Here is a 57,217-nt window from a genome sequence, read left to right as displayed (position 1 = left end):
AGGTGCCCACAGCGACATAGGGCTGATAATCGCGCCGCAATGCGCTCGGCTCGGCCATGGCGATTGCATAGCAGCGCGGCACCACCGGATCGCGAAAGGCGCCCCAGGTGCCGTATAGCCCAAGGCTCTCTCGCGCCGAAGCTGAGCCCCCGTAGGCGGCGAGCGTGGCGGCAATCAGGAGCGAGAAGACCGGACGAAGCGAATGAGGCATCGTCGGCGCTATAGGCTGACCGATGGGGCGAGGGAAAGTCCTCGGACGCACGGGCGCTCGATCGTGACCCCCGGGCAGGACGGGGCGCGGATCGAAGCCTTGGCATGCCACCGGGGCTACCAGGGCTCGAGGGCGAATTCGCCCCGCTGGTATTCCCCGATGCGCCGGGCGGTCGCGGGTGAAATGTCCGGCGGCAGGGCATCGGGCGAAAACCAGCCGATTTCGCGCACCTCGTTGGGGTCGGCGATGCGAGCGGCCTGCTCGGTGTGCACGGCCAAGATGACGATGTGATCGTCCTTGTGCTCGCGCGTATTGTGATAGATGCCGACCACGCGTTCCACAATGAGGTCGCTGAGGGCGATTTCCTCGACAAGTTCCCGGCGCAGCGCGACTTCGAAACTCTCGCCCTTCTTTGCGCCGCCACCCGGCAGGTGCCAGAAGTTGCCGTAGGTGTGGCGGACAAGCAGGAGCTGCCCGGAGCCGTTCCACACGATCGCCCGCACGCCAAGGGTTCGCGGCTTGAACAGGCGCCAGTACACCCGCGCGGCCTTGCCGATTATCCTGTGACGTAGAGCCATGCCGACCTCCGGCCTGCGCCGATTGCGATACTAGGGATACTCGATGGAGATCACTTCCCATTCCTTCTCGCCGGACGGGAGGCGCACGGTCTTGAGATCGCCGATCGCCGCACCGCGCAAGGCGCGCGAGAGCGGGGCGCTCCAGCCGATCCGGCCGGTACTGGCGTCCTGCTCGTCGTCGCCGACGATGGTGATGGTCTTGTGGCTGTCGTCCTCGTCCGCAATCGTGACGGTGGCGCCGAAGAAAACCCTGTCGCGCTCGGTCTGGCGTGAGGGATCGACCACCCGCAGCTTTTTCATGCGGCGCGCAAGGTGGCCCAGTTCGCGGTCGATTTCGCGCATGCGCTTGCGGCCGTAGAGGTAATCGCCGTTCTCCGAACGATCCCCGTTGCCCGCCGCCCACGAAACGATCTCGACGATCTCTGGCCGCTCGGTGCCGAGCAGGTGGTCATAGCGCGCGCGCAGCGCGGCCATTCCGGCAGGGGTGATCGGTGGTCCGGCTGGTTGCATAGACCGCTATCATTAAGCGAGGAACCGGGCCCAGGCCAAGCCTGCCGCCACACTTGTGAACCGCCGGGCACGGACCCGAGCGTGCGGGTCAGCCCGGCTTGCGCTTGCCCATCAGGTGGCTGAGCGGGGTCTGTCCCTTGTAGGGGGACTTTGCCGGATAGATCGTTTCGTAGACCACGGCATTTTCCAGCACGCGCTGGATGTAGTTCTTGGTCTCGTAGATCGGGATCTGCTCGATCCAGTCGATCCAGTCGATCGAGCCGGTGCGCGGATCGCCATTGGCGCGCAGCCACTTGTTCACGTTGCCGGGCCCGGCATTGTAGGCCCCCACGGCCAGCGGGGTCGAGCCGCCGTAGTAATCCATCATCCGCGCGAAATAGCCGTCGCCCAGGCGAATGTTGTAGCTGGGATCGCTGGTGAGCGAGGTCGGGTCGTAGCTCAGGCCCATCTTGCCGGCCTGTTCGCGCGCCGTGCCGGGCATGAGCTGCATGAGTCCACGCGCGCCGGCATGGCTCACGGCGTTCTGCGCGAACTGGCTTTCCTGCCGGGTAAGGGCGTGGACCATGGTCCAGTCTGTGCCCGGCGGATTGGGGATCAGCGGGAAGGCGATTTCGCCGAACTCGCCGAAGCCGTCGGCATGGGCGCTCTGCCCGAGGATGACGGCAAGGTCGCGCCGCCCGATTTCCTGGGCAAGCTCGGCGACGAGAACGTGGTCGGACGCCGTCTGCGCGGCATCCGAGATCTCGCGGAAGAACTGGACCGTGGTGCGCCAGTCACCGTCGCGCGCGACATCGCGCACGGCATCGGTGATCGGCTTTTTCATGAAGGCTTCGCGTTCGGCCTTGGTCGGGACGATGTGCGGCATCGTGTCGAGGTCGGGCAGGGGGCGGCCAAGCCGTTCGAGCGAAAGCTGACCGTAGAAATACTGCGGATAGGCGGCGGCCATCTCGAAATAGCGGTTGGCTCCGGCGGTATCGCCTGCCTTGGCCATGGCGCGCCCGGCCCAGTAGAAGCCCTTGGACCGAGTGCCCGGGGTCTGCGCCGCAGCGCCGTACCGGTAGAACAGCGGCGCCGCGCGGCGCGGATTGCCCAGATCCCACAGCGCCTTGGTTCCGCCCAGCCAGACGAGCGAGGTGTAATCGTCCCTCAGGCGATAGGAGAGCTGGCTGATGTCGGTGCCAGGAGCAAACGCGTCATCGATCGATTCGGCGATCTTCACCGCGCTTTCGGTGCCGGCCCCGCGCGCAGCGACCAGCAGTTCCTTTACCCACTTTTCCGGTTCGGGAACGGGTTCGGACAGCGGCGGGCGATTGGCCAGCAGGTTGATTTCCGAAGACATGCCGCCCGATTTGCGCGCCTGAACCGCCCGGTTGTAGACGTAGCCGGGATCGCGGCCGATGTTCGGGGGCAGGGTCAGGCCCAGGCTGCCCGGAGCCGAACCCTGGAGAAGGGACAGCCGTTCCATGAAGGCATTGCGGTTGGCCGAGGACACGAACGAGACCTGACGTTCCGCCTGCGACGTTTCTCCCTGCCAGAGCAGTTCGTTCATCCGTGCGTCGTGGTCGGCCGGGGTCAGGACGTTGCGGTAGAGTGTGAGCAGGCTCGTCTCGTCCATCGGATCGAGGGAGCCGGCGCGCCAGGCGGCGACGGCCTTTTCCCTGGCATCGGGACGGCGCAACCCGGCAAGCGCGGTGGCATAGCGTCCCGCGCCCTTGCTGGTGAGCGGGGGGAAGCGATCGAAGAAGGTGGCGACCGAGCGCGGCTCGGGCGAATCGCGCAGCACCGCCTGCTCTGCAAACCGGCGAATTTTCTCTTCCTGCGGGTAGCCAGGATAGGTCAGCAGGAAGCTGGAATACGTCGAGAAGCCGAGGTTGCCGTTGGCGACTAGGACCTTCCAGTTATCGATCGACTGGTGCACGCGCATGTCGTGATTCTGCATCGACCGCGCCCGCGCCAGGTCCCATTCGCGGCCATCGACACCCTTTTCCTGAGCCATCGCGGGAACGCTCATGAGCGCGGTCGAGGCAAGCAAGATGAGGGGAGATATTCGCTGCATGCTGGACATTTTGGGAAAAGGCTCCTTATCAGGCGCTGAACACGAAGTCCGTGCATCAGGTTCCCGGGATTCCGGGGCCGATTGCCGGACGATCAATGAACGTCAGTTGGGGTAAAGTCCATGTTCTCGGGGTCCATTCCTGCTCTTGTCACACCGTTTCGCGACGGGGCGTTCGACGAGCAGGCTTTCCGTCGCCTGGTCGACTGGCAGATCGAATGCGGCTCCTCCGCGCTCGTGCCATGCGGCACGACTGGCGAGAATTCGACGCTTTCCAACGCCGAGCACCACCGCGTCATCGAGGTCTGCATCGAGCAGGCGGCCGGGCGCGTGCCGATCATTGCCGGCTGCGGCAGTAACGATACGATGAATGCGCTTCTCCACATGAATTTTTCGAAGAAGTGCGGAGCCGCTGCCGCACTGGTGGTTGCGCCCTACTACAACAAGCCGAGCCAGGAGGGCCTGCTCGCCCATTTCAGCTATCTGGCTGAAAATGCTGAGCTGCCTATCGTGCTTTATAACGTGCCGGGCCGCACCGTGACCGACCTTCGCCCCGAGACCGTATGCGAACTGGCGCGCCGTTTCCCGGATACCTTTATCGGTATAAAGGATGCGAGCGGGGACCTCAGCCGCGTGACAGACCACCGCCGCGGCATCGGCAAGGAATTCGCGCAGCTTTGCGGCGACGACGAACTGGCGCTGCCGTTCAACGCAGCGGGCGGCGTCGGCTGCATTTCGGTGACGGCGAACGTCGCGCCCAAGCTCTGTGCCGAGTTCCAGGCTGCCTGCGCGGCCAACGACCTCGAGGAATCGCGCCGCCTCAACGACCTGCTCTATCCGCTGCACTATGCCATGTTCGAGGACAGCTCGCCGGGCCCATGCAAGTACGCACTGGCGCAGGTCCATGACTGGATCGAGAACGAACTGCGCCTGCCGCTCGTCCCCTGCAATGACAAGGCCCGCGCCGCGGTCGACGAAGCTCTGGTCCACGCCGGCCTGCTCTGACCCTTACAGTCCGGCGATCCGCTCGGTTCGGCGGACGGTCGTCAATTTGCCGGGTTGTGCTCCTGCACGAAGCGCATGGCGGCGCTCAGCATCTCCTTGCGGGTTTCGCTGCGCGAGAGCCAGTGATCCTCGCCGTCAAGCACGACCATCTCGTAAGGCTTGCCAGCGTCCTTGAGCGCGTCGGCCATGACTGCGCTCTGCTTGAACGGGACGACGGTATCGTCCTTGCCGTGGATCAGCTGGACCGGCGCATCGGCGTTGTCCGCGAATCGACGCGGCGAGATCTCTTCGTAGGACTTGCTGTCGCCCAGTTGTGCGCGAAGCGCCCGCCCGGTCATCCGCGAGCGGCCGCTTTCGGTCAGGTCGGTCTGGTACATCAGGTCGACATCGGACACGCCGGCAACCGAAACCGCACAGCGGTAGAATCCGTGCTGCAGCGTAACGCCTGCAAGCGCGGCATAGCCGCCGTAGCTGGCCCCCACGATGCAGGCGCGGCGTGGGTCGACAATCCCTTGCCGAACCAGTTCGGCCAGCCCGTCGGTGATGTCGGTCTGCATCTTGCGGCCCCATTGCCCGTCCCCGGCGTGGCGGAAGGCATCGTCGCGGTTGGTGGAGCCGCGAAAATTGGGCTGGAAAACTGCATAGCCGCGCGAGGCGAAGGCCTGCGCCCACCAGTCGAAGCCGATATCGTCCTGAGCCGAGGGTCCGCCGTGCGGAAGCATGATGACCGGAAGGTTCTTCGCTTCGCGGCCGGGAGGCAGGGTCAGGATGCCGTCCATCTCCAGTCCGTCTGCCGCGGTGTAGCTGACGCGCGAAATCGGGCCGACGTCGTCGGGGCCAATCGCCGGGCGTTCATCGCCGATTGGCAAGGCCTTGCGGGTGGCCAGATCGACCTTGAACCAGGTTCCGCTGTCGCGATTGCCTTCGGTGCGTACGAGGATCTTCGAAAAGTCGGGTGTCCAGTCCTTGAGGCTGATTCTGCGGCCTGGAAAGGCAGCGAAGATCTTGGCGAGCGTGCTGTTCACCTTTGGATCGGCCATTACCGCCTTGGGCTCGTCGCCGCGCTCGCGGTAGCCGAGCATGCGGCTGCTCGCCGGATCTACGTAAGTGCGAGAAACGGCAACGTCGGCGAGGATTTCCCGCGCCTGTCCGCCTGCCAGGGGAACCTCGAACCAGTGCGACGATCCATCTTCGTCTTCCGTTGCGTAAATGACCGTCGAACCGTCGTATCCGAACCACAGCAGGCTGACGTCGCCGGTGGCGCTGATCCCGCTTGCGATCACTTCGTTATTGGCATTCTCGATCTGCCAGGAGCCGTTGAAATCGGCGATGTCGAGTGTCGCCGCGACCTGACCCCGGGTGTCGACCAGCCAGTCTCTGTAGTGGTTTTCGGCAGGTGCGCTGGCCACTTGCCGCGCCCTGTTGGTGGGCAGGTCAACCGCATAGAGCAGTGCGCGTCCATGTTTGAAATAGGAGTTGCCCATAGAACGCCCCATGCCGATGCCACCGAAGTAGCCGACAGTCTTGCCGTTGATCCTGCGGATTCCGTAACTGCCCCGGGTCGTGTTGGCGATGGAGCTGGTTCCGGCGAAAACGAGTTCGGGCTTGGGGTTGCTGACAGAGAGGATGAGCGTCCCGGACAGTTCGTACTTACTCGCCGCGAAGTAGGGTCCGAGGCCGACGGTTGCGCTGTTGGTGATCAGGAGAATGTCGTCATCCGCCCAGTTCAGGCCCCTGATTTTGGCATCGCCGGTAGGCGCGTTGATCGTCGGGCGCCCCGTAGGATCGAAAGTCACGATCCGGCGCATACCAGCAATCCAGGCGATCGTGGCGAGGTTGCCGGAGGGCGAGATCGCGATATCCTCGACGCTGGGCAACTCTCCATAAGCCTCGAGCGGTGGCGGTGCGGCATCGGCAAGCGATGGAAGGGGCGCAGCAATCAGGCTCGCCGTGGCAAGAAGTATCTTTCGCACTTGTCTGAATTCCCCCGATATTCGCGATTCGGTATTTCGGGAAGGATGCCGCAAGGCAAGTCGGGCAGCCCGGCTTCTCCGTTTAAATCTTTGTAATGTGCATCCCGGCAGGACTTGCTGTGCGCGCCTTTCGGGACCTGTACTGAAGGCGCCGGGGAATTCGGCACAAGCGCGCTGCAATTCGTCCCGAAGGGGCGTTTCCTTTTCGCTTTTGAATCCCTACATGGCGCACCGACATGGCACGCCCGCAGCACAAGACATTCGACAAGAAGAAGAGCGTCGCGGAAAACCGCAAGGCCCGCTTCGACTATCACATTGAAGACACTTTCGAGGCCGGCATCGCGCTGACCGGCACGGAGGTGAAATCGCTGCGTTTCGGCGAGGGATCGATCGGCGAATCCTATGCCGAGATCAAGAACGGCGAATGCTGGCTGGTGAACTCCAACGTGCCCGAGTTCAGCCATGGGAATCGCTACAATCATGTGCCCAAGCGGCCGCGCAAGCTGCTGCTGCACGAGCGCGAGATCGCGCGCCTGCAGGGTGCGGTCGAGCGCAAGGGCATGACGCTGGTGCCGCTGTCGATCTACTTCAACAGCCGGGGGCGGGCGAAAGTCGAACTCGCGCTTGCCAAGGGCAAGAACGCCGCCGACAAGCGGCACACGATCAAGGAACGCGACTGGAAGCGCGAGCAGGGCAGGATCTTGCGGGACCACGGATGAGCGCGCTGCTGACCCGCCTGTCAGCCTGGCTCCATCGCCAGATGCCCACGCACGAGCAACTCGAGGCGAATCGGCTTACCGCTCCCATCTCGCGGCGACGCGAATTGTTCCGCTTTACCCGCCGCTCGGTCCCGCGCGGCGTTGCCGTCGGAATGTTCGTCGGCATCTTCGCGCTGATCCCCGGCGTGCAGATCGTGGGCGCTGCGTTGATGTGCGTGCCGGTTCGCGGCAACATTCCGCTGGCCGCCGCGGTTACCTTCATCAGCAATCCGTTCACGACGATCCTGATTATTCTGCCGCTGGCCGTAGCAATCGGAAACAGTTTCGGCTTTCACGCCGATGTCGAAACCGTGAACGCCATGGTCCGTTCAGGTGCGGGCGTGCACGAATGGTGGTCGTGGCTGCTTTCGGATACTGCGCCCGCCATCGTTATCGGATTGTTTGTGCAATCGGTGGTAGCGTCCGTCGTTAGCTATTTTGTCACTGTATGGTTCTGGCGTTTCTGGATAGGGCGCAAGCATCGTGCAAGGCTCAGGCGTTCTGGTCGGGATTTCGATTCGTGAGTGGCATTTTCCGTCGCATCTCCACTTCGCTGCACCGGCGCATGCCTTCGCGGGAGGATTTCGAGCGCAATCGCTGGATAGCGCCGATCGCCCACCGCGTGCTCAGCCCGGAACTGTGGCGTTATACCCGCCGCTCGGTGCCGCGCGGGGTGGCGCTTGGGCTTTTCGCCGGTTTCATCGTCCCTGTCGGGCAGATCTTCCTTGCCGCGTTCCTCGCGCTTCCAGCGCGCGCCAATGTGTCGATCGCCGCGCTCGTTACCTTCGTGACCAATCCTTTCACCTTGCCGTTCTGGGTGGTGGTCGCCAATCGGGTGGGTCGCTTCTTCCTGCATGTCGATCCCACGGGAGTGGCGTCCGCGGTCGGCAGCGGCATGGACCACAGCGGCTGGGATACGCTCGTCTGGTTCGCTCAGTCCGCGGGGTTCGCTGCCGTCGGCTTCATCGTGCTTGCCATCGTCGCTTCAGCGCTCGGCTATGTTCTTTCTGGCCTGATCTGGCGCAGCTGGATCGGCCGCAAGCACCGTGCCCGCCGCCTTCGCCACGCCCAGGCCCGTGCCGAGCGCGAGGCCCGCGCCCGCGAGGCCGGTGCGTCGCTTGAGGCGGCTGCGTGAAGCTGATCGACGAGGCCATGCGCCAGGGTCGCCAGACCGACTTCCTGGTGGTCGGCCTCGCGATGGCTTTCAGCGTGTTGCTGGTCGGTCTCGCCACTCAGGATTCGCTCGCCACTTCCGTCTATCTCGGCGCGATCGTTGCCTTGGCGGGGCTGGCCTGGTTGATCGTTCGCAACCGGCCTCAGGAGGCCGAGGCCGAGTTCGCCCAGCCTGACTGGTCGGTAACGGTCGCCGCGATCGACCGGCCGGACATGGCCATTGCCGTGACCGATCGCGCCGGACGGCTGACTTGCGCCAATGCCAGCTTCGAGGCGTGGTTCGGCACCGGTTACGCGCCGCCGCGCCTTCCGCTCGACGAACTTTCGCTTGAACGTCTTGCCGATGCCAGCCGCGCAGCCTGGCGCGACGGCGCCGCTTCGGCCGATGTGGCCGCCGGGCCCGAGTATCCCGGCGGAGCGCGGCAGTGGCGGATCGAAGTGCGCCGTTCCGGTCGCGGCGACGACTTTCTCGTCTGGCGCATCGCGCCGGTCAGTTCGGTGGACCTCATCGGCGATATCGTGACCCAGCTTGAGGGCAAGCTTGGCAAGGGCCTCGCCCGTGCCGGGATCGGCGCTGCCCTGGTCGAACCGGACGGCATGATCCGCGCCGCCAGCAAGGGTTTCGCGCTGCGCGCTGCCGGCGACGAGGCAATCGATCTCACCGGCGAGGATTTCGTCTCGCTGCTCAGCCAGGAGGAAGGCGAGCGCATCGGCTGGGCGCGCGACAATGGCCGCGGCAGCCCGCTGGTCCTCTATCACGTGCCAGTCGCCGATCCGGACTCGCCGGTCGAGCCAGACCCCAACACGACTCCTTCACTGATGTTGGTGATGGAGGCCGGACAGGGGATCGGCGCAGCGGGCGGCGGCGGGAATTCCGCGCCGCATCTGGAAGCCCTGCTCAGCCAGTTGCCTCTCGGCCTCGCCATGGCCGACCGTGACGGGCACCTCCTGTTCGCCAACCCCGCCTTCATGCGCGCGGCCGGACGCGAAGGGCAGGATCCGCCGACTTATCCCACCGACCTCGTCGTTCGCGAGGACAAGCGTGCGCTGTCCGAATCGATCCGCCGTTTCGCGCAAGGGCCCGCTGCCGCAGGCGACATCGCGATTCGCCTGACTGCGCAGCCCGACGATCCGGTCTCGCTCAGCCTTGCAGGTGTGCGTGGGCTGGGTGAGCCCGCGGTCCTGCTTGGCCTGACCGACACTTCGGAGGAAACCCGGCTCAAGCGGCAGGTCGCCCAGGCCACGAAGATGCAGGCGGTCGGCCAGTTGGCCGGCGGCGTCGCGCATGATTTCAACAATGTGCTGACCGCGATCCTGGGGACCTGCGACCTCATGCTGATGCGCCATACGCCGGGCGACTCGGACTATGACGACATCCAGCAGATCCGCGCCAATTCGAACCGTGCCGCATCGCTGACCCGCCAGCTGCTCGCCTTCTCGCGTCAGCAGACGCTGCGGCCCGAAGTGCTGCAGCTGCCCGACGTCGTTGCCGATGTGTCGCAGATGCTGCGCCGCCTGATCGGTGAGAAGATCGAGCTGGTCGTTTCGCACGACCGCGATCTCGGACCGGTGCGCGCCGACCCGACCCAGCTCGAGCAGGTCATCGTCAACCTCGCGGTCAACGCGCGCGATGCGATGCAGTCGTCCAGCGCCAAGAAGGGCGGTGACGGCTCGGGCGTCCTCACCCTCGCGACGCGCAAGGTGACCACGACCGACGTGCGCGCGATGCGCAGCGAGATCATCCCGGCGGGCGAGTACACCGCGCTCATCGTCGAGGATACCGGAGGCGGCATCGCGCCCGAGCATCTGGGCAAGATCTTCGAGCCGTTCTTCACCACCAAGGAGCAGGGCAAGGGCACCGGGTTGGGGCTTTCGACCGTTTACGGCATCGTCAAGCAGTCGGGCGGCTTCATCTTCGCCGAGAGCGAAGTGGGCAAGGGCACGCGCTTCATCGTCTACCTGCCGGTCTATCACGTTGCTCCGGGCACGACGCCGACTCCGTCGGTCAAGGAAGAGGCGCCCGTGCTGAGCCAGTGGGCCGGCGGCGGGCGCATCCTTCTGGTCGAGGACGAGGACCCGGTGCGCATGGTCGCCGAGCGCTCGCTCACGCGGCAGGGCTACGAAGTCACCAGCGCCCGCGACGGGGAAGAGGGGCTCGCGCTCGTGGAAGAGGGCGGCCAGTTCGATATCGTCGTTTCCGACGTCGTCATGCCTTCGCTCGACGGCCCGGCCATGGCGCGCGAAATCCGCAGGCTGCAGCCGAACCTGCCGGTACTGTTCATGTCGGGTTATGCCGAGGAACAGCTGCGCAAGGAGATCGGCCTGTCGAATGCCTGGTTCATGCCCAAGCCGTTCTCGGTCCAGCAGCTTTCCGAAAAAGTGGGCGAGGTCCTCGCGCGCACGGCCAAGTAAGGCCCGGCGCTCCCTAACGTGTTGATTTCCGGCCCGCTGTCCGCGCTGCGGTCCGGCGCCTTCTCGCGCTGCCTGCGCCTGCCGCAATTAAATTTGGGAAAACTCCCGTTGTTCCCCTCTTGTTCACGGAGAACAAACGCGATACATCGGGGTCCGCGACGTTGACCTTTCCGGTCAGGCCGGTAGCAAAGGGGAAGTGAAATGGCTGCTCAGCTCAAGCTGATCCAGGAAGGCAAGGATAAGGACTCCATGGACCGTCAGAAGGCGCTCGACGCAGCGCTCGCCCAGATCGATCGCGCGTTCGGCAAGGGCAGCGCGATGAAGCTCGGCTCGAAGGAGACGATGCAGGTCGAAGCGATCTCGACCGGCTCGCTCGGGCTGGATATTGCGCTTGGAGTCGGCGGACTTCCCAAGGGCCGCGTGATCGAAGTCTACGGGCCGGAAAGCTCGGGCAAGACCACGCTGGCACTGCATGTCATCGCCGAAGCGCAGAAGGCCGGCGGCACCGCTGCCTTCATCGATGCCGAGCACGCGCTCGACCCGGTCTATGCCAAGAAGCTGGGCGTCGACATCGACGAGCTGATCGTCTCGCAGCCCGACACCGGCGAGCAGGCGCTCGAAATCACCGATACGCTGGTGCGCTCGAACGCGATCGACGTGCTGGTGGTCGACTCGGTCGCCGCGCTCGTTCCCCGGGCGGAGATCGAAGGTGAGATGGGCGACAGCCACGTCGGCCTCCAGGCCCGCCTGATGAGCCAGTCGCTGCGCAAGCTGACCGGCTCGATCAACCGTTCGAAGTGCATGGTGATCTTCATCAACCAGCTGCGCATGAAGATCGGCGTCATGTACGGCAACCCGGAGACCACCACCGGCGGCAATGCGCTCAAGTTCTATGCCTCGGTCCGTCTCGACATCCGCCGTACCGGGCAGATCAAGGACCGTGATGAAATCATCGGCAACGCAACCCGCGTGAAGGTGGTCAAGAACAAGGTCGCGCCGCCGTTCAAGCAGGTCGAATTCGACATCATGTACGGCGAGGGCATCTCCAAGATCGGCGAAATTCTCGACCTCGGCGTCAAGGCCGGCATCGTCGAGAAGTCGGGCGCCTGGTTCTCCTACGATTCGATTCGCATCGGTCAGGGGCGTGAGAACTCGAAGAACTACCTGCGCGAGAATCCCGAGGTCTGCGAACGTCTTGAAAAGGCGATCCGCGCCAAGACCGAAGGGCTGGCCGAGGAAATGATGGCAGGCCCCTCGGACGAGGATGGCGCCGAATAAGTCGTCCGCCCCTTTGCAGGAACAGGAACCCCGGTGCGTTGCGCCGGGGTTTTTGCTTGGGGGAGGCACGGTGCGCGAAGGCCTGCGCGACCGGCAAAGCTACCTCCGGCGTAGCCGATTTGCCGCATATCTGCGGATTATCGCAAAAACCGAACAGCCTGACGGTGCCTTATAGCTTGTCGGTTTCGCGCCTGTGCCTTATCGGCCCGAATTATGCAGACGACCAACGAAATCCGCCGGTCCTTCCTCGACTATTTCGCCAGTAATGGTCACGAGGCCGTCCAGTCCGCGCCGCTCGTTCCCTACAACGACCCGACGCTGATGTTCGTGAATGCCGGCATGGTGCCGTTCAAGAACGTGTTCACCGGCCTTGAGACCCGCGCCACCCCGCGCGCGACGTCCTCTCAGAAGTGCGTACGCGCCGGCGGCAAGCACAATGACCTCGACAATGTCGGCTATACCGCGCGCCATCACACTTTCTTCGAAATGCTGGGGAATTTCTCCTTCGGCGATTACTTCAAGGAACAGGCGATCACCCACGCCTGGACCCTGCTGACAAAGGAATGGGCACTTCCGGTCGAGAAGCTGCTGGTGACGGTCTATCACACCGACGACGAGGCCTTCGACCTGTGGAAGAAGATCGCCGGCCTGCCTGAATCGAAGATCATCCGCATTCCCACCAAGGACAATTTCTGGGCGATGGGCGACGATGGCCCGTGCGGTCCGTGCTCGGAAATCTTCTACGACCACGGCGACCACATCTGGGGCGGCCCTCCGGGAAGCCCCGAGGAAGACGGCGACCGCTTCATCGAGATCTGGAACCTCGTGTTCATGCAGTTCGAGCAGGCCGCGGGCGAAATCGTCGGCGATCTGCCCAAGCCCTCGATCGACACCGGCATGGGGCTCGAGCGTATCTCTGCAGTCATGCAGGGCGTCCATGACAATTACGACATCGACACCTTCAAGGCGCTGATCGCCGCTTCCGAGCACCTCACCGGCGTGGCCGCCGAAGGCGACAGCCGCGCGAGCCACCGGGTCATTGCCGATCACTTGCGCTCGACCAGCTTCCTGCTTGCAGACGGCGTGCTGCCGTCGAATGAGGGCCGCGGCTATGTCCTGCGCCGCATCATGCGCCGCGCCATGCGCCATGCGCACCTGCTGGGCGCCAAGGACCCGCTGATGCACCGCCTCGTGCCGGCGCTCGTCGCCGAGATGGGCCAGGCCTATCCCGAGCTCGGCCGCGCGCAGCCGCTCATCGAGGAGACGCTGGAACGCGAGGAAGTGCAGTTCCGCCGGACCCTGTCGAACGGCCTCAAGCTGCTCGACGAAGCCACCGCCGAAATGGGCGAGGGTGCCCGCCTGCCCGGTGAGACCGCGTTCAAGCTCTACGACACTTACGGCTTTCCTTATGACCTGACCGAAGACGCCCTGCGTTCGCGCGGCATCAGCGTCGACAAGGATGGCTTCGACGCCGCCATGGCGCAGCAGAAGGCCGCTGCCCGTGCGGCCTGGAAGGGGTCGGGACAGACCGCCGACAACGAAGTCTGGTTCGACATCGCCGAGCGCGAGGGTGCGACCGAATTCACTGGCTATACTTCGACTTCGGGCGAGGGCCGCGTCGTGGCGCTGGTGAAGGACGGCAAGGAAGTCGAAACCGCTTCGGCCGGCGATGAAGTCATCGTCCTGACCAACCAGACCCCGTTCTACGGCGAATCGGGCGGACAGGTCGGCGATGCAGGCACGATCACCGGTCCCGGCGGCCTTGCCATCGCGATTGCCGAGACCGCCAAGCCGCTTGGCCGCCTGCACACCATGACCGGCAAGGTCGAGGCCGGGCAGATCAAGGTCGGCGAGACGGTGAACCTCGTCGTCGACGTTGTGCGCCGCGATGCGATCCGCGCCAACCACTCGGCCACCCACCTGCTGCACGCCGCCCTGCGCAACCGCCTGGGCGATCACGTCACGCAGAAGGGCTCGATGGTGGCGAGCGATCGCCTGCGCTTCGACTTCTCGCATCCCAAGGCGCTCGAGGCCGAGGACATCGCTGCGATCGAGGCTGAAGTGAACGCCGAGATCCGCGCCAACGATCCGGTCATGACCCGCCTGATGACACCCGACGATGCCATCGCTGCTGGCGCCATGGCGCTGTTCGGCGAGAAGTACGGCGACGAGGTGCGCGTCTTGTCGATGGGCCGCAGCAATGGCGGCAAGACTTACTCTGTCGAGCTGTGCGGCGGCACCCACGTCAACGCAACCGGCGACATCGGCGTGTTTCGCATCGTATCGGAAAGCGCCGTCTCCTCCGGCGTGCGCCGTATCGAGGCGCTGACCGGCGAGGGCGCGCGCCAGTGGCTGGTTGGCCGCGAGGAAGCGCTGAAGAATGCCGCCGGTATTCTGCGCACTACCCCCGAAGACGTCGAAGCCCGCGTCGCGGCCCTGCTCGATGAGCGCAAGAAGCTCGAGCGTGAACTGGCCGAGGCCAAGAAGGCGCTGGCGCTCGGTGGCGGCGGCGCTGCCGCGGCCGGTCCGGCCGACGAGGAAGTCGATGGCGTGAAGTTCTCGGGACAAGTCCTCGAGGGCCTCGATCCCAAGGAACTGCGCGGACTGCTCGACCAGGCCAAGCAGCGCCTCGGTTCGGGCGTGGCGGCGATCGTGGCGATCAACGAGGGCAAGGCATCCATCGCCGTGGCCGTGACCGACGATCTCAAGGACAAGGCCAGCGCGGTCGATCTCGTGCGCAAGGGCGTCGAGGCGCTCGGCGGCAAGGGCGGCGGCGGTCGTCCGGACATGGCGCAAGGCGGCGGTCCCGACGGTTCGAAGGGCGCCGATGCCATCGCTGCGGTAAAGGCGGCGCTCGCCGGCTGATCGGCCGGATGTAATGGAGATGTCGGCAATGGATCCGGGGCGCAATGACATCGGCCGGATCGTTGCCGAGATCGCCGAGGAAATGCGCGGCCATGCGCATCGCGGCAAAGTGGCGGACTACATTGCGCCGCTCGCCTGCGTGCCGCTCGAGAAATTCGGTCTGGCCGTGGTCATGGCCGACGGCACCGTTCACTGCGCGGGCGATTCCGACGAGCCGTTCTCGATCCAGTCGATTTCCAAGGTCTTCGCGCTCACTCTCGTGCTGGGCGCGGTGGGCGACCAGTTGTGGAAGCGGGTAGGGCGCGAGCCGTCGGGATCGGCTTTCAACTCGATTGTCCAGCTCGAGACCGAACACGGCATCCCGCGCAATCCTTTCATCAATGCCGGGGCAATCGTCGTGTGCGATGTCCTGCTGGGAGGGCTGCAGCCGCGCGAGGCGATTGGCCAGATGCTGCGTTTCGTGCGCGAGCTGGCGGGCGACGACACCATCGCCATCGACGAGACGGTTGCCCGCGCCGAACAGGAGACCGGCTTTCGCAATATGGCACTGGCCAACTACATGCGCGCCTTCGGCAATATCCATGCGCCGGTCGACCTGGTGTTGGGTACCTACTTCCACTTCTGCGCGCTGGCCATGAGCTGTCGCCAGCTTGCCCTGGCCGGGCGGTTCCTGATGGCCGATGGACGCAATCCGGTGAGCGGCTTCAGCGTCGTCACCCCGCGCCGGGCGCGGCGCATCAATGCGCTGATGATGTCCTGTGGGCACTATGACAATTCAGGTGACTTCGCCTATCGCATCGGCCTGCCGGGCAAATCGGGCGTCGGTGGCGGCATACTTGCGGTCGTGCCGGGAATCGCCAGCATCGCCGTTTGGTCGCCGGGGCTGAACCGCAGCGGCAATTCGCATCTGGGGCAACTCGCGCTCGAACGGCTCGTGCAGAAGACCGGGTGGTCCGTGTTCGATCCGCGCGTCGGCAGTCAGGCGTGAAGGCTGTCCTCGAGCGATGAGGATTTGAGCGCGGGTTTCTCCGTGAGCCCGCCCTGTTCCATGATGCTTTCGCGAAATTCGTCGCGCTTCTCGTGGATCGAGGCGATGACAGGCCCCATGGCAACGCCGGTTTCGATCAGCACCGCTTCCGACAACTGCAGCGAGCTTTCCAGCGTTTCCGGCACGGCATGGGTTGCGCCGGCGCGGTAGAGCTGGGCTGCGTGCTCGGGATCGCGAGCGCGTACGAGAACCGGAAGGTCGGGGAATTGCTGGCGCAGCTTGCGCACCATGCGTTGGGCCGTGACCGGTTCGTCCATGGTCAGGATGACCGCGTTGGCCTGATCGGCACCGAGCCGCATCAGGGCATCGCCGCGTCCGGCATCGCCGAAGGAAACGGTATAGCCAAGGCGCTTGCCCTGGCTGACGAGGTCGGTGTCCGAATCGATGGCGATGTACGGCTTGTTGTGAGTGGCAAGCATGTCGGCGACAAGGCGACCGACGCGCCCGAAACCGACGATCACGGTGTGCGGCTCGCCGGTATGCTCGGGCGGCTGGTGCAGCGGCTCACCGGCATCGACGCGCCGTGCCATCATGCGCCCGAACAGCGATAGCAGCGGCGTAACGGTCAGGCCGATGGCGGTAACGATCTGCCAGAACATCGCCGTGCCGGGCTGGATCAACTGCGCCGATCCGGCCGCGGTAAGCACGATGAGCGTGGTTTCCGAAGGGCTCGACATGAGGATGCCGGTTTCGGTCGAAGTGCCGCGCCTGGCCCCCATCATGCGCAGAAGCAGCCCGGTCACGACGGCCTTGAGCAGGATGACGCCGACCGTGGCGACGAGGATCGAGCCGAGGTTCTCCCAGATCACCTGCAGGTCGATGCTCATGCCGATGGTGATCAGGAAGACACCCAGCGCGAGCCCCTTGAACGGCTCGGTGATCTCCTCGACTTCGGAATGGTATTCGGTTTCGGCGATCAGCAGGCCGGCCACGAGGGCCCCGACGATCGGCGAGAGGCCGGCGGCGGCGGTCGCCAGCGAAGCGAGGATGACGACCAGCAGGCTGGCAGCCAGGAACAGTTCCGGGCTCTTCGTGCGTGCCGCTTGGGCGAACACCGGCGGCAGCAGGTAGCGCCCGAACACCAGCAGCGCGAAAATGACGACGGTGCCCCAGATCAGTGTGTTGATGAGGTTGCCCATCCCGTCGGCTTCGGCATGGGGCGCCAATGCGCCGAGAAGGAAGATGATCGGGACCAGCGCGATGTCCTCGAACAGGAGCATCGAGAGAGCGGCTCGTCCGACCGGCGTCGTCGTGTTGGTGATCTTGAGGACCAATGCGGTCGAGGACAGGGCGAGGGCAAGGCCCAGTGCCAGCGCGCCGGTGAAGTTCTGGCCGATGGCCGAGAGGATGAAGGTCAGCGACCCGCCGATGACGATGAGTTCGAGCGAGCCGAGCCCGAAGACCAGTCTTCGCATTTGCCACAGTCGGCCGAACGACAGCTCGAGCCCGATGGAGAACAGCAGGAGGATGATGCCGAACTCGGCGAAGACCTCAAGCCCGCTTGGGTCGGTAATGGTTATGTGGGCGAGCCATGGATAGTCGAAGACGTGGCGCCCCAGTCCGAACGGCCCTACCAGCACGCCGACCAGGATGAACCCGATGACCGGCGTAATGCGAAAGCGCGAGAATACCGGGATGACGATGCCTGCCGCACCGAGGATGACGAGAGCGTCGGAAAGAACGGGTGAGTAGAGTTCGCTGGAGCCGGCCATGTGCCGGTCACTATGGCAGGCGAAGCGAATTTGTCACCTTCGAAGCTGCATTTTCGGGCCATTTGCGCTGGCAGGGCAGGGGCTTGCAGGCGCGAGGTACGACAGGGGCGGTGACGCGGACGACTGGGCATACCCGCGTAACTTCACTTGGCGTTCAGCAAAGCGCTGGTTATAGACCCCGCCATGTTCGAACGCTCGCGTCTGAAGACCGCCCTGCTTGCCGCTGCCACTGGCGCGATTGTCCTCACTGCCGGTTGCGCCGGTCGCGGGGGGGCAAACAAGGACACCGCCTACGTCGCACGCGACGTCGACACCCTCTATGCCGCGGCCAAGGAGCGCCTCGACACGGGCCGCACCAAGCAAGCCGCTGCGCTGTTCGACGAAGTGGAGCGCCAGCACCCCTATTCGCCCTGGGCCCGCCGCGCCCAGTTGATGAGCGCCTTCAGCTATTATGCCGCACGCGACTACAACAAGGCGATCCAGTCGGCGCAGCGCTTCCTGTCGATCCATCCGGGCAACAAGGACGCGCCTTACGCCTATTATCTGATCGCCATCTGCTACTACGAGCAGATCAGCGACGTGACCCGCGACCAGCGCACGACCGAGCAGGCGAAGCAGGCGCTGACCGACATCACGCGCCGCTATCCGACCACGCCCTACGCGGCGGACGCCAAGCTCAAGCTGGACCTTGTCAACGATCACCTCGCCGGCAAGGAGATGACCATCGGCCGCGCTTACGAGCGTCGCGGCAAGTGGCTGGCTGCAACGCTGCGCTTCCGTAACGTGGTCGACAACTTCCAGACAACCAGCCACGCGCCTGAAGCGCTGTTCCGCCTCGTCGAGGGATATCTCTCGATGGGCATTCCAGAAGAGGCGCAGAAGGCCGCGGCGGTGCTGGAGGCAAACTATCCGGGCAGCAAGTGGTACGACCGCGCATACAAGCTGATGACGCGTTACGCTCCGGAGAACGTCGCAGCCTAAATGGTGCGGGCCGTCCATTAGGGGATGGGTTTTCTCTACTGGACAGGTTGACATGATACTGTGCCCCCGCGCAGTGTCCCGTCATGCTGTCGCAGAAAACCCGTTACACCATCCGCGCCCTGCAACATCTGGCTGACAACTACCTCAAGGGCTGCGTGCGTCTCGACGAGATTGCAACGGCGCAGAACATCCCGCGCAAGTTCCTGACGGTGATTCTCTCCGAACTGGCGCGCGACGGCATAGTCATCTCCCACAGGGGGCGCTCTGGCGGCTATGAGCTGGCGCTGCCGCCGGTCGACATCCGCTATGGCGACATCATCCGCATTACCCGCGGCAGTCTCGCGCTCGTGCCTTGCGCCAGCCGCAATGCGCACGAGACCTGCGCCAATTGCCTGCCGGAGGCCGAATGCCGCCTGCGTGGCCTGATGCTGACCTTGCGGGACGAGACCGCCAACATGCTCGACCGCCTGACCCTGGCCGACCCGGTCGATCCCGAGCCGCCGGTCCTCGCCGAGCCTGAATACTGATTTCCGCTTGCCTCGGGCCGTTGCGCTTCGCGCACAGTTGGGGGAAACTGGCAGGCAAGGCGCGCAATCGCGGGTGACGCGCGAAAAAGACTTCGCTAGAACGCTTCGCGAACATGCTGACCCGGCTTTCCATCCGCAATATCGTATTGATCGAGGCGCTGGATCTCGATTTCGCCGGAGGGCTTGGCGTCCTCACCGGTGAAACCGGGGCGGGCAAGTCGATTCTGCTCGATGCGCTGGGCCTGGTGATCGGCAACCGAGCCGACAGCGGGCTGGTGCGGGCGGGCGAGCCGAAGGCCAGCGTGACTGCCAGCTTCGAATTTTCAGCGCTTCCGCCTGCCGTCCATGCGGTGCTCGAGGATGCCGAGATCGATGTCGAGCCGGGTGAACCGCTGATCCTCAAGCGCCAGCTCAAGGCGGACGGCGGCTCGAAGGCCTTCCTCAACGACCAGCCGGTGAGCGTCGCGCTGCTGCGCGAAATCGCGCCGGCGCTGGTCGAGATTCACGGCCAGCATGACGATCGCGGTCTCGTCAATCCGCGTGGACACCGTGAACTGCTGGATCGCTTTGCAGGCGGAGACGTCGCCGGCGTCGAGGCGGCTTGGAAGGACTGGCGTAAGGCCCAGGATACGCTGGACGAAGCGCGGGCCCGGGTCGCCAAGGCGGCCGAGGACCAGGACCTGCTGGTCGCACACCTTGCCGAACTCGACGCGCTTGCACCGGAAGAGGGCGAAGAGGAGCAACTCGCCCACGCGCGCGCCGACATGCAGAAAGGCGAGAAGCTCTCCGAGGACCTCTCGGCACTGCAGCACTTGTGGGAGGGATCCGATTCGGCGCTTGCCAGCATGCGCGGCGCGGCGCGGCGGCTCGACCGCATCGCTGGTGAGCACGAATTGCTGGCCGAGGCTCTGGCCGCGCTGGACCGCGCGGTGATCGAGGCGAGCGAGGCGGAAGAAAAGCTCGAGCGCGCTGCCGAGGCGCTGGCCTTCGATCCGGCCGAGCTGGACAGGATCGAGACGCGCCTGTTCGATCTTCGCGCCGCAGCCCGCAAACACGGTTGCCAGGTCGATGACCTGCCCGGTCGCATGGCGCAAATGCGCGAGGATCTGGCGGCCATCGAGGGCGGCGAAGAGCAGGTTGCGGGGCTTGAAAGGGCGGCGGGCAAGGCCGCGCTTGCCTACCATCAGGCGGCGAGCGCCCTGCACGACCTGCGCCGGGCGGCGGCCAAGCGGCTCGATGTGGCCGTGGCGTCGGAACTGGCCCCGCTCAAGCTCGATGCGGCGCGCTTCCAGACCTCCGTGGCAAAACTGCCCGAGGAGCGCTGGGGGCCGCAGGGCATGGACGCGGTCGAGTTCCTGATCAGCACCAACCCCGGCGCCGATTTCGCGCCGCTCGCCAAGATCGCCTCGGGCGGCGAGCTTTCGCGCTTCATCCTCGCGCTGAAGGTCGCGCTGGCCGAAGAGGGCGGGGCTTCGACGGTGATCTTCGACGAGATCGACCGGGGCGTGGGCGGCGCGGTTGCCTCGGCGATCGGCGATCGCCTGGCGCGGCTCGCCAGCGACGGGCAGCTGCTGGCGGTCACGCACAGCCCGCAGGTCGCGGCACGCGGGCGTCGGCACTACATGATCGCCAAGTCCAGCGAAGGCACGGTCACGCGCACCTCTGTTACCCTGCTGGGCGACGGCGACCGCAAGGAAGAGATCGCCCGCATGCTTTCCGGCGCGGAAGTGACGGACGAGGCACGGGCCCAGGCCGACAGGCTGCTCGAAGGCGTCTGAACGGCCTCCCGCAACGCGTTCGGAGCCAATTGCCTTGCGAGCCGTTGCAAAGGGCATGGCTACGCCGCAATTTCCCTACTGGCTCCACGCGCTGTCCATTGTCTCGCTGATCCTTGGCCTTGCCTGTGCCATCGTCATCGCGCTCCATCAGCGAAGCCATCCGCCGAAAATGGCGGTCATGCAGTGGGTCTGGCCGCTGGCCGCGCTTTTCGGCAGCGTGATCTGGCTGGCGCTCCATTTCCGGGCACAGCGGGCAGACGAAGACGTGCCGATGTGGTTGTCGGTTGCCAAGGGTGCAAGCCACTGCGGTGCGGGTTGCACACTGGGCGACATTATCGCTGAATGGCTGGCCTTCGCTTTCCCGGCGATTGCCGTCTGGCTGGGCTGGCACACGGTCTTCGCCGAGAAGACGTTCGCGGTCTGGATCCTCGATTACGTTCTGGCTTTCGGCATCGGCATAGCCTTCCAGTACTGGGCCATCGTGCCTATGCGGGACCTGTCCTTTGGCAAGGGCGTGACGGAGGCGGTCAAGGCGGACTTCCTCTCGATCGGCGCTTGGCAGGTGGGCATGTACGGCCTGATGGCCGCCGGACAGTTCCTCTGGTTCCGGCCCGCCTATGGCGACATCGCCGAAGTCGCCTCGCCCGAATTCTGGTTCCTCATGCAGATCGCCATGCTTGGCGGTTTCGTGACGGCCTACCCGGTGAACTGGTGGCTGGTGCGCGCCGGGATCAAGGAGCGGATGTAGCCTCTTCGCCCCGCTGGTTGAGCACGATCAGCAGCAGGACGTAAGACGCGCCGAAAATCCACGAGCAGTAGAACGGATCGCGCCCGGCTTCGATCTGCCACATCTGGTACCCGGCCCCGGCCAGCGCCTGGAACAGTCCCCACCAGTTGGCGACCGCGCAGGCAATGCCGACCTTGGCTATGCGCACGCCGCCGGCAAAGGCCGTAGCGTCCTTGCGGCCCGAGATCATCTGCGCTCCGCCCCACAGCAGGAGCACGCCTGCCGCGGCCTCCAGCGCGAACACGACGATCATGGCAACCACCACCAGCGCGGGTGGCGGCACCGGCAGCAATGTCACCGGATAGGCCTTCTGGTCGGCATGGCTGGTCACGTAAGTGAAGAAGGCCTGTGCAGCTTCGATATTGGCAATGTTGTGCACGACATAGAGCAGTGCCATGGCACCGAGAATGAGCGCGAAAAGCGCTTTGAGGAGCCTGTCGATCATGGCTATCTCCCTGTTGCCCGCCCGCAGGTTAACATGGGCCGGGACGAATAAGGAAACGGACCGCCAAGTGGCATCTGACAGCGAATCGATCACCGAAGCCGAAGCCGCCAACGAACTGATGCGCCTTGCGCGCCAGATCAATCGCGCCAACCGCCTCTATCATGCCGAGGATGCGCCGGAGATTCCCGACGCCGAGTACGACGCCCTCGTGCGCCGCAATGCGGAACTGGAAGCGGCCTTCCCCGATCTTGTGAGAGCGGACAGTCCATCGAACCAGGTCGGTCACGAAGTCGCGGCCTCGCCCCTGTCCAAGGTTCGTCATGAGGTTCGCATGATGAGCCTCGACAACGCCTTCACCGACGAGGAAGTGGGCGAATTCGTCACGCGCGTGCGACGTTTTCTCTCGCTCTCGGCGGATGAGCCGGTGGTCATGACCGCCGAGGACAAGATCGACGGTCTGTCCTGCTCGCTGCGTTACGAGAACGGCAAGCTGGTGCGCGCGGCGACGCGCGGCGACGGACAGGTGGGCGAAGACGTCACCGCCAATGTCGCCCACATCCCGGACATCGTGCAGGAGTTGCAGGGCGAAGGCGTACCCGAGGTCTTCGAGGTGCGCGGCGAAGTCTACATGGAAAAGGCCGCTTTCCTCGCACTCAACCAGGCTCTGATGGAGGATGCGCGCAAGGCTGCCGAAGCCAGGGGCGAGACGCTCGACGAAAGCAAGGTTCGCCAGTTCGCGAACCCGCGCAATGCCGCCGCCGGTTCATTGCGCCAGAAGGACGCCAGCGTCACAGCCCGGCGTCACTTGCGCTTCTGGGCGCATGGCTGGGGTGCTGCCAGCGAAGTGCCGGGCGAAAGCCAGCATGAGGTCGTGCGCAGGATCGAGGCCTGGGGCCTGCCGGTCTCTCCTCAGTTCCGTCAGTGCCGCTCGCTCGACGAAATGCTGGCTGCCTACCGCGAGATCCGTGACGGTCGCCCCGACCTGCCGTTCGAGATCGACGGCGTCGTCTACAAGGTCGATCGGCTCGATTGGCAGCAGCGCCTTGGTTTCGTGGCGAAGGCGCCGCGCTGGGCCATGGCGCACAAGTTTCCTGCCGAGCGAGCCGAAACGACGCTGGAATCGATCGACATTCAGGTCGGCCGCACCGGCAAACTGACGCCGGTCGGGCGGTTGAAGCCCGTGCTGGTCGGCGGCGTCACCGTCACCAACGTCACGCTGCACAACCGCGACGAGATCGCGCGCCTTGGCGTGCGGCCGGGTGATACGGTGGTGCTGCAGCGGGCAGGGGACGTCATCCCGCAGGTTGTCGAGAACCTCACCCGCGAGGCCGAGCGCGCGCCTTTCGAGTTCCCCGATCATTGCCCCGAATGCGGCTCGGAAGCCGTGGCAGAGGAAGGCGAAGTCGATGTGCGGTGCACCGGCGGCCTGATCTGTCCGGCCCAGCGCACCGAGCGCCTCAAGCATTTCGTGAGCCGCGCCGCGCTCGACATCGAGGGGCTGGGCGAAAAGACCATCGACGAATTCTTCGCCAAGGGCTGGCTGGAAAGCCCTGCTGATATCTTCCGTCTCAAGGACCGCAGGGACGAGATCCTCGCGCTTGAGGGTTGGAAGGACAAGTCTGTGGAAAACCTGTTGAGTGCTGTGGAAAGCAAGCGCGCTCCCGATGCCGCGCGGCTGCTTTTCGGGCTCGGCATACGCCATGTCGGCGCAGTCACTGCGCGCGACCTGATGAAGCGGTTCGAGACCCTGCCGGCCCTGCGCGCCATTGCCGAGAAGGCGCATGTGAAGGACGGTGAGGAACAGGCCGCCCAAGCTTCGGAAGCCTATGCCGAACTCACGTCCATCGACGGGATCGGACCGGCCGTGGTCGAAGCACTGGGCGACTTCTTCCACGAGGAGCACAACCGCGAGGTCTGGGACGACCTGCTCTCGCTGGTGTCGCCGCCGCCCTACGTCGTGGAGACGAGGGACAGCGCGGTTGCAGGCAAGACGGTGGTTTTCACCGGCAAGCTGGAAACGATGAGCCGCGATGAGGCCAAGGCCCAGGCCGAGCGTCTGGGAGCCAAGGCATCAGGATCGGTTTCGCCGAAGACCGATCTGGTCGTGGCCGGGCCGGGAGCCGGGTCCAAGCTGAAGAAGGCGGCGGACCTGGGAATCGAGGTGATCGACGAGGCGCAATGGGCGGAAATCGTGAAGGCTGCCGGCTGAACACGCATCAGCCGCCCGTGCCCCGGTGATTTCCGCCCATCGGCCGCTCCATGACTGGGTCGGGTCAGGAGCGGCGGCTCTGCCTTTCGTGAATCTGGCGATAGTGCTGAACACGCGTCGCACGGAGTCCGGGCATGCCTTCGCGTTCTATCGCACGTTGCCACGAGGCCAATTCCTCGAGGGTCAGGCCGTAGCGTTCGCAAGCCTCGGTTGCCGACAGCAGCCCGCCATTGACGGCTGCGACGACTTCCGCCTTGCGCCTCACGACCCAGCGCGACGTATTCGCTGGAGGCAGATTCTCTCGCTTGAGAGCTTCACCCAGGGGCCCGACGACCGTCTCAGGACGGGTCCGTTCAGATTGCAGCATGTGATGCCTTTCGAGCTAGTTAGTACCAGCCCCCCTTGGCCTCAGATTCTTGGCTCAAAGTGTTAATGACCGCTCACTTGAAATGGTTAATTTCATCTTAGGGAACGAACTCCAAGAGTTTGAGTAACTTGGGTAATCTTCCAGAGTGTGAGCGGCTGATCGTTTACTTTTGCTTCACGTTTCTTAACCTCTCGGTCCCGGTGCCGAATGGATGTGCAAACCTCTGAATTCGTGCGGATTGCTCCCAGGAGGCGAGGGCCAAAGGAAGCGGGCGCGTTCCTCGCCGGGGCCGCTGCCCGGCCGCCGCAGACGCTGAAAACGCGGCTTCGAAGGGCCTGGAATGACTTTTTGGCGCGGTTATCGGGATGACCTGCGCGAAGAGTGCGATGGGCCGTTGCCCGGGGCTTTCCGTTGGACGCCCGAAACCTTTCGCGCAGAAGTGCCAAGGCGCGCTGCCGTTGCCGCAGCGGTCCTTCGCCAGATCAGGAATCGGTGGGGGATGAGGCCCGATGCGCGGTACAGTATTAAGCCGCGCATCGGGATCTATGCGCAGGGTCCTAGCGGCGCTTGCGCAACCACAAAATCGACCAGTCGCCGTTTACGAGTCGGGCTGCGAGTCGCATTCCCGCCTTGCGGCAGGCAGAGCGCACGGCGGCTTCCTGAGTCTCGAGCAGACCCGCCAGGAGCAGGTGCCCGCCCGGAACCAGCGAGGTCGCGAAGTCCGGGGCAAGGCTCACCAGCGGGCCGGCCAGGATGTTCGCCATGATCAGGTCGTAGGGCCCGCGCGCCGCGAGCAGGGGATGGTTCATGCCATCCGCCACCGTCATCACGAGTTGGCCGCCGCGCGGCCCCATGGCGATGCCGTTCGCGGCGGCATTGTCGCGCACGACGTCGACGCAGACCTGATCGATGTCGCTGGCCGTCGCGAGCGCCGATGGCCAGAGCGTCAGCGCGGCGAAGGCGAGAAGACCGGTGCCGGTGCCGATATCCGCGCAGTTGCGCACGACCACGCCCTGCTTGCGCATGTGCGTCAGCATCGAAAGGCAACCCGCGGTCGTCGCGTGCTGGCCCGTGCCGAAAGCCTGGCTGGCGGGAATGGTGAAGTCGGTCACGCCCGGTTCGTTCACAGCCGGGTGATCGGGCGTGTGGACGTGAAAGCGACCGGCGCGGATCGGCTCGAGACCCTGCTGGCTTGTAACGAGCCAGTCGGTGTCCGGCAGCTGCTCGACGATCAGTTCCGGAACCTCGCCGGCAAAGAGCGCGGCAATCGCGCCTTTCTCGGCTTCGCCCGGCTCGTCCGCGAGCCAGGCTTCGAGTTGCCAGTCGTCCGGCTTGTCCTCGGCGATCTCGCTTCCGGACAGGACGATCTGCGGATCCCAGTCGAAGGCGTCCTCATGGGCGAGGAGGGCACCCTCGATGACGCTGCGCGGGGCAAAGGCGGTGATCTTCCAGCTCACTGCGCGGCCTCCCCGGCTTCCTCGGCGAGGCGCTTGGCGAAATAGCTTCCTGCAGCCTGCGAATAGGCGGCGCAGGCCTGTGCGTTCACCAGTGGGGCCTTGCCTGAAAGGCGGTCGAACAGGTTGCTGGCCGAGGGGTGGGGGGTGACGAGAATGTCGCAAGGCAGCTGGGCGATTCGCGACAGGCCGGTGCGGATCCTCGCGATGCGATCGGGATGATCGGAGAAGCGATAGTCGTCGGCCGAGATCGTCGTGGCACTGTCCGCATAGGCGATCATCCTGCAGGTGAAGGCTTCGTCGCAGGCCTGCCAGGTCCAGCTTGCCGATCCGGGCGAGTGGGCGGGAGTTTCATGTACGGTCAGGGCAAGCCGGCCAAGCGTGACCGAGTCCCCGTCGACAAGGACGCGCGCGACATGGACAGGGGGAAAGCCCTCGATCAGGCCGGACTGGGGGTCATCGGCAGAAGGCTTGCCGCTTTCCAGCACCTGCCGAGCCGAGGCCAGAGCGGCGATCTGCGCGCCGGTGGCCTTCTGCAGCTCGGCAATGCTGCCGGCATGGTCATGATGTTCGTGGCTGGTGAGAACCCAGCGCACGTCCGCGGGATCGAAGCCAAGCCTGCGGATGTTGGCGAGGACCAGCGGCGCGGCGTCAGCCGGGCCGCTGTCGATCAGGACATGCCCATCGTCGGAGGTGACGAGGATCGAGGCGATGCCGCAGGTGCCGACGTACCAGGTGTTGCCATATATATGCGCAGGCGGTGCGGGGTGCGACCAGCCTTCGCGGCCGTCGAGGCCCTTGCAGGCCGTCGCTAGAGTGGTTGGGGGCGCTTTGGCCGCGCTGTCGCGGGCCTGTGCGATCGAGGGGGGAGTAGCGGCGATCAGCGCCGCCAGGACCATGTACTTGACGATGCGACTCATGTGGGCCGCTTTAGTCCCCACCCGTTACATAGGCCAGTAGGCGCGCGATAAGTTGCCTTGCGGAACTTGCACGCTGCCGCGATTTGGCTAAGGGGACTTCGACGAAGGCAGTGTCACTGGCTGCCGCAGGCAAGGGGATTCGCAAGAGCATGGCAAACGCCGGTACCAAGAACCGTCCGCTGTCGCCGCACCTCCAGATCTGGCGCTGGGGTCCGCACATGTTCGTTTCGATCATGCACCGCGTGACCGGAAACGGAATGGCTTTCGCTGGACTGGGCGTGCTGTTGTGGTGGCTTGGCGCACTCGCAAGCGGGCCTGCCGCCTATGCGACTTTTGCATGGGCCATGACCACTCCGATCGGTTACATCGTGCTGGTCGGCATCTCCTGGGCCTTCTTCACCCACATGATGAGCGGCCTGCGTCACTTCGTGCTCGACATCGGCGCCGGCTTCGAACTCAAGACGAATCGCACCTGGTCGATCCTTTCGCCGGTCCTGGGCGTGGTTTTCACCGTCGCCTTCTGGGCGATCCTGCTGCTTCGCTGAGGAACGAAAACAATGGGTAACGGAACATCCATCGGCCGCGTTCGCGGCCTCGGCTCGGCCAAGGCCGGTGCGCACCACTGGCTGGTGCAGCGCTTCACCGCCATCGGCAACCTGCTGCTGGTGCTCTGGCTCGCCGTCTCGATCCTGCTGCTGCCGGACATGACCTACGCCTCGGTTTCCGAGTGGCTCTCCACGCCGGTTCCGGCGACGGCAATGGCGCTGCTGGTCGTGTCGACCTTCTGGCATGCACGCATCGGCCTGCAGGTCGTGGTCGAGGACTATGTCCATGAGCACGCCAACAAGTTCGCCTGCATCGCCGCCCTGAACCTTGCCGCATTCGCTGGCGCCGCCTTCGGCGTCTTCTGCGTCGTCCGCCTCGCGCTGGGAGCCCACGCCTGATGTCCGCCCCTGCTTACAAGATCATCGACCACATCTATGACACCGTCGTCGTCGGCGCCGGTGGTTCGGGTCTGCGTGCCACGATGGGCTCGGCCGAAGCCGGCCTGAAGACCGCGTGCATCACCAAGGTCTTCCCGACCCGTTCGCACACCGTTGCGGCGCAGGGCGGCATCGCCGCCTCGCTGCAGAACAACACGCCGGACCACTGGACCTGGCACATGTACGACACCGTCAAGGGGTCGGACTGGCTGGGTGACCAGGACGCCATCGAATACATGGTGCGCGAAGCTCCGCAGGCGGTCTACGAGCTGGAGCACGCCGGTGTGCCCTTCAGCCGCAACGCCGACGGCACGATCTACCAGCGCCCGTTCGGCGGCCACATGCAGAACATGGGCGAAGGCCCGCCGGTGCAGCGCACTTGCGCCGCCGCCGACCGTACCGGTCACGCCATGCTGCACGCGCTGTACCAGCAGTCGCTGAAGTATGACGCGGACTTCTTCATCGAATACTTCGCGATCGACCTGATCATGGACGGCGGCAAGTGCGTCGGCGTGATTGCGCTGTGCCTTGATGACGGCTCGATCCACCGCTTCCGCTCGCAGGCCGTCGTGCTTGCGACCGGTGGTTACGGCCGCAGCTACTACACCGCCACTTCGGCCCATACGTGCACCGGCGACGGTGGCGGCATGGTCCTGCGCGCCGGCCTGCCCCTGCAGGACATGGAATTCGTGCAGTTCCACCCGACCGGCATCTACGGCGCGGGCGTGCTCATCACCGAAGGCGCGCGCGGCGAGGGCGGCTACCTTACCAATTCCGAAGGCGAGCGCTTCATGGAGCGCTACGCGCCTTCCGCGAAGGACCTCGCCTCGCGCGATGTCGTCTCGCGCTCGATGGCGCTGGAAATCCGCGAAGGCCGCGGCGTCGGTCCGCACAAGGACCACATCTACCTGCACCTCGATCACATCGATCCCAAGGTGCTGGCAGAGCGTCTGCCGGGCATCACCGAGAGCGGCAAGATCTTTGCGGGCGTCGACCTGACCCGCCAGCCGCTGCCGGTCGTCCCGACCGTGCACTACAACATGGGCGGCATCCCCTGTAACTATCACGGCGAAGTCGTGACCATCGGCCCGGACGGCAATCCGGACACCGTGGTCCCGGGCCTGTTCGCTGTGGGCGAAGCCGCATGCGTTTCGGTCCATGGCGCCAATCGCCTGGGTTCGAACTCGCTGATCGACCTCGTGGTCTTCGGCCGTGCGACCGGCCACCGCCTCAAGGAAATCGTCAAGGCCGGCGCAGCGCAGCCCGAACTGCCGAAGGACTCGGCGGACATGGCTCTCACCCGCCTCGACCACTTCCGCAATGCCAACGGCGGTTCGCCGACCGCGGAAGTCCGCACCGAGATGCAGCGTACGATGTCGGCTCACGCCGCAGTGTTCCGCACCGACGAACTCATGGTCGAAGGCAAGCAGAAGCTCGCCGACACCTATGAGCGCATGCAGGACATCAAGGTCACCGACCGCGGCCTGATCTGGAACTCGGACCTGGTGGAAACGCTGGAACTCGACAACCTGATCTCGCAGGCTTCGGTAACGCTGCACGGCGCGCAGGCGCGCAAGGAAAGCCGCGGCGCCCACGCGCACGAGGACTTCCCGAACCGCGACGACGCGAACTGGATGAAGCACACTGTCGGCTGGTTCAACGGCTGGGGCGGCAACGGCGGCGAAGTCCGTCTCGACTACCGTCCGGTCCACGAATATACGCTCACCGACGATGTCGAGTACATCAAGCCCAAGGCGCGCGTTTACTAAGATCATGGCGGGGCGCGCGGCGATCCTGAGATCCTGGGTCGCCGCCGCGCCCCTGCTTGCCCTGCTTCACCCGGCCCCCGTCACCGCGAAGCAGGAGCCTCCCGCCCGGGAGGCAGTAGATCCGGCATCGATTGCCGGCACTTACGACGGTTCCCAGATGGAAATGGCCGCCTGGCTGGAACTGGGCGATGATGGCCGGTACCGCTATGCGCTGAGCTACGGCGCTATCGACGAATATTCGTCGGGAACCTGGACCCGCCAGGATGGCGGCATCGTACTCAACAGCGATCCGTCCACGCCGCCGCAATTCGAACTGCTGGGGACCGAGCAGGGGACGGGCGCACCCGATGCCGTGACGCTCCACCTCGAAGGGACCGGCAACCTGCCGATCTCTTTGTTCAGCGCTGTCGTCGAGCGCGGCGACGGGACGAGCACGATCGCCGACTTCTCTGACGGATCACTGCAGATCCCGCTCTCGGAAAGTGACCAGCTTCTCTCGATAGCTCTCTCCCTGCCGATCCTGGAAGTGAGGGGGGAACCGATTTCTGTGCCGGAACCCTCGGGCAAGTCGCTCTATTTCGCGTTCCATGCCAATGACCTTGGTTTCAAGGCATTCGACCACGCGGGCCTGTTCGAGAGCGACGGAATGTTCCTGCTCGAACGCTACGGACGCCAAATAGCATTCCGCAAGGTTTCTCCGTAGGCGTTCTCTTCATTCATCCCGCGTTCATGTTTACAAACGTAATCGATTACGCCTGTAAACGATGGAGGCGAAGGTGTCCGACGAAGCCGTGCAGCCTGAGCGCATCTCGGAAGCCGAGCATGCGGTGATGGAGGCGCTGTGGGAACGCAGCCCGCTTACCGCCCAGGAAGTCTGCGAGGAAGTCTGCGGTCCGCGCGGCTGGAGCCTTGCGACGGTGAAGACGCTTCTCTCGCGTCTTGTCGCCAAGCAGGCTGTGACCACCGAGCCAGACGGCAAGCGCTTCCTCTACTCACCGAAAATGGCACGCGACGCCTATGTCGGAACGGAAAGCCGCCGCCTTGTCGACCGCCTCTTCGGCGGGCGCGCGGCCCCGCTCTTCGCTCACCTCGCGCAGAACGAGGCGTTGACGGAAAATGACATCGCCGAGATCGAGGCCCTGCTGAAGGAGCTCAAGTCATGATCGCGTGGCTTACCGATACGCTTGTGATGACCGGCGTGCTGATGGCGCTGGTACTCGTGGTCCGCCGCCCGGTCGGGCGCTGGTTCGGCCCGGCTGCTGCCTACGCGCTTTGGGCGCTGCCGATGGTGCGCCTTATTTTGCCACCGCTTGCGTTGCCGCAGGGCCTCCTGCCGCGGCCAGAAGTGGCGATCGAGCCGATCGTGGCGAGCGCGAGGACCATGGCTCCTGGCTCGGCAGAGCTTGCGGCGCATTCGTTGGGGCAGGGGGGGGCCGTCACGGCCGTACCCATCGCTGCTGCGACCGATCCGGGGTTCTTGGCGCAAGTGCCCTGGACCGGCCTGCTGATCGCTCTCTGGCTTGGCGGCGCCGCCGTGTTCCTGGGCTGGCGTGTCTGGAATTACGCCTCCATGCGGCGCGAACTGCTGGCGGGAGCGCGGCAGGTTGCGCAAGCCGAGGGCGTGCGCATCGTCGAGACTCCGGCCGCTGCCGCGCCGCTTGCCTTCGGTATCTTCGACAAGGTTGTGGCTTTGCCGTCCGGGTTTCTGGCTGAGACGGATAGCGAAAGTTCCGACTTCGCGATTGCCCATGAGCTGGAGCACCACGCGGGCAATGACCTGATCGCGATTATCGCAGTTCAGCCGCTCTTCGCGCTTCATTGGTTCAATCCGCTGGCGTGGGCGGCCTGGCGCGCGCTTCGCGGGGACCAGGAGGCTGCGTGCGATGCCCGGGTCATGGCGGGTTGTGATCGCAAGACGCGGGCGCGCTACGGCCGGCTCATCGCCTCGTATGCGGCCGGCTCGCGGCTCGCGCTTGCGGCTCCGATTGCCGGACCGCTGGGCGGTGAAAAACCGATCATTCATCGTCTCAAGGCATTGGCCTGCACCGACGTTTCGCCGGCTCGCCGCGTGCTTGCCCGCAGTCTCTTCGCGGCATCGCTCGTGGCAGTCCCGATGACGGCCACGGTCAGCTACGCGGCGATGGAAGTGCCGGAAATTCCCGAAGCACCGGAACCGCCGTCGCCCCGCACTCCGCCTGAACCGCCTCAGGCGCCCGAACCGCCTTCGGTTCCCGATGCAGAAATGCCGGGCAGGGACCTGGCGCTGCCTGCACCCCCGGCTCCTCCGGCCCCGCCGTCAGCCGTCGTCGAGGCTCGGCAGGAAGCGGAACTGCAACGCGCTGAAGCCGAAGTGGAACGCCAAGCCGCCGATGCCGAACGTCGGGCCGCGCAGGCGGAACGTCGCGCAGCCGAAGTTGAGCGCAGTGCAGCCCGGGCGGCAGCCCGTGCGCCGCAAGTGAGTGAAAGCGTCTCCACCGATGGCAAGGTCCGCCATATCCACATCGTTACCAAGGACGAGAATGGGCGGAACGTCGTGACCAGGGAAATGGTCATCGATGAAACCTGTCCGGCCGACAGTTCCGGACATGACGAAGTGAGTGACCGCAGCAGGTCCGTTCGGATCTGCGCGGGTGAACCCAAGGGGATCCACAAGGTCGTCATAACGTCGCTCCAGTCGGCCCGCGCGGCAGTCGCCACCGACCGCAGTATCAAGGAAGATGTGCGCACCGAAATCCTGCTCGACCTCGACCGGGAAATCGAGCGGGCGCGCAAGGAAATGGGTGCGAGCAGGGGCTGATCCGGGCCGGGTCTGAGAGGTACCGGCGTCAGGCCGATCTCGTCACCCCGGCGAGGGCAAGCATGACGCTGATCTTCCCGTAAAGCCTAACGAACGCACGTCACTACGGACCGGGTCCGCGGTGGTGCGTGCGTATCGATCAGGGAATCCTCTGGACGACCGGCTCGGAAACGATGGGAACGCCGGCGCTTGTCGTCTCCTGCGCCTTGCCGTCCTGCTGCCTGTCGTCCTTGCGGTCTTCCTGCGCCTTCTTGTCATCGTCCTTCTTATCGTCGTCCTTCTTGTCATCATCCTTCTCGTTCTGGGCGAGGTAGGCGTTGATGACTTTTTGCGTAGCGGGTGAGGCGGGGTAGGCGCAGCCGCGCTGGGCGCCCACGCCCTTGAGAAAACCGCGGCGGGCCAGTCCCGCCTGAATGGCGGCACGCACGGCGCGCTCCTGCGCATTGGCACCGGAAAGTTCGCGGATCAGCCCGCGGAAGGGAATGAAGGAACTGACCACCCACTTGGCGACGCGCCCGGCACTGACCCGGTCGCGTGCCTCCTGCGGCAGGTCCATGTCCGGGCCGAGGATCGTATCGAGCCGCTCGACCGCGGCAACGAGCTGCTTGCACCTGCCAAGGTCGGTAAGGTCGTAGGGCTTGTCGATTGCCTCGATCAGGATCGGCGGAATTTCTTCCTTTGTGATGTTGAGATCGGTCGTGGGAGTCTTGGCGACGTCCATCACATCGGGGTCGCTGTCGGTGATCGGCTTATCCTGGCTGCGCGCTTCGGCCTGGCCCAGCGATAGCGCTGCAGCCACGGTAACCAGGAAAAACGATCTCAGCACTCGCACCCTTCAGGTCCTTTCACTCGGGAAACCGGGAGCGGCCATCTCCCCTACTGTTGATTGAACGTATCGCAGGCGTCCTCGTTCCCGGTCTCGATGCCGCGCCGCAGCCACTTCATGCGCTGGGCGCTGCTGCCGTGGGTGAAGCGCTCCGGGCTCACCGAGCGACCGGCCCCGCGCATCAGGGCATCGTCGCCGATGGCACTGGCAGCGGTCATGCCTTCTTCCATGTCGCCCGGTTCGATCAGGTCGGCATGTTTGCCGGCCCAGACACCGGCATAGCAATCCGCCTGGAGTTCCATGCGCACCGACAGGGCATTGGCCTGCGAGGGGTTCTGCTGCTGCGCATTGCGGACCTTCCGGTCGAGCCCGAGAAGGCTTTGCACGTGGTGGCCGTACTCATGGGCAATCACGTAGTAGCGGGCGAAGTCTCCGCGCGCGCCGAGCTGGCGGTCGAGCTGGTCGTAGAAGGACGTGTCGATGTAGATGCCCCGGTCGGCGGGGCAGTAGAACGGTCCCATTGCGCTTTGCGCAGCGCCGCAACCGGTGCGGGTGCCGCCGGTAAAGAAGTTGAGCGTGGGCTGATCGAAGGCGATGTCGGCCCGTTCGAACAGCGGTTGCCATGTCCGGTTCAGCGAATCGAGCGCGTTGCAGGCCTCCAGCGAATAGGCATTGGCTTCGCAGATCGCGGTGGCATCGGTCGGGGCTGCACGGCTATCGGGCGAGGGCTGCTGCTGTTGCTGCACTTCGCTGATGGTGCCGAGCATCTGCGCCGGATCGAGCCCGAAAACGAGCGCGCCGATCAGGACGAGGACGATCGAGCCGCACCCCAGCTTCGCTCCGCCTCCACCCGGAAAACCGCCGCCGCCACCACCCCGGCGTACCTTGATGTTCGCAGGATCGAACCGGTTGAGCCGCATGATGGGGTATCCTTTCCCGTCCGTTTCGCCGTCCGCCCAAGCGCTGGGAGAACAAGACCAAATCTGCCTATCCGGACTGCTAACGAAAGTGAAATTGAATTGGCTTGCATCGGTTCCCGCATCTTCGTGAGGCACTCATGCAACGCTGTTGCTCATCGACGCGCAAAAAACGACTGCAATCGCGAAGTTTTCTGACACCTGCCGAATTTCCATCGTATAGAAGAGCGGCAATGAATTGGGGTGCAGTGGCAGGTTCGACGCGAACGGTCAGGGCTATCGCTCTTGGCCTCATTCTCGTTGTTTGCACGCCTGTCCACGCCTTTGCCGCCAGTTCGCGAACCGACCGCGAGATTCAGGCCCAACTGCTCGCGCAGATCAAGGTCCTCGCCAGCGACAATTTCGACGGGCGCGAGCCGGGCACCGAGGGCGAGGCGAAGACCTTGCGCTACATCGCCCGGCAATGGTTCGACATCGGCCTTGTCTCAGGCACCAACGATCCGGGCAATGAGTGGTTCATGCCCGTCACGCTCGTCGCGCGCGAGCCTGCCGCCTCCAAGGCGACGTTCCAGCGCAAGGGCTATCGTACCGCATTGACGCCCGCCAATATCCTCGTCCTGACTTCCGGCCACCGCAGTCTGGTGCGCAATGCTCCGCTGCTTTTCGTCGGCAAGGCGCGCGGCAATGACTTCACCCGCAACGAACTGGCGGGCCGGATCGCAGTCATCCTCGATGGCAGCCGCCCCGACAGCGAGCGGCAGAACGAGTTGCTTTCCCTTGGCGCTTCGGCCGTGCTTACCGTTCTCGACGGCGAGCGCAGCCTCGAGCAGGTTGCCGCGCGCCGCAAGCGATCGGGCTATGCGCTTTCCGATGACGCGATTGGCGGCGACCTTGAGGCCTTCATCACCCGCGAGGACATGGTGAGCCTGCTCAAGGGCACTTCGCAAAGTCTCGAAGAGCTGGAGAAACTGGCCGATGCGGCAGACTTCGCGCCGGTCACCCTCGACCTGACCGCGTCGCTGGAGGCGACGACGCGCGAAACGACGATCCATACGCACAACCTGATCGGCAAGCTGCCCGGCCGCCATCCCGAGGCGGGCGCCGTGCTCTACGTGGCGCACTGGGACCATTTCGGCGAGTGCGGCGAGCCGACCGCGGAGGACCGGATCTGCAACGGTGCGGTCGACAATGCCAGCGGGGTCGCGGCGATGACCGAGGTGGCGCGCCGACTTGCCCGTGGCCAGCCGCTCGACCGCGACGTCTATTTCCTCGCAACGACGGCGGAGGAACTGGGCCTTCTCGGCGCCCATGCCTTTGCCGAGAATCCGCCGCTGCCACTCACCCGGATCGTCGCGGCCTTCAATATCGATTCGGTCGCGATTGCGCCCAAGGGCACGCCTTTCGCCATTGTCGGACGCGGCATGACCTCGCTCGATGCGGACATCGCCAAGGTCGCCAAGGCAGAGAAATTCCGCCTGCGCGACAACGACGATGCCAACGAATTCGTCAAGCGGCAGGACGGCTGGGCCTTGTTGCAGCACGACATTCCTACCGTCATGGTGACCACAGCCTATGGCGACATCGAGCGCATGCGCGCCTTTTTCGACGGGGATTATCATAGACCTAGCGACGATCTTTCGCATCCGATCGAACTGGGCGGGGCGGTTCAGGACGTGAAGATGCTGACCGCACTGGGCCGCTGGTTCGGGGATCTGCGCAAGGTGCCGACGGAGCCCGGCGCCGGTTGACCGGCAATCTGTGCCGCATTGGCGAAATCAGGCACTAGCCCAATTGGGCACCTTTGATTACATGGGCCGCCACGATTCTCCCCCGCACAAGGCATGGTGGCACACATGGAAATCCAGCTCGGACTTACTTTCGACGACGTCCTGCTGCGTCCGGCTAAGTCCGACATCGTCCCGACCCAAGCCGATACCCGCACGCGTCTCACCCGCGAAATCGGTCTCAACATCCCGGTCATTTCCTCGGCGATGGATACCGTTACCGAAGCCGACATGGCGATCGTCATGGCGCAGATGGGCGGCATCGGCGTTCTCCACCGCAACCTGACGATCGAAGAGCAGTGCGCCGCGGTCCGCGCGGTCAAGCGCTTCGAAAGCGGCATGGTGGTCAACCCGATCACGATTTCGCCCGATGCGACCCTTGGCGAGGCGCAGGCGATCATGCTCGCCAACCGCATCAGCGGCATTCCGGTCGTGGAAGGTCCGGGCAAGCTGGTCGGCATCCTGACCAACCGTGACGTGCGCTTTGCCGACAACCCAAGCCAGCCGGTCCGCGAACTCATGACGCATGAGAACCTCGCGACGGTCCAGGTCGGCGTATCGCAGGAAGAGGCGCGCCGCCTGCTGCACCACCGCCGCATTGAAAAGCTGCTGGTCGTCGACGATTCGTTCCACTGCGTCGGCCTGATCACGGTCAAGGACATCGAGAAGGCCGTCACTTATCCCGACGCCACCAAGGACGCAGCGGGCCGCCTGCGCGTCGCTGCGGCGACGACCGTGGGCGACAAGGGCTTCGAGCGCACCGAGGCGCTGCTCGCCGCCGAATGCGACGTCGTCGTGATCGACACTGCGCACGGCCATAACAGGGACGTCGCGCTTGCCGTGGAGCGCGTGAAGAAGCTGTCGAACTCGGCGCAGGTCATTGCCGGCAACATCGCCACGGCCGAAGCGGCCCGTGCGCTGATCGATGCCGGTGCGGACTGCGTTAAGGTCGGTATCGGCCCCGGCTCGATCTGCACCACCCGCGTCGTTGCCGGCGTCGGCGTGCCGCAGCTGACCGCGATCATGGATGCCGCCGAGGAAGCCGACAAGTCGGGCGTGCCGGTCATCGCCGATGGCGGTCTGCGCACTTCGGGCGATGCCGCCAAGGCGCTGGCTGCCGGTGCCTCGACCATCATGGTCGGCTCGATGCTGGCCGGTACCGAGGAAGCCCCGGGCGAGACGTTCCTGTATCAGGGACGCGCCTACAAGTCCTACCGCGGCATGGGCTCGGTCGGCGCCATGGGCCGTGGCTCGGCGGACCGTTATTTCCAGGGCGACATCAAGGACCAGATGAAGCTCGTGCCCGAAGGTATTGAAGGCCAGGTGGCCTTCAAGGGCCCGGCCAAGGATGTCATCCACCAGCTCGTGGGCGGCGTGAAGGCGGCCATGGGCTACACCGGGTCGGCGACCATCGAGGACATGCGCAAGAACGCGCAGTTCGTGCGCATCACCAATGCGGGGCTGCGCGAGAGCCACGTCCACGACGTCACGATTACCCGCGAGGCGCCGAACTACCCGTCGCGTTGAGGGGCGGGCGATGACGCCCGCCGCCCGCGTTCAGGCCGCGATCGAGATCCTCGATCTCGTGATCGCGGCCGCGCGCGCAAATGGCGCGCCTGCCGACCGGCTGATCGTCGACTGGTTCCGTGCGCGCCGATTTGCCGGCAGCAAGGACCGACGGGCGGTGCGCGAGCTGGCCTACCGGGCAATCCGGGCCTGCGGCGAAGTGCCCGAGACCGGCCGCACGGCGATGTTGCGTGTCGCTGCCGAGGATCCGGCTCTGGCATCCCTGTTCGACGGATCGCGCCATGCCCCCGCGCCTGTCGAAGCGGATGAGCCAAGGGCCGAAGGCGGCGTTGCGCCCGTCTGGCTGGCGGATCGTCTGGCTGCCAGCGGCGTGTCGCAAGCCGACGCGGCATCGCTGCTTGACCGCGCACCGCTCGACATTCGGGTCAATACGCTGCGGGCAGGGCGCGTAACCCTGCCGGAAGGTGCCGAGCGGACGGTCGCGGCAAACGGCTGGCGCTATCCGCCCGAGACCCGCATCGAGCAGTCCGATGCCTATGCGATGGGCGCCATCGAAGTGCAGGATACCGGCTCGCAGCTTACCTGCGAGGCCGTGGCGGCCAAGCCGGGCGAAACGGTAATCGACTTGTGCGCCGGGGCGGGCGGCAAGACCCTTGCGCTGGCCGCAACGATGGAAAACCGGGGCAACCTGATTGCCTGCGACGCCGACCGTGCACGTCTTTCGCGACTGGCTCCGCGCGCAGAGCGTGCGGGGGTGACGATGGTCGAGACCGTGCTGCTCGATCCCGGCCGCGAGGTCGAGGCGCTGGAGCCGTGGCGAGGCAAGGCCGATGCGGTGCTTGTCGATGCGCCCTGTTCGGGAACCGGCACCTGGCGACGCAATCCCGAGGCGCGCTGGCGTCTCACGCCCGGGCAGCTCGATCGCTATGTCGCGATCCAGTCGCGCCTGCTCGATGTCGCGGCGGGGCTGGTGCGCCCCGGCGGGCGCCTCGTCTTCGTGACGTGTTCGCTGCTGGACGAGGAGGGCGCCGATCAGGCGAGCGGCTTCCTTGCGCGCCATCCCGGCTGGCGGGCCGATATTCCGGTGCTTCCCGCCGGATCCGAGCGCGGCTCCGGGCTGCGCCTGTCACCGTATCATGACGGGACCGACGGCTTTTTCGTCGCACGTATGACTTGCGTATGATAGCGTAATCCCCATGATGAGGACGAAACCCTCGGCCAAGGACATGCTGATGCGTTACACGCCCGCTGCCATTGCTCTTTCGCTTCTCGTTGCCGTTTCTTCCAGCGCCATCCTCTCCGAACCCTCGGAGGCGCTCGATCCGCGTGCCGCGAAGCTGATGAGCGAAGGACGCAACGCCGTCTCCACCGGAAAGCTGCAGGCTGCGATCGATGCCTACGAAGCGGCACTGACCGTCGAACCGGGCAATGTCTCGGTGCTGGTCGCGCTGGCCGATGCCACCCGCCGCACCGGAATGCAGGGCAAGGCCGTGCACTATTACCGCATGGTCCTGGACTCCGATCCCCGCAATCTCGATGCGCTTGCCGGCGAAGGCGTGGCGCTGGCCGAAAAGGGCGCGACCGAGAAGGCAAGCCGCAATCTGGCCCGGCTCGAAACGCTCTGCGGGAATTCCTGCGCCGCGACGGAAAAGCTCGCCGCCGCCATCGCCAAGGGCCCGAGCCCGCGCATGGTCACCGCCGAAGCCGTGACGCCCAAGCCCATCGTCAGCGAGAACTGATCGCGCGCGCCCGGCCGCGACGCTGAAACCCCTTCAGCAGAACGGTCGGACTCTACCCATATTCAAAGCGGAATAGCGCGCCTTGAGTGTGCTCAGATCAGGGCGCGAAACTCTTCCAGTACAGAGCGATAGACGCGCTTCTTGAAAGGCACGATGAGGTCGGGAAGCAGCGCGGCCTCGACCCATTTCCAGTCGCAGAACTCGGGCGGATTGTGCGCCTTCAGGTTCACGTCCTTGTCGCCGCCTTCGAAGCGGGCGAGGAACCAGTGCTGGCGTTGCCCGCGGTACTTGCCCTTCCACAGCTTGCCCAGCAGTTCGTCGGGCAGGTCGTAGAGCAATTCTTCCCTGGTGCGGCTCAGGATCGTCACGTGCCGCTCCGTCACGCCGGTTTCCTCGTGAAGCTCGCGCAGCGCCGCTTCCCTGAGATCCTCGCCATCGTCGACGCCGCCCTGCGGCATCTGCCACCAGTCGCCTTCCTTGGTGTCGATTCGCTTGCCGACGAAGACTTTCCCGTCAGCGTTGACGAGCATGACTCCGACGCAGGGGCGATAAGGCAGGGACGAAAAATCGTTCATCGAGAATAAGGATTCCGTGGGTTATGAGGAGGTGCGGCGGGAGAGAAGGGATGCTGCAATAGCCGGTCCGCGCAACGCATGAAACAGAGAATGACCGATGCCGGTGCTCTTGACTAGCGTCTTTTATGGTTCTCTTGCGGAAATGACAGGTTTGTCCGCCTGAGAGATTTTCTAAATTGCACCCGGGCCCCGGAAAGCCCACGTGCAAAAAGGCAAGAGCAGTTCCGGCGCGCAGCCGAAGAGGAAAATGATGGCATCAATTACAGCCGAACAGGAAAAGCCGGCTTCCGTTCAGGAAGCATCGCCCGAAGCCGTCGTCGTGCGCTTCGCCGGCGACTCGGGCGATGGCATGCAGCTCACCGGCGGTCAGTTCACGCTGTCGACCGCGCTGGCGGGTAACGACCTGGCGACCTTCCCGGACTTTCCGGCGGAAATCCGTGCGCCGCAGGGGACGCTGTTCGGCGTCTCGGCTTTCCAGATCAACTTCGGTTCGAGCGAGATCACGACCGCGGGCGACGCGCCCGACGTGCTCGTGGCGATGAACCCGGCCGCGCTGAAGACCAACGTCCAGGCGCTCAAGCCCGGCGGTCTCGTCATTGCCGACACCGGCGAGTTCTCTAAGCGCAACCTCGACAAGGCGAAGTACGAGACCAGCCCGCTCGAGGATGGCAGCCTCGCCAAGTGGGATGTGCTGGCCTTCGATATTTCGGCGCTCACCCTTGAGGCGGTGAAGCCTTTCGGCCTTGGCAACAAGGAAGCGCTGCGCTGCAAGAACATGTGGACGCTGGGCCTGGCCCTGTGGATGTTCGACCGCGACCGTGAGCCGCTTGTGAACTGGCTCAAGACCAAGTTCGCCAAGAACCCTGTTCTCGCCGACGCCAACATCGCCGCGCTCAACGCCGGCCATGCCTATGGCGAAACCGCCGAACTGGCCGGTCCGCTCAAGAAGCTGCACATCGATCCGGTGCCTTCCGAACCGGGCCTCTACCGCACGATCACCGGTGCGGAAGCCGTTTCGCTCGGCCTCGTGGCCGGTGCGCAGCTGGCCGAACTGCCGATGTTCTTCGGCGGCTACCCGATCACTCCGGCTTCGGCGATCCTTCACAACCTCGTGAAGATGAAGGAATTCGGCGTCACCACCTTCCAGGCGGAAGACGAAATCGCCGCGATTTGCGCGGCCATCGGCGCCTCCTATGCCGGCCAGCTCGGCGTTACTTCGTCCTCGGGCCCGGGCATTGCGCTCAAGGGTGAGGCGATGGGTCTTGCGATCATGACCGAGCTGCCGCTCATCATCGTCAACTCGCAGCGCGGCGGTCCTTCGACGGGCCTGCCGACCAAGACCGAGCAGTCGGACCTCTACCAGGCGGTCTACGGTCGCAACGGCGACGCGCCGTTGCCGGTCATCGCCGCCCGCTCGCCCGCCGATGCCTTCGAATGCGCCATCGAGGCCTGCCGCATCGCCACCCAGTTCATGACCCCGGTCATGCTGCTGACCGATGGCTACATCGGCAATGCGTCTGAGCCGTGGCTGGTGCCCGATCCCTCGACCTTCGAGCCGTTCCCGGTCAAGTTCCTCGAGGACACCAACAACCCGGACGGCAAGGTCCTGCCCTACAAGCGCGACGAGCGCGGCGTGCGGCCGTGGATCAAGCCCGGCACCGCCGAACTGATGCACCGCGTCGGCGGCATCGAGAAGGCCATCGACACCGGTGACCTCGATTATTCGCCCACGACGCACCAGGCCCAGACCGACGCGCGCAAGGCGAAGGTCGACGGCATCGCCGCGGCGGTGCCTGCGCAGGACGTCTGCCTCGGTAACGACAAGGGCAGGCTGGCGGTTGTCGGCTGGGGCTCGACCTACGGGCCGATCCACCAGGCGGTCCGCCGTGCGCGCCGCAAGGGCTTTGACGTCAGCCACATCCACGTCCGCCACGTCTGGCCGCTCCCGGCCAACATGGGCGACCTGCTTGCCGGTTTCGACAAGGTGCTCGTCCCCGAGATGAACACCGGACAGTTCAAGACCGTGCTGCGCGACCAGTTCCTGGTCGATGCCGTGCCGCTCAACAAGACCAGCGGCCAGCCTTTCGCCATCGCCGAGATCGAGGATGCCATCGCGTCCTTCTTCGACGGCGTGCCCGGCCATGCCGAAGGCGAAGTGCCCGTCAACGATACCCAGCTCCCGAGCCCGGAGGCCTGAGCCATGAACGACATGACCCCCATCCAGACCACGCTGAAGGACTGGGAATCCGATCAGGAAGTGCGCTGGTGCCCCGGCTGCGGCGACTACGCGATCCTCAAGGCGGTGCAGCGCACCCTGCCGATGATCGGCGCCGACCCGAAGAACACCGTGTTCGTCTCGGGCATCGGCTGCTCCAGCCGCTTCCCGTACTACGTCGAAAGCTACGGCTTCCACACGATCCACGGCCGCGCCCCGGCGTTCGCCACCGGCATCAAGCTCGCCAATCCCGAGCTCGACGTCTGGCTGGTGACCGGCGACGGTGACGGCATGTCGATCGGCGGCAATCACACGATGCACGTGCTGCGCCGCAACCTCGACTGCCAGATCATGCTGTTCAACAACGAGATCTACGGGCTGACCAAGGGCCAGTACTCGCCCACCAGCCGCGTCGGCACCAGCTCGCCGACGTCGCCGGTCGGCTCGGTCGACCGTCCGGCGCTGCCCTGCGCCTTCGCGCTGGGTTCGGGCGCGCGCTTCGTGGCGCGCGGCTACGACGTTTCGAAGGACTTGCCCGAAGTGCTCAAGGCGGCTCACGCCCACAAGGGCGCGGCCTTCATCGAGATCTTCCAGAATTGCATCGTCTACAACAAGGATCGCTTCGACGACTTCACTGCCAAGGGTGTTGCGGCCGAGAACCAGATCTGGTGCACCGACGGTGAGCCGCTGCTCTTCGCCAAGGGCACCAAGGGCCTCTCGCTCGATCACACTACGCTGACCCTCAAGGTTGTCGATGTCGTCGACGGTGACTGGCAGGCAGCCGATGTCGCGGTTCACAACGTGAAGAACCGCGGCCTTGCGCACATGCTGGTCGAAATGCCCTTCGGCCCGTTCCCGATGGCGCTGGGCGTGATCTACGACGATCCGCGCCCGACTTTCGAAGGCGAAGTCGTGGCCGAACGCGCAAAGCTGATCGAAGGCAAGACCGCCAATCTCGGCAAGCTGCTCTCGAAGGGCCAGACCTGGACCGTCGAGGAAAAGGACGCAGCCCACGGCCTGATGGACTGATGACACCGGGGTGAGATCTGCCCGAAGGTTGGTCTCACCCCCACGTTTTCGCTTTCAGTTCGGCGTTCGCGCGGCCACCTTCCGCCGAACCATGGCCGCAGCACGCTCAATCGTGCTCCAGCCGTTCGGCCGTCATCTGCGCGGGCCGATAGAGCAGGGCAGAGGCCGCAAAGGCCCAGCCTGCGCCGCCGAGCCATCCCGCAATAACGTCGCTGGGCCAATGGACGCCAAGCCAGACCCGGCTCCACGCAATCGCCATGCTGGCCAGGACGGCGCCGCCGATCACCGTCATGCGCACCGATTGCCGCGGGCTCAGCGCCGCGAAGGCAAGGGCCATGGCGATATAGACGGCCGCGGAGTTGAAGCTGTGGCCGCTCGGAAAGCTCATTCCGCCGGCCTCTGTGAGATGCGGCACGATTTCCGGCCTCGGCCTGCCGAACAGGACCTTGGCCGCGCTGTTGGCGATAAGGCCGCCGATCACCGTCAAGGCCAGCAAGGCCGCTTCGCGTCGCAGCTTCAGGAAGAGCAGGGCAACGACCGCGCAAAGCGCGAAGAGATTGCGCAAAAGGGTGCCGCCCAGGGCCGTGACGTCGCGCACGGTTTCCAGCAGCCGGGTCGGCCCGACCGTGCGCAAGTCGCTGTCGCGCCAGAACAGCAGGCCGGCCTTGTCGATGGCGGTGATGTGGCCTGTCTCTACCGCCCAGACCATCATGGCGAAGCCGAGCCAGCACAGACTTGCGGCGATCAGCGCCTTGCGCGGATCGATCCGGTAACTGGAAGTCGGAAAGCTTGCGGAATTGTCTGCGGCTACCATAGAGTTACGGAACGTCCCTGAGGCAATCGCGTTCCGGTCCCATGTCAGCCCAATCGTCAGCCCAATCGTCAGCCAATTCGCACACTCCCGTCATCGTCTGGTTTCGCCGTGACTTGCGGCTTTCGGATCAGGCGGCGCTGGCTGCGGCTGCCGCGCAAGGTCCGGTCCTGCCGGTCTATGTCCTCGACGACGAGACGCCCAGGCACCGGGCGATGGGCAGCGCCTCGCGCTGGTGGCTGCACTACAGCCTCGCAAGCCTCGATGCTACCTTGCGGGAGAAAGGCTCCCGGCTGATCCTGCGCAAGGGCAAGTGCGAGGACGTCCTGGCCGCGCTGGCGCAGGAAAGCGGCGCAAGCGAAGTCCACGCGCTTCACCATTACGAACCCTGGTGGCGCAATGCCGAAAAAAGTGTCGGCAAGCGGCTGACCCTGCACTTGCACCATGGCAATTATCTTGCCCCGCCCGGAACCGTCACGACCGGCTCGGGCAGTCCCTACAAGATCTACACGCCGTTCTGGCGCGCGCTGAACGAGCGCATGCCCCCGCCGGACCCGCAGCGCCGACCGCAGAACATCGCCTTGCCGGACAGCTGGCCCGCATCCGACGCGCTCGATGACTGGCGACTGCTGCCGACACAGCCCGATTGGGCAGGGGGCATGCGCGATATGTGGGAGCCGGGCGAGGAAGGCGCGAAGAAGCGCCTGCGCGCCTTTGCCGATCACGCCTCACGTTACGAAGGGCAGCGTAACCTGCCCGCGGTGGAGGGCACTTCCTTCCTTTCGCCGCACCTGCACTTCGGCGAAGTCTCTCCGGCGCAAGTCTGGCATGCGACCTCGTCGGCGGGCGGATCGGTCGCGACGTTTCTGGGCGAGATCGGCTGGCGTGACTATGCGCAGAACGTGATCGTGCAGTTTCCCGACTATGGCAGCCGGTCGGCACGGGATACCTTCGAGCACTTCCCCTGGCGTTCGGGAAAGGAGGCGCAGGAAGACTTGCGCGCCTGGCAGATGGGCATGACCGGCTATCCTATCGTCGATGCCGGGATGCGCCAGCTCTGGCATACCGGCTGGATGCACAACCGGGTGCGGATGATCGCGGCCAGCTTCCTCATCAAGCACCTGCTGATCGACTGGCAGGAAGGAGAGCAGTGGTTCTGGGATACGCTGGTCGATGCCGATTATGCCTCGAACGCGGTCAACTGGCAGTGGACCGCCGGATCGGGCGTCGATTCCAACATGTTCGTGCGGATCATGGCGCCGCTGACGCAGTCTGAGAAATTCGACGCGGCAGCCTACATCCGTGAATGGGTGCCCGAGCTGGCGGACCTGCCGGATGCCGAGATCCACGATCCGGGACCGATGTATCGGCCCGGGGACTATCCCGCCCGAATTGTCGAACATCGCGCCGCCAGGGAGCGGGCGCTCGCCGCATGGGAGAAGGCAAAAGGGTGAATGCGATGGTTGCTGGTGGATTGCCCCGGTGTGACTTTGTGTTCATATCAAGGACATGAACGCGCCAGTTTCCGGGAGGGGTGAGGAACTCGTGGAGGGCGGCCGCGCCATTGGCGTTGGGCCGCAATGGTTCGCCTGGCTGTGGTCGGGCGGCGTCAAGCGGGTCCTCGACCAGATCGACCGCGGTCTTGATCGCGGTTCCATCCTTGCCACGCTGCCTTCGGGCGAGACCCGCCTGCTGGGCGGGCGCGACACCGGCTTCGATGCGGTGGTCAAGATCAATTCCTGGCGCGCGATCCTGCGGCTGGCGACAGCCGGCTCGGTAGGCTGGTACCAGGCCTGGGATGCTGGAGAGTGGGAAAGCCCCGACCCGGTCCCACTGTTTGCGCTGTTCATGGACAATGCCGTATCGCTGGGCAATTCGGGCCGCGCCCATGGCCCCTGGCGGCTGCTGACGCGGCTGGTCCACTGGCTGCACCGTAACACCCGCACCGGTTCGCTGCGTAACATCCACGCGCACTACGACCTCGGCAACGACTTCTACGAAGAGTGGTTGGGCGAGACGATGCTCTATTCGAGCGGGGTCTTCGCCGCGCCCGATGATGGGCCCAACGCGCTGAGCCAGTTCGTTACCCGGCTCGACATGGCCCAGTCCAACAAGGTTTCCGCGATTGTCGAGCGTCTCGATATCGCGCCGGACGACAAGGTACTGGAGATCGGGTGCGGCTGGGGCACGCTCGCGGCATTCATGGCGGGGAACGAGGCCGTCCACGTCGATGCGATCAGCCTCTCCGACGAGCAGCTTGCCTATGCGCGTGAGCGCTGGGAGATCGAGAATGGAACCGTCGATTTCCGCAAGCAGGACTATCGCGATGTCGGCCTCGGCGATGAAGGGGGGCAGTACGACGCGGTCGTTTCGGTCGAGATGGTCGAGGCGGTGGGCCGCGAGTACTGGCCCGATTTCCTCGACTGCATCGCGCGCAATCTCAAGGCCGGGGGCAGGGCCGGGCTCCAGCTTATCTCGATGCGCGACGAGATCTTCGAAGGCTATGCGCGCAGCGCGGACTTCATCCAGACCTTTATCTTCCCCGGGGGAATGCTGATCCGCGAATCGGAGTTCCGCCGATTGGCCGAAGAACGCGGGCTATCATGGGAAGACCGCACGAGCTTCGGTCTGGACTATGCGAAAACCTTGCGCGAATGGCGGCGCAATTTCGATGTCGCGGTTGAGGAAGGCCGTCTCCCGGCGGGATTTGACGAGCGCTTCGTGCGGCTATGGCGCTTTTACCTGATGTATTGCGAGGGCGGCTTTCGCGGCGGCGGCATCGACGTCGCACAAGTCACGCTGGTCAAGCGCGGCTAAGCACCGTTCCGCATCCGTTGGGCCCTGTCAGGTCAGGGGCGATACGTCGGATCGTCCGACCAGCGCGAGACGATGTTGTCGAGAATGATGGGGCTCAGCAGATTCTCGAAGGCGCAGCCGGTCAATCCGTTGTCCCACCAGATGACTTTCGCCGAAAGTGACTCCATCCCCGGCAGGGTGATCCAGCAGCGGGTCCCGGGATGCAGGCGGCTGACCGCCGTGGCCGAGAAGCCGGACAGAGAGAGATCCCGCACGACGGTCTGGAAGCTGCGGCCCCCGGACGGGCGGAGCCCGGCCGGAATGGTCAGCTTCACGCGATGTGCGCTGCGGTCTTCCTGAGCGGCGAACTCGTATTTGTCCTGTTCCGTTCCAACCATGGAGATGCAATCCTGTCGTAGCCGGAAACCGGGCACGATGCCCGGAATGACTCCGAAAGATCGCAGGCAGGGGTTAACGGAAACTTAAGCCGGCTGGTTAACGGTCTCGCGATGTCCCGTAGGGAACGGTTCACCCAGCAGCGCAACCATGCGGTCGGCCACCACTTCGGGCGGTTTGACCGAAGCGGGCGCTTCGCCGGGATAGGCGCGGGCCCGCATTGCGGTGCGAGTGGCGCCGGGATTGACGATGGCGACGCGGATCTTCGAGAGTTTGGCGGTTTCCTGGCCGTAGCAGTCCAGCAGGACTTCGAAGGCTGCCTTGGTCGCGCCATAGGCGCCCCAGAACGCGCGCGGCTGGCCTGCGACCGTGGTGGTCATGCCGATCACCCGGGCATCGGCGCTCTTGCGCAGGAGCGGGTCGAAATTGGCGATCAGCGCCTGGGTCGCCAGTACATTGGTCGTCAGGGCCTTGTTGAAGGCCTTCTGGTCGATGTCCGCCACCGAAGTCAGCTCCGGCAGGATCGCAGCATTGACGACGAGGATGTCGAGCTTGCCCCACCGCTGCGAGACTGCCGTGGCGAGGCGTGCGATTCCGTCGGGCTCGACAAGGTCGACAGGGGCGATCGTGGCCGAACCGCCAGCCTCGAAGATCGCTTGCTCGACGCCTTCGAGCGCCTTGGTGTCGCGCGCAGTGAGCACGACATGCGCGCCCGCAGCAGCCAGCGCCTGCGCGGTTGCGGCGCCGATGCCGCGGCTGGCACCGGTGACGAGCGCAATCTGGCCCTCGAACGGCTTGTCGCTTCCCGTGTCGCTCATCGTTTCGTCACGCGGCCGTGAGCTGTTGCGGACGAAGTTCGGTGAAGTCGGTCAGCTTGGTCGGATATTCGCCCGAGAAGCAGGCATCGCAGAACTGCGGGCACTTCTTGTTGCGCTTCGCTTCGCCCACGGCACGGTAGAGGCCGTCGATGGAGACAAAGGCGAGACTGTCGGCCTTGATGAACTCGGCCATGGCCTGAATGTCCATCTTGGCGGCGAGCAGTTTCGAACGCTCCGGCGTGTCGACGCCGTAAAAGCACGAGTGGCTGGTCGGCGGGCTGGCGATGCGCATGTGCACTTCGGCAGCGCCGGCATCGCGCATCATCTCGACGATCTTGAGCGAGGTGGTGCCGCGCACGATCGAATCGTCGATCAGGATGATCCGCTTGCCTTCCACGAGGGCGCGGTTGGCATTGTGCTTGCGCTTCACGTCGGCATGGCGGGCAGCGTCACCCGGCTGGATGAAGGTGCGTCCGACATAGTGCGAACGGATGATACCCAGCTCGAAGGGAATGCCCGATTCCTGTGCGTAGCCGATCGCGGCGGGGACGCCGCTGTCGGGCACCGGGATAACGATGTCGGCAGGCGCCGGCGCTTCCTTGGCCAGTTCGACGCCGATCTGCTTGCGCACGCCGTAGACCGAGCGGCCGTCCATCACCGAATCGGGGCGGCTGAAGTAGACGTGTTCGAAGATGCAGGGGCGCGGGGCAGGGCTGCCGAAGGGACGGTGGCTGGAAATCGTGCCCTTGTGGTCGACCTGGACCAGCTCACCGGGTTCGACTGCGCGGGTGAATTCCGCACCGATCACGTCGAGCGCGACGGTTTCCGAGGCGAACACTGTGGCATCGCCGAGGCGGCCCATGACCAGCGGGCGGATGCCCAGCGGGTCGCGGCAGGCGATCATGCCCTCGGAAGTCATGCAGATCAGCGAATAGGCGCCCTCGACCATGCGCAGCGCATCGATGAAGCGGTCGAGCAGGGTGGGATAGCGGCTGGTCGCGACGAGGTGGATGATCACCTCGGTGTCGGAAGTCGACTGGAAGATCGAACCCTTCGACACGAGATCGCGCTTGAGCGTCATCGCGTTGGAGATGTTGCCGTTATGGGCGATGGAGAAACCGCCAGCGGCGAGGTCGGCGAAGAGAGGCTGCACGTTGCGCAGGCCCGATCCGCCGGTCGTCGAATAGCGCACATGGCCGGAGGCCATCGTGCCGGGCAGCGTGTCCAGTTCCTTCTGCGAGAAGACCTGGGCGACATGGCCAAGGCCGCGGTGGGAGTGGAACTCCGTCCCGCTGAAACTGGTGATGCCCACGGCCTCCTGGCCGCGGTGCTGCAGGGAATGGAGCCCGGCTGCGGCAACATTTGCCGCATCCTTGGCACCGATCACGCCGAAAACGCCGCACTCTTCGCGCAGCTTGTCCCCGTCGGCGTCTCGAAAGGGGTGAGTTAGGTTCATGGAGTCGTCCGGCCCGCTGGCGCGTCAATGTCTGCGGCGCATTTGGCGGGGTTCGCCCGCAATTGCAAGGGGTGTGGGAAAGGCTTGTGCAGCTTTGCCTCCTGCGCGCGCTTCGTGACCGGGTCATGACAGCGTTGCGACCCGCTCGTCGAGGGAACCCATAGCGGGCTTGTCGGTTGGGCACAAACCCGGTGTCGTCACGCGTCCCCGGCCAAGTTCGCCCGTGGCTTGCAAGCCTTTGTTCATGTCCTTAATGCCAGCTGCGCATTGACCCGATCACAGACGGACCCGTCGCTTGATCCTTTCCACCTTCGAATGGACTATCGCCAAACGTTATATGTTGCCCGGCAAGGGCGAGCGTTTCATTGCGCTCGTCGCGGGCATCAGCCTTGCCGCGGTGATGCTCGGTGTGGCGGCGCTGGTGATCGTCATGAGCGTCATGAACGGCTTTCGCGCAGAGCTGTTCGACAAGATCGTCGGCCTCAATGGCCACGCCATCATCCAGGCCTATGGCGGCAGGCTCGACAACTGGCAGAACGTTCTTGAGGACGTGCGCAAGACGCCCGGCGTCACCCGCGCCACGCCGCTGATCGAGCAGCCGCTGCTGGCCAGCTTCAACGGGCGGGTCGAGGCGATCCTCGTGCGCGGCAATACCGACCAGGACATCGCCCGGCTTCGCGACAAGGTGAAGGCCGGCAGTCTCGGTCAACTCGAGCCCGGCAGCAACAACGTGGCGATCGGCTCCCAGCTCGCCCAGAACCTGGGCGCGCAAGTGGGCGACATGATCACCGTGATCAATCCGCAAGGCCGCTCGACCCCCTTCGGCACCGTGCCGCGCCAGATCGCCTATCGCGTCGCCGCGATCTTCGAGATCGGCGTCTACGACTACGACAAGGCCTTTGTGGTGATGCCGATGAAGGATGCGCAGACGCTGCTGCTGACCGGCGATTCGATCGGCATGATCGAAGTGACCACGACCGATCCCGACCGTGTCGACCAGATCCTTGCCCCGCTTGAGCGCAAGCTGGCCGGGCAGGCCATCGTCACCGACTGGAAGACGATCAATGCCTCGCTGTTCGAGGCGCTGGCGGTGGAGCGCGTGGCGATGTTCGTCGTGCTCTCGATCATCGTGCTGGTCGCGGTGTTCAACATTCTCTCGTCGCTGATCATGCTGGTGCGCGCCAAGACGCGCGACATAGCGATCCTGCGCACGATGGGGGCGACGCGAAAATCGCTGCTCAAGGTCTTCGTCACCACGGGCTTCTGCATCGGTGCGCTCGGCACGGTGGCGGGCGTTATCCTGGGCTTCGTGTTCCTCTATTTCCGCCAGCCGATCGTCCATCTCGTGGAAATCGTCACCGGACAGAACCTGTGGGACCCTTCGATCCGCTTCCTGACCGAATTGCCGGCCCGCTCCGATCCGGTGGAGATCGCCGTTATCTGCCTGATGGCGCTCGCCTTCAGTTTCCTTGCCACGCTCTACCCGGCCTTCAAGGCGGCGAGCACCGATCCCGTGCAGGTGCTGCGCTATGAGTGAACCCGTGAATGTCAAGGAACCGCACGTCGGCGCCGAGCGCGGCGTTCCGGTCGTGCGTATCGAGAAGCTGACGCGCAGCTTCGAGCAGGGCGGCGTCACTATCGACGTGCTGCGCGGCGTCGACCTTGTGATCCGCCCCGGCGAGATCGTGGCGCTGCTGGGCCCGTCGGGCTCGGGCAAGTCGACGATGCTGCAGGCCATAGGCCTGCTTGAAGGCGGCTTCGGCGGCCATATCGAGATTGCCGGGATCAATGCCTCGAAACTGGGCAAGGACGAACGCGCCTGGGTGCGCCGCGATCACATCGGCTTCGTCTATCAGTTCCACCACCTGCTGCCCGACTTCAACGCGATCGAGAACGTCGTGCTGCCGCAATTGATCACCGGCAAGCCGCGCGAGGAATGCGAAGAGCGCGCGCGCGAGCTGCTGGGCGCACTTGGCCTTGGTCAACGCCTCGAGCATCGCCCGAGCAAGCTCTCGGGCGGCGAACAGCAACGCGTCGCAGTGGCCCGCGCGCTGGCCAACCGGCCGCGGCTGGTGCTGGCCGACGAACCCACCGGCAATCTTGACGAGGCGACGGCCGACAAGGTCTTCGACCAGTTCCTGCGTCTCGTGCGCGGGCAGGGCAGCGCCGCCTTGGTCGCCACGCATAATGAGCGGCTGGCGCTGGGCATGGACCGAGTCGTGCGTCTGCACGACGGCGTGCTGCAATAGCGACACACCGACTTGGCCTGCATCATTGCAGGACGCCGTGAGGATCCACGTTGATTTCGCTGCGGCAAATGCCCAAGTTGAAAGAAAACCACAGGGAATACGAAAGGACCACGCAGATGAGCGACTCTCCCTCCACGATCCAGGGTGAACCGGAGGCGCCGCGCGGTTTCGGCTGGAACGATTCGGCGGAACTGCACAAGTGCGCCGATGGGGGCGGTCTGTTCCACCGGTTCAAGACGATCCGTCGCGGCACCGTGGCCCAATTGATCGACTTCGTCATGGACCTGCCCGAAGAAAAGCAGAGGGAATACGCGATCCAGAAGGAAGGCGATCACCGTCTTTCCATCGGTGAGATTCGCGCGCTTTTCCGCCGCGCGGACTTTCCCAAGACCCCGGACTGACGCAGGTTGCACGGTGAGACCGACCCGCATTGCCGGTCGGTCTCGCTGGGGCCTGCGCGTGCGCCTGCGAGGTTTCTTCCTTGAAAGCGATTTCAGACAACGAGGTGCCGACCTTGAAGACTATCGCCGATTTCAATGCGACGCTTCCCAATGGTGACAAGCTGGCCCTTGCCGACAAGGCGGGCAAGGTCCTGCTGGTGGTCAACACGGCAAGCAAGTGCGGCTTCACCCCGCAGTACAAGGGTCTTGAGGCGCTCTGGCAGAAGTACCGCGACCGCGGGTTCGAAGTGATCGCCTTTCCCTGCAACCAGTTCGGCGGCCAGGAACCGGGTTCGGCCGATGAGATCGCCGAATTCTGCGAGGTCAATTTCGGTCTCTCGTTTCCGCTTATGGGCAAGATCGAAGTCAATGGCCCGGGCGCAGATCCGCTGTTCGACTGGCTCAAGGCCGAAGCGCCCGGCGTGCTGGGCACGAAGAAGATCAAGTGGAACTTCACCAAGTTCCTGATCGACCGCGAAGGCAAGGTCGTGCGTCGCTATGGTCCGACCGACAAGCCCGAGGGCCTTGCGAAGGACATCGAAGCGCTGCTCTGATCCGGCAGGGGCCCTTTCGCGATTGCGCGGGGACGGGGCAAGGCCGGCAATTTGCGCCGCGGCAATGCGCGCTATCCCCCGCTTTGTCGCCAGCGCGGCCTTGATCGCGCGGGCGCGCGATGCCTAAATTCCCATCATGCCGTTCTCGCCTTTCGTCCCGCTTCGCATCTTCTCTAGCTTCACGATGCTGGACGGCTCGATCGACCCCAAGGCGATCGCCAAGCTGGCCAAGGAGCGCAAGTTTCCGGCCATCGCCATCTGCGACCGCAATGGTCTCTATGGCGCCCCGACTTTCGCCGGTGCCTGCATGGACGCAGGGGTGCAGCCCGTTGTCGGGACCTTTCTCGCCGTCGCCCGTCCGGGGGCGGTTGCGCAGGGGCAGGATCTGCCGATCGACTGGCTGGCGCTGTTCGCCCAGAACGAGGATGGCTGGCTCAACTTGTGCCGCCACGTCAGCCGCGCCCACCTCGACCGGCCGCTGGAACTCGATCCCCATGTGGAACTGGAATCGCTGCGCGGCCATACCGATGGCCTGATCTGCCTCACCGGCGGCAACGAGGGCGCGCTGGCGCGGCTTTATGCCGACGACCGTCCCGAGGCGGCGGAGCGCTACTGCGATACCCTGCAGGGCCTGTTCGGCGACCGCCTCTACATCGAGATTACCCGCACCGGCGAGCCCGAGGAGGATGCCTCCGAGGAAGACCTGATCGCGCTTGCCTATGAGCGCGACATTCCGCTGGTCGGGTCGAACCCGGCGCAATATTCCGAGGCGAGCTTTCATTCCGCGCACGATGGCATGCTGTGCATCGCCAACTCCACGCAGGTCGATGCGCCGGACCGGCCGCGCTCTTCGTCCGAGCGCTGGGTCAAGCCGGTCGATGTCATGCAGGAGCTTTTCGCGGACCTGCCCGAAGCCATCGCCAACACCATGGTCGTCGCCCAGCGCTGCGCCTTTGCGCCGCCGCGCCGCAAGCCCCTTCTGCCAAGCCTTGCCGGCGACCGCGAAGGTGAGGCGCGGATGCTGGTAGACGATGCCCGGCGCGGCCTTGCGCGGCGCCTGCTGCCCTACTGGCCCGACGTCAGCGAGGACGAACTCGACGAGGCGCTGGCCTTCAAGGGCGACGAGCGCAAGGCGGCTTACGAGACCCTGCGCGAAAAGGGCGTGAGCGAGGACTTCCTTGCCTATGCCGACCGCCTCGATTTCGAGACGCAGATCATCATCGGCATGGGTTTCCCCGGCTACTTCCTGATCGTTGCCGACTTCATCAAGTGGGCCAAGGACAACGGCATTCCGGTCGGCCCGGGCCGTGGTTCGGGTGCCGGCTCGCTGGTCGCCTGGGCGCTGACCATTACCGATCTCGACCCGCTCAGGCTGGGCCTGCTTTTCGAACGCTTCCTCAACCCGGAACGCGTCTCGATGCCTGACTTCGATATCGACTTCTGCGAAACCCGCCGCGGCGAAGTGATCCGCTACGTCCAGCGCAAGTACGGCCACGACCACGTCGCGCAGATCATTACCTTCGGCAAGATGAAGGCCCGCGCGGTGCTGCGCGACTGCGGGCGCATCCTGCAGATGGGCTACGGCCGCGTCGATTCGCTGTGCAAGATGGTGCCCAACCATCCGACCGACCCGTGGAACCTCACCGAGGCGCTCAACGGCCGCAAGGAACACGGCGTCACCAAGGACCCGCCGGTCGCCGAGTTCCGCCGCGAATACGACACCGATCCCGAAGTGCGCCGCATGGTCGACCTGGCCGTGCAGCTCGAGGGCCTGCCGCGCAATTCCTCGACCCACGCGGCGGGCGTCGTCATCGGCGACCGCCCGCTGGAAAAGCTGGTCCCGCTTTACCGCGATCCGCGTTCGGACATGCCGGTCACCCAGTTCGACATGAAATCGGTCGAGGATACCGGGCTCGTGAAGTTCGACTTCCTCGGCCTCAAGACCCTGTCGGTACTGCGCAAGGCCTGCGACCTGCTCGAACGGCGGGGGATCAGGATCGACCTGTCGAGCCTCGGCTGGGACGATCCGGCCGTCTACGAACTGCTCAAGCGCGGCGACACGGTCGGCGTGTTCCAGCTGGAATCGGAGGGCATGCGCCGCACCCTGGCGGCCGTGAAGCCGACCAACTTCGGCGACATCATTGCGCTAGTCTCACTGTATCGTCCGGGACCGATGGACAACATCCCGCTCTTCGGCCGCCGCAAGAACGGGCTGGAGCAGATCGAGTTTCCGCACGAAAAGCTCGAGGGCATCCTCGCCGAAACTTACGGCATCTTCGTCTATCAGGAGCAGGTCATGCAGGCCGCGCAGATCCTGGCGGGCTATTCGCTCGGCGATGCAGACTTGCTGCGCCGCGCGATGGGCAAGAAGAAGAAGGAGGAGATGGACAAGCAGCGCGCCCGCTTCGTGGCCGGCTGCAAGGAACTATCCGACATCGACGAGCCCAAGGCCAACGAACTGTTCGACTTGATCGACAAGTTCGCCGGCTATGGCTTCAACAAGTCGCACGCAGCCGCCTACGCGCTGCTCGCTTATCATACCGCTTGGCTGAAGGCGCATTACCCGCACGAATTCTATGCAGCGGCCATGTGCTTCGACATGCACCAGTCGGAAAAGCTGGCGATCTTCGTGGACGATGCACGGCGCAACGGCATCGAACTGGCCGCGCCCGACATCAACATGTCGGAAGCGGAATTCATCGTCGAGGAAACCCACGACAGCCACGCCGTGCGCTATGCCTTGGCGGGCATCCGCAACGTCGGTGAAAAGGCGATGGACGCGATCGTCGGGGAGCGTCAGGCGAACGGCAAGTTCGTCAGCCTGCACGACCTGTTCAAGCGCGCTCCGGCCGGATCGATGAACCGCCGCCAGCTTGAAAGCCTGGGCGCGGCCGGTGCGCTCGACAGCCTCGAGCCGAACCGTGCGAAGGTGCTGGCCAATGCGGACCTGCTTCTGGCCGTTGCCGATGAAGCCTCGCGCAGCCGTTCGAGCGGGCAGGCGGGCCTGTTCGGCGGCGACGATCACGCCGAGCCGGGGCTGCGTCTCGTCGATGCCGAACCCTGGAGCCGGATGGACCAGATGGCCAAGGAGCGCGAGAATTTCGGCTTCTACTTCGCCGCCCACCCGGTCGAGCAGTTCCGCGCGGTGGCCTCAGCCAATGGTGCGCGCACGCACGCCAGCCTGATCGCCGGCGGCTCGGGCGGCGGCGGACGATCCGGCGCAGTCATGGCTGCGCTTGTCGAGAACGTGCAGAAGCGCAAGACCCGCAAGGGCAAGGACTTCGTCATGGCCGACTTCTCGGACCAGTCGGGGAATTTCTCCGCGTCGTGCTTCGAGGAAAGCCTGGTCGAGAACTTCGTGAAGTGGGCGAAGGAAGGCACTTGCGTCCTGCTCAACGTCGAACTGGACAGTCCGAGCGCGGACGAGCCTCCCCGGGTCACGGTGCGCGGGGCGCGGCCACTGGCCGAAGTGAAAGCCGATGCGCGCATGCTGCTGCGGCTCGACATCGACCGGGTGGAGGCGGTGCAGGAATTGGCGCTGCTGATGCGTCCCGGATCGCCTGGCGGGGGCGAGGTCATCGCCAACCTCAAGCTGGGCAACGGACGTGAGCAGAAAGTGCGGCTGGGCCGTGACTTCGCGCTCGACGGCGAATTTGCCGAGCAGCTCGCGACGATCGATGGCCTCTCCAACATTTCGCTGACTGCCCGCCGCGGCCCGGAAGGGCTGCGCCGCGCGGCCTGATTTGCAAAGGTCGGTTTGCTATGGCCTAGTGCCGCGCCGATGATTACCCTCCTGTCTCAAGGCATAAGTGCGCAAAGGCACAGCCGCAGAGAGGAGAGCCGATGCTGGGTGCGATGCAGGACTGGGAGCTGCGGGTCACGGGTCTGATCGACCATGCCGCGCGGGAACATGGCGAGCGCGAGATCGTCACCCACTGGGCGGATGGAACGCAGTCCCGCACCAACTGGGGGGAAGTTCGGCGCGATGCGCTGAAGATGGTGCAGGCCTTGCGGCGCCTTGGCATGCAGCCGCAGGATCGGGTCGCGACGCTGGCGATGAACCACTCGCGCCATCTCGTTACCTGGTACGGCGCGCCCGGAGCCGGCTGCGTGCTGCACACGATCAATCCGCGGCTCTTCGACGACCAGCTCAGCTTCATCATCAACCATGCCGAGGACCGGGTGCTGATCTATGATGCGGCATTCCAGCCCATCGTCGACCGCCTGCGTCCGCTGTGTCCGGGGATCGAGCATTACATCTGCTTCGATTCGCCCGAGCATGCGCCCGCGTTCGACGACTGGATCGGTGCCGAGAACGGCGAGACGGCCTGGGCGCCGGGAGACGAGCGCGATCCGTGCATGCTATGCTACACCAGCGGCACGACCGGGCACCCCAAGGGCGTGCTCTATTCGCACCGTTCGAACATGCTGCACACCTTGGCGATGATCGCCACATCGTGCCTGGCGCTGGAGCCGCGATCGTGCGTTCTAC

Annotated in this window: 50 protein-coding genes (2 of these 50 only partly in view); 33 read left to right on the top strand and 17 right to left on the bottom strand. The window is 65.0% G+C overall.

Translation table 11 applies throughout. The features are described 5' to 3' along the window. From PP1Y_RS21370 to PP1Y_RS21355, 4 genes are all read right to left on the bottom strand, one after another. On the bottom strand, positions 1-211 hold the beginning of the coding sequence (locus tag PP1Y_RS21370) for a hypothetical protein (protein WP_041559074.1). It extends 299 nt beyond the left edge of the window; the window shows 211 of its 510 coding nt (coding positions 1-211); the start codon lies at positions 209-211; its stop codon lies beyond the left edge, outside the window. A gap of 116 nt (positions 212-327) precedes the next feature. After that, complete coding sequence (locus PP1Y_RS21365) at positions 328-789, bottom strand: NUDIX domain-containing protein (protein ID WP_013834058.1); 462 nt, start codon at positions 787-789, stop codon at positions 328-330. Between the two features lie 30 nt (positions 790-819). Then, positions 820-1,299 carry a transcription elongation factor GreB gene (gene greB / locus PP1Y_RS21360; protein WP_013834057.1) on the bottom strand — a complete coding sequence of 160 codons (480 nt, stop codon included), beginning with the start codon at positions 1,297-1,299 and terminating at the stop codon, positions 820-822. An 88-nt stretch (positions 1,300-1,387) separates the two neighbouring features. Next, complete coding sequence (locus PP1Y_RS21355; protein WP_041559073.1) at positions 1,388-3,364, bottom strand: lytic transglycosylase domain-containing protein; 1,977 nt, start codon at positions 3,362-3,364, stop codon at positions 1,388-1,390. A 111-nt stretch (positions 3,365-3,475) separates the two neighbouring features. On the opposite strand from PP1Y_RS21355, the gene dapA reads away from it, so the two are divergent. Further along, on the top strand, positions 3,476-4,357 hold the full coding sequence (dapA, locus tag PP1Y_RS21350) for a 4-hydroxy-tetrahydrodipicolinate synthase (protein WP_013834055.1): 882 nt from the start codon (positions 3,476-3,478) through the stop codon (positions 4,355-4,357). Positions 4,358-4,398: 41 nt separating this feature from the next. Here dapA and PP1Y_RS21345 read toward each other — a convergent pair whose 3' ends face one another. Next, entirely contained in the window at positions 4,399-6,330 is a 1,932-nt protein-coding gene (locus PP1Y_RS21345; protein WP_041559072.1) for a S9 family peptidase, read from the bottom strand. Between the two features lie 236 nt (positions 6,331-6,566). On the opposite strand from PP1Y_RS21345, the gene smpB reads away from it, so the two are divergent. From smpB to PP1Y_RS21310, 7 genes are all read left to right on the top strand, one after another. Then, the gene (gene smpB / locus PP1Y_RS21340; RefSeq protein WP_007014746.1) at positions 6,567-7,049 is read left to right on the top strand and encodes an SsrA-binding protein SmpB; all 483 of its coding nucleotides are present in this window, start codon (positions 6,567-6,569) and stop codon (positions 7,047-7,049) included. Then, positions 7,046-7,612, top strand: a complete 567-nt coding sequence (locus tag PP1Y_RS21335) for a DUF2062 domain-containing protein (protein ID WP_013834053.1) — start codon at positions 7,046-7,048, stop codon at positions 7,610-7,612. The genes smpB and PP1Y_RS21335 overlap by 4 nt, the downstream gene beginning before the upstream one ends. A 41-nt stretch (positions 7,613-7,653) precedes the next feature. Further along, positions 7,654-8,223 (top strand): DUF2062 domain-containing protein, encoded by a 570-nt coding sequence (locus PP1Y_RS21330; RefSeq protein WP_013834052.1) that lies wholly within the window; start codon positions 7,654-7,656, stop codon positions 8,221-8,223. A gap of 17 nt (positions 8,224-8,240) precedes the next feature. Further along, complete coding sequence (locus tag PP1Y_RS21325) at positions 8,241-10,673, top strand: PAS domain-containing sensor histidine kinase (RefSeq protein ID WP_013834051.1); 2,433 nt, start codon at positions 8,241-8,243, stop codon at positions 10,671-10,673. Between the two features lie 201 nt (positions 10,674-10,874). Beyond that, on the top strand, positions 10,875-11,951 hold the full coding sequence (recA, locus tag PP1Y_RS21320) for a recombinase RecA (RefSeq protein WP_007014750.1): 1,077 nt from the start codon (positions 10,875-10,877) through the stop codon (positions 11,949-11,951). A gap of 213 nt (positions 11,952-12,164) precedes the next feature. Beyond that, entirely contained in the window at positions 12,165-14,816 is a 2,652-nt protein-coding gene (gene alaS, locus PP1Y_RS21315) for an alanine--tRNA ligase (RefSeq protein WP_013834050.1), read from the top strand. A 28-nt stretch (positions 14,817-14,844) separates the two neighbouring features. After that, the gene (locus PP1Y_RS21310) at positions 14,845-15,804 is read left to right on the top strand and encodes a glutaminase (protein ID WP_013834049.1); all 960 of its coding nucleotides are present in this window, start codon (positions 14,845-14,847) and stop codon (positions 15,802-15,804) included. Here the strand turns inward: PP1Y_RS21310 and PP1Y_RS21305 are convergent. Further along, positions 15,795-17,576 (bottom strand): cation:proton antiporter, encoded by a 1,782-nt coding sequence (locus tag PP1Y_RS21305; RefSeq protein ID WP_013834048.1) that lies wholly within the window; start codon positions 17,574-17,576, stop codon positions 15,795-15,797. The genes PP1Y_RS21310 and PP1Y_RS21305 overlap by 10 nt on opposite strands. A gap of 183 nt (positions 17,577-17,759) precedes the next feature. Between PP1Y_RS21305 and PP1Y_RS21300 the strand changes: the two genes are divergently transcribed. The 4 genes from PP1Y_RS21300 to PP1Y_RS21285 all read left to right on the top strand — a co-directional run bounded on the left by PP1Y_RS21300 (position 17,760) and on the right by PP1Y_RS21285 (position 21,610). Beyond that, positions 17,760-18,557: an outer membrane protein assembly factor BamD gene (locus PP1Y_RS21300; RefSeq protein ID WP_013834047.1), complete on the top strand. Its 798-nt coding sequence runs from the start codon at positions 17,760-17,762 to the stop codon at positions 18,555-18,557. Between the two features lie 83 nt (positions 18,558-18,640). Further along, a complete protein-coding gene (locus PP1Y_RS21295; protein ID WP_013834046.1) occupies positions 18,641-19,084 on the top strand; it encodes an Rrf2 family transcriptional regulator in 444 nt (147 codons plus the stop codon). Positions 19,085-19,197: 113 nt separating this feature from the next. Next, the gene (gene recN, locus PP1Y_RS21290) at positions 19,198-20,862 is read left to right on the top strand and encodes a DNA repair protein RecN (protein ID WP_013834045.1); all 1,665 of its coding nucleotides are present in this window, start codon (positions 19,198-19,200) and stop codon (positions 20,860-20,862) included. Positions 20,863-20,917: 55 nt separating this feature from the next. Continuing rightward, on the top strand, positions 20,918-21,610 hold the full coding sequence (locus PP1Y_RS21285; RefSeq protein ID WP_013834044.1) for a DUF4396 domain-containing protein: 693 nt from the start codon (positions 20,918-20,920) through the stop codon (positions 21,608-21,610). Here the strand turns inward: PP1Y_RS21285 and PP1Y_RS21280 are convergent. After that, entirely contained in the window at positions 21,594-22,094 is a 501-nt protein-coding gene (locus tag PP1Y_RS21280) for a DUF2165 family protein (RefSeq protein ID WP_013834043.1), read from the bottom strand. The two genes, PP1Y_RS21285 and PP1Y_RS21280, sit on opposite strands and share 17 nt — an antisense overlap. Before the next feature lie 118 nt (positions 22,095-22,212). Between PP1Y_RS21280 and ligA the strand changes: the two genes are divergently transcribed. Further along, on the top strand, positions 22,213-24,303 hold the full coding sequence (ligA, locus tag PP1Y_RS21275; protein WP_232512747.1) for an NAD-dependent DNA ligase LigA: 2,091 nt from the start codon (positions 22,213-22,215) through the stop codon (positions 24,301-24,303). 64 nt (positions 24,304-24,367) lie between these two features. Here the strand turns inward: ligA and PP1Y_RS21270 are convergent, their stop codons facing one another. The 3 genes from PP1Y_RS21270 to bla form a co-directional block, all read right to left on the bottom strand. Beyond that, complete coding sequence (locus PP1Y_RS21270; protein WP_013834041.1) at positions 24,368-24,670, bottom strand: DUF1153 domain-containing protein; 303 nt, start codon at positions 24,668-24,670, stop codon at positions 24,368-24,370. 557 nt (positions 24,671-25,227) lie between these two features. Further along, complete coding sequence (locus tag PP1Y_RS21265) at positions 25,228-26,127, bottom strand: 50S ribosomal protein L11 methyltransferase (protein ID WP_013834040.1); 900 nt, start codon at positions 26,125-26,127, stop codon at positions 25,228-25,230. Further along, the gene (gene bla / locus PP1Y_RS21260) at positions 26,124-27,044 is read right to left on the bottom strand and encodes a subclass B3 metallo-beta-lactamase (RefSeq protein WP_051010090.1); all 921 of its coding nucleotides are present in this window, start codon (positions 27,042-27,044) and stop codon (positions 26,124-26,126) included. The genes PP1Y_RS21265 and bla overlap by 4 nt, the downstream gene beginning before the upstream one ends. A 149-nt stretch (positions 27,045-27,193) precedes the next feature. Between bla and sdhC the strand changes: the two genes are divergently transcribed. From sdhC to PP1Y_RS21230, 6 genes are all read left to right on the top strand, one after another. Next, positions 27,194-27,589 carry a succinate dehydrogenase, cytochrome b556 subunit gene (gene sdhC, locus PP1Y_RS21255; protein ID WP_013834038.1) on the top strand — a complete coding sequence of 132 codons (396 nt, stop codon included), beginning with the start codon at positions 27,194-27,196 and terminating at the stop codon, positions 27,587-27,589. A gap of 12 nt (positions 27,590-27,601) precedes the next feature. Next, positions 27,602-27,988: a succinate dehydrogenase, hydrophobic membrane anchor protein gene (gene sdhD / locus PP1Y_RS21250; RefSeq protein WP_013834037.1), complete on the top strand. Its 387-nt coding sequence runs from the start codon at positions 27,602-27,604 to the stop codon at positions 27,986-27,988. Further along, entirely contained in the window at positions 27,988-29,796 is a 1,809-nt protein-coding gene (sdhA, locus tag PP1Y_RS21245) for a succinate dehydrogenase flavoprotein subunit (RefSeq protein WP_007014764.1), read from the top strand. Before sdhD ends, sdhA begins: the two co-directional genes overlap by 1 nt. A gap of 4 nt (positions 29,797-29,800) precedes the next feature. After that, positions 29,801-30,499 carry a hypothetical protein gene (locus PP1Y_RS21240; protein ID WP_013834036.1) on the top strand — a complete coding sequence of 233 codons (699 nt, stop codon included), beginning with the start codon at positions 29,801-29,803 and terminating at the stop codon, positions 30,497-30,499. Positions 30,500-30,560: 61 nt separating this feature from the next. Then, positions 30,561-30,959, top strand: a complete 399-nt coding sequence (locus tag PP1Y_RS21235; protein WP_013834035.1) for a BlaI/MecI/CopY family transcriptional regulator — start codon at positions 30,561-30,563, stop codon at positions 30,957-30,959. After that, complete coding sequence (locus tag PP1Y_RS21230; protein ID WP_013834034.1) at positions 30,956-32,593, top strand: M56 family metallopeptidase; 1,638 nt, start codon at positions 30,956-30,958, stop codon at positions 32,591-32,593. Before PP1Y_RS21235 ends, PP1Y_RS21230 begins: the two co-directional genes overlap by 4 nt. A 139-nt stretch (positions 32,594-32,732) precedes the next feature. Here PP1Y_RS21230 and PP1Y_RS21225 read toward each other — a convergent pair whose 3' ends face one another. Together PP1Y_RS21225 and PP1Y_RS21220 are read right to left on the bottom strand one after the other, a co-directional pair. Then, positions 32,733-33,419: a hypothetical protein gene (locus PP1Y_RS21225; protein WP_041559069.1), complete on the bottom strand. Its 687-nt coding sequence runs from the start codon at positions 33,417-33,419 to the stop codon at positions 32,733-32,735. Positions 33,420-33,469: 50 nt separating this feature from the next. Continuing rightward, complete coding sequence (locus PP1Y_RS21220) at positions 33,470-34,339, bottom strand: neutral zinc metallopeptidase (protein ID WP_013834032.1); 870 nt, start codon at positions 34,337-34,339, stop codon at positions 33,470-33,472. A gap of 230 nt (positions 34,340-34,569) precedes the next feature. Between PP1Y_RS21220 and PP1Y_RS21215 the strand changes: the two genes are divergently transcribed. The 4 genes from PP1Y_RS21215 to PP1Y_RS21200 all read left to right on the top strand — a co-directional run bounded on the left by PP1Y_RS21215 (position 34,570) and on the right by PP1Y_RS21200 (position 39,386). After that, a complete protein-coding gene (locus tag PP1Y_RS21215; RefSeq protein WP_013834031.1) occupies positions 34,570-36,084 on the top strand; it encodes a M20/M25/M40 family metallo-hydrolase in 1,515 nt (504 codons plus the stop codon). Positions 36,085-36,189: 105 nt separating this feature from the next. Then, positions 36,190-37,647: an IMP dehydrogenase gene (guaB, locus tag PP1Y_RS21210; protein ID WP_007014769.1), complete on the top strand. Its 1,458-nt coding sequence runs from the start codon at positions 36,190-36,192 to the stop codon at positions 37,645-37,647. 10 nt (positions 37,648-37,657) lie between these two features. Then, on the top strand, positions 37,658-38,830 hold the full coding sequence (locus PP1Y_RS21205) for an RsmB/NOP family class I SAM-dependent RNA methyltransferase (protein ID WP_013834030.1): 1,173 nt from the start codon (positions 37,658-37,660) through the stop codon (positions 38,828-38,830). Between the two features lie 13 nt (positions 38,831-38,843). Further along, positions 38,844-39,386, top strand: coding sequence for a hypothetical protein (locus PP1Y_RS21200; RefSeq protein ID WP_041559068.1), 543 nt, complete (start codon positions 38,844-38,846; stop codon positions 39,384-39,386). 92 nt (positions 39,387-39,478) lie between these two features. Here PP1Y_RS21200 and PP1Y_RS21195 read toward each other — a convergent pair whose 3' ends face one another. Beyond that, entirely contained in the window at positions 39,479-39,961 is a 483-nt protein-coding gene (locus PP1Y_RS21195) for an RNA pyrophosphohydrolase (RefSeq protein ID WP_013834028.1), read from the bottom strand. 250 nt (positions 39,962-40,211) lie between these two features. Here PP1Y_RS21195 and PP1Y_RS21190 point away from each other — a divergent pair, with 250 nt between their 5' ends. Both PP1Y_RS21190 and PP1Y_RS21185 read left to right on the top strand, forming a co-directional pair. Further along, a complete protein-coding gene (locus PP1Y_RS21190) occupies positions 40,212-42,158 on the top strand; it encodes a 2-oxoacid:acceptor oxidoreductase subunit alpha (RefSeq protein WP_013834027.1) in 1,947 nt (648 codons plus the stop codon). A gap of 3 nt (positions 42,159-42,161) precedes the next feature. Further along, positions 42,162-43,205 carry a 2-oxoacid:ferredoxin oxidoreductase subunit beta gene (locus PP1Y_RS21185; RefSeq protein WP_007014774.1) on the top strand — a complete coding sequence of 348 codons (1,044 nt, stop codon included), beginning with the start codon at positions 42,162-42,164 and terminating at the stop codon, positions 43,203-43,205. Positions 43,206-43,311: 106 nt separating this feature from the next. Here the strand turns inward: PP1Y_RS21185 and PP1Y_RS21180 are convergent, their stop codons facing one another. Further along, the gene (locus PP1Y_RS21180; protein ID WP_013834026.1) at positions 43,312-44,019 is read right to left on the bottom strand and encodes a phosphatase PAP2 family protein; all 708 of its coding nucleotides are present in this window, start codon (positions 44,017-44,019) and stop codon (positions 43,312-43,314) included. A gap of 41 nt (positions 44,020-44,060) precedes the next feature. Between PP1Y_RS21180 and PP1Y_RS21175 the strand changes: the two genes are divergently transcribed. Together PP1Y_RS21175 and PP1Y_RS21170 are read left to right on the top strand one after the other, a co-directional pair. Then, complete coding sequence (locus PP1Y_RS21175; RefSeq protein ID WP_013834025.1) at positions 44,061-45,470, top strand: deoxyribodipyrimidine photo-lyase; 1,410 nt, start codon at positions 44,061-44,063, stop codon at positions 45,468-45,470. A gap of 55 nt (positions 45,471-45,525) precedes the next feature. Further along, positions 45,526-46,833, top strand: a complete 1,308-nt coding sequence (locus PP1Y_RS21170; protein WP_013834024.1) for a cyclopropane-fatty-acyl-phospholipid synthase family protein — start codon at positions 45,526-45,528, stop codon at positions 46,831-46,833. 32 nt (positions 46,834-46,865) lie between these two features. Here the strand turns inward: PP1Y_RS21170 and PP1Y_RS21165 are convergent, their stop codons facing one another. From PP1Y_RS21165 to purF, 3 genes are all read right to left on the bottom strand, one after another. Then, the gene (locus PP1Y_RS21165; protein WP_013834023.1) at positions 46,866-47,210 is read right to left on the bottom strand and encodes a PilZ domain-containing protein; all 345 of its coding nucleotides are present in this window, start codon (positions 47,208-47,210) and stop codon (positions 46,866-46,868) included. A gap of 84 nt (positions 47,211-47,294) precedes the next feature. Then, on the bottom strand, positions 47,295-48,026 hold the full coding sequence (locus PP1Y_RS21160; RefSeq protein WP_013834022.1) for an SDR family oxidoreductase: 732 nt from the start codon (positions 48,024-48,026) through the stop codon (positions 47,295-47,297). A gap of 7 nt (positions 48,027-48,033) precedes the next feature. Continuing rightward, positions 48,034-49,482 carry an amidophosphoribosyltransferase gene (purF, locus tag PP1Y_RS21155; protein ID WP_007014780.1) on the bottom strand — a complete coding sequence of 483 codons (1,449 nt, stop codon included), beginning with the start codon at positions 49,480-49,482 and terminating at the stop codon, positions 48,034-48,036. 295 nt (positions 49,483-49,777) lie between these two features. On the opposite strand from purF, the gene PP1Y_RS21150 reads away from it, so the two are divergent. The 6 genes from PP1Y_RS21150 to PP1Y_RS21125 form a co-directional block, all read left to right on the top strand. Then, the gene (locus PP1Y_RS21150) at positions 49,778-51,019 is read left to right on the top strand and encodes a lipoprotein-releasing ABC transporter permease subunit (RefSeq protein ID WP_013834021.1); all 1,242 of its coding nucleotides are present in this window, start codon (positions 49,778-49,780) and stop codon (positions 51,017-51,019) included. Next, the gene (locus tag PP1Y_RS21145) at positions 51,012-51,731 is read left to right on the top strand and encodes an ABC transporter ATP-binding protein (protein WP_013834020.1); all 720 of its coding nucleotides are present in this window, start codon (positions 51,012-51,014) and stop codon (positions 51,729-51,731) included. Before PP1Y_RS21150 ends, PP1Y_RS21145 begins: the two co-directional genes overlap by 8 nt. 116 nt (positions 51,732-51,847) lie before the next feature. After that, positions 51,848-52,132 (top strand): hypothetical protein, encoded by a 285-nt coding sequence (locus PP1Y_RS21140; RefSeq protein ID WP_007014784.1) that lies wholly within the window; start codon positions 51,848-51,850, stop codon positions 52,130-52,132. 104 nt (positions 52,133-52,236) lie between these two features. Then, a complete protein-coding gene (locus PP1Y_RS21135; protein WP_013834019.1) occupies positions 52,237-52,725 on the top strand; it encodes a glutathione peroxidase in 489 nt (162 codons plus the stop codon). Between the two features lie 136 nt (positions 52,726-52,861). Continuing rightward, positions 52,862-56,467, top strand: coding sequence for a DNA polymerase III subunit alpha (dnaE, locus tag PP1Y_RS21130; RefSeq protein WP_013834018.1), 3,606 nt, complete (start codon positions 52,862-52,864; stop codon positions 56,465-56,467). Between the two features lie 101 nt (positions 56,468-56,568). Further along, positions 56,569-57,217, top strand: partial view of a long-chain fatty acid--CoA ligase gene (locus PP1Y_RS21125; protein ID WP_013834017.1) — the 5' portion only. Its footprint extends 950 nt past the window's final position; only the first 649 of its 1,599 coding nucleotides appear in the window; its start codon is at positions 56,569-56,571; its stop codon lies off the right edge, out of view.

Origin of the sequence: Novosphingobium sp. PP1Y (assembly GCF_000253255.1) — a bacterium.
Taxonomy (GTDB): Bacteria; Pseudomonadota; Alphaproteobacteria; order Sphingomonadales; family Sphingomonadaceae; genus Novosphingobium.
The sequence above is the reverse complement of the archived record's forward strand: the minus strand, read 5'-3'. Positions and strand labels throughout refer to the sequence as shown.

Bases quoted from the DNA above. Each gene is read 5' to 3' on its own strand.
- PP1Y_RS21185 (WP_007014774.1), top strand. From the start codon at position 42,162: ATGAACGACATGACCCCCATCCAGACCACGCTGAAGGACTGGGAATCC.
- PP1Y_RS21220 (WP_013834032.1), bottom strand. From the start codon at position 34,339: ATGCGGCTCAACCGGTTCGATCCTGCGAACATCAAGGTACGCCGGGGT.
- recN (WP_013834045.1), top strand. From the start codon at position 19,198: ATGCTGACCCGGCTTTCCATCCGCAATATCGTATTGATCGAGGCGCTG.
- PP1Y_RS21145 (WP_013834020.1), top strand. From the start codon at position 51,012: ATGAGTGAACCCGTGAATGTCAAGGAACCGCACGTCGGCGCCGAGCGC.
- PP1Y_RS21240 (WP_013834036.1), top strand. From the start codon at position 29,801: ATGGCGGGGCGCGCGGCGATCCTGAGATCCTGGGTCGCCGCCGCGCCC.
- smpB (WP_007014746.1), top strand. From the start codon at position 6,567: ATGGCACGCCCGCAGCACAAGACATTCGACAAGAAGAAGAGCGTCGCG.
- PP1Y_RS21325 (WP_013834051.1), top strand. From the start codon at position 8,241: ATGCGCCAGGGTCGCCAGACCGACTTCCTGGTGGTCGGCCTCGCGATG.
- PP1Y_RS21300 (WP_013834047.1), top strand. From the start codon at position 17,760: ATGTTCGAACGCTCGCGTCTGAAGACCGCCCTGCTTGCCGCTGCCACT.
- PP1Y_RS21235 (WP_013834035.1), top strand. From the start codon at position 30,561: ATGGAGGCGAAGGTGTCCGACGAAGCCGTGCAGCCTGAGCGCATCTCG.
- PP1Y_RS21200 (WP_041559068.1), top strand. From the start codon at position 38,844: ATGATGAGGACGAAACCCTCGGCCAAGGACATGCTGATGCGTTACACG.
- PP1Y_RS21280 (WP_013834043.1), bottom strand. From the start codon at position 22,094: ATGATCGACAGGCTCCTCAAAGCGCTTTTCGCGCTCATTCTCGGTGCC.
- alaS (WP_013834050.1), top strand. From the start codon at position 12,165: ATGCAGACGACCAACGAAATCCGCCGGTCCTTCCTCGACTATTTCGCC.
- sdhD (WP_013834037.1), top strand. From the start codon at position 27,602: ATGGGTAACGGAACATCCATCGGCCGCGTTCGCGGCCTCGGCTCGGCC.
- PP1Y_RS21295 (WP_013834046.1), top strand. From the start codon at position 18,641: ATGCTGTCGCAGAAAACCCGTTACACCATCCGCGCCCTGCAACATCTG.
- PP1Y_RS21190 (WP_013834027.1), top strand. From the start codon at position 40,212: ATGGCATCAATTACAGCCGAACAGGAAAAGCCGGCTTCCGTTCAGGAA.
- PP1Y_RS21180 (WP_013834026.1), bottom strand. From the start codon at position 44,019: ATGGTAGCCGCAGACAATTCCGCAAGCTTTCCGACTTCCAGTTACCGG.
- PP1Y_RS21305 (WP_013834048.1), bottom strand. From the start codon at position 17,576: ATGGCCGGCTCCAGCGAACTCTACTCACCCGTTCTTTCCGACGCTCTC.
- greB (WP_013834057.1), bottom strand. From the start codon at position 1,299: ATGCAACCAGCCGGACCACCGATCACCCCTGCCGGAATGGCCGCGCTG.
- PP1Y_RS21330 (WP_013834052.1), top strand. From the start codon at position 7,654: ATGCCTTCGCGGGAGGATTTCGAGCGCAATCGCTGGATAGCGCCGATC.
- sdhA (WP_007014764.1), top strand. From the start codon at position 27,988: ATGTCCGCCCCTGCTTACAAGATCATCGACCACATCTATGACACCGTC.
- PP1Y_RS21195 (WP_013834028.1), bottom strand. From the start codon at position 39,961: ATGAACGATTTTTCGTCCCTGCCTTATCGCCCCTGCGTCGGAGTCATG.
- PP1Y_RS21285 (WP_013834044.1), top strand. From the start codon at position 20,918: ATGGCTACGCCGCAATTTCCCTACTGGCTCCACGCGCTGTCCATTGTC.
- bla (WP_051010090.1), bottom strand. From the start codon at position 27,044: ATGAGTCGCATCGTCAAGTACATGGTCCTGGCGGCGCTGATCGCCGCT.
- PP1Y_RS21170 (WP_013834024.1), top strand. From the start codon at position 45,526: ATGAACGCGCCAGTTTCCGGGAGGGGTGAGGAACTCGTGGAGGGCGGC.
- PP1Y_RS21335 (WP_013834053.1), top strand. From the start codon at position 7,046: ATGAGCGCGCTGCTGACCCGCCTGTCAGCCTGGCTCCATCGCCAGATG.
- PP1Y_RS21160 (WP_013834022.1), bottom strand. From the start codon at position 48,026: ATGAGCGACACGGGAAGCGACAAGCCGTTCGAGGGCCAGATTGCGCTC.
- ligA (WP_232512747.1), top strand. From the start codon at position 22,213: ATGCGCCTTGCGCGCCAGATCAATCGCGCCAACCGCCTCTATCATGCC.
- PP1Y_RS21175 (WP_013834025.1), top strand. From the start codon at position 44,061: ATGTCAGCCCAATCGTCAGCCCAATCGTCAGCCAATTCGCACACTCCC.
- PP1Y_RS21355 (WP_041559073.1), bottom strand. From the start codon at position 3,364: ATGTCCAGCATGCAGCGAATATCTCCCCTCATCTTGCTTGCCTCGACC.
- PP1Y_RS21165 (WP_013834023.1), bottom strand. From the start codon at position 47,210: ATGGTTGGAACGGAACAGGACAAATACGAGTTCGCCGCTCAGGAAGAC.
- PP1Y_RS21140 (WP_007014784.1), top strand. From the start codon at position 51,848: ATGAGCGACTCTCCCTCCACGATCCAGGGTGAACCGGAGGCGCCGCGC.
- recA (WP_007014750.1), top strand. From the start codon at position 10,875: ATGGCTGCTCAGCTCAAGCTGATCCAGGAAGGCAAGGATAAGGACTCC.
- PP1Y_RS21230 (WP_013834034.1), top strand. From the start codon at position 30,956: ATGATCGCGTGGCTTACCGATACGCTTGTGATGACCGGCGTGCTGATG.
- PP1Y_RS21270 (WP_013834041.1), bottom strand. From the start codon at position 24,670: ATGCTGCAATCTGAACGGACCCGTCCTGAGACGGTCGTCGGGCCCCTG.
- dnaE (WP_013834018.1), top strand. From the start codon at position 52,862: ATGCCGTTCTCGCCTTTCGTCCCGCTTCGCATCTTCTCTAGCTTCACG.
- guaB (WP_007014769.1), top strand. From the start codon at position 36,190: ATGGAAATCCAGCTCGGACTTACTTTCGACGACGTCCTGCTGCGTCCG.
- PP1Y_RS21205 (WP_013834030.1), top strand. From the start codon at position 37,658: ATGACGCCCGCCGCCCGCGTTCAGGCCGCGATCGAGATCCTCGATCTC.
- PP1Y_RS21215 (WP_013834031.1), top strand. From the start codon at position 34,570: ATGAATTGGGGTGCAGTGGCAGGTTCGACGCGAACGGTCAGGGCTATC.
- dapA (WP_013834055.1), top strand. From the start codon at position 3,476: ATGTTCTCGGGGTCCATTCCTGCTCTTGTCACACCGTTTCGCGACGGG.
- purF (WP_007014780.1), bottom strand. From the start codon at position 49,482: ATGAACCTAACTCACCCCTTTCGAGACGCCGACGGGGACAAGCTGCGC.
- PP1Y_RS21365 (WP_013834058.1), bottom strand. From the start codon at position 789: ATGGCTCTACGTCACAGGATAATCGGCAAGGCCGCGCGGGTGTACTGG.
- PP1Y_RS21310 (WP_013834049.1), top strand. From the start codon at position 14,845: ATGGATCCGGGGCGCAATGACATCGGCCGGATCGTTGCCGAGATCGCC.
- sdhC (WP_013834038.1), top strand. From the start codon at position 27,194: ATGGCAAACGCCGGTACCAAGAACCGTCCGCTGTCGCCGCACCTCCAG.